Here is a 56,585-nt window from a genome sequence, read left to right on the forward strand (position 1 = left end):
ACGCTGAGTTCGGAATAAGACATAGGGCAGCACCGTACCGGAAAGGTCAGGTGTTGCACTCAGTTTTTGCCGCCGCCCTGGAAATGAAGCACTGCCACAAATTCACCACAAAGGACAAAGTTCACTTATGCGTGATGCCCTGTACGACACCATTGCCAATTATCATAGGGCAAAGGGCGGTATTGAAATTAGGCATACCATTAAAGCTCTTCCGTTTCTCCATCAATTATATGAAGACAGTCAGATTTGTTTTGTTGTGACAGAGAGATTGCTAGAAGAAAGCTACATTGCGTTAGCAGAGTTGTTTTCAAGTCACGAAGAGATAGAGAAGTTAAAGGATCATGATTACGCGGGCCGACTCATGGATTTGATTATTTATGAAATAGGTGCGGCAAAAGAAATATATACCTTGGAGCCTGATCAGGAGGCTATTCTAAAGCGAATTGATGTGACCAGTTGGATGGCAAAAAGGTCTCTTGGGTTGCAGTGTGATTGAATATTATAATCTATGGGTTGAGAGCGTGCTCCAAATTTTAAAGCAAACGCGGGCACCCGTAGTTATCAAATGTTAGGCGATTGAAACTCAGATGAAGGGAGTTAACGCACGATGAAGAAATAGAGTATAAAATATTAACGGGTGGCGGAGGCAAGATTTTCGTCAGTAGACTGCAAGAACTCTCTCAGATATACGGTCAAGTCTTGAACAGTAATATACTTCGCACAAGTTCCTCTGGCCTGTGACGCAACCCTAGGCAAGCAGCTCTCCACCCAATATTTCAAAAAAATATTTCGACTAATAGAAGATGGTAAACGCACTCTGAAAACACAATCAGACACTAGGTACTCACGTTCTTCGACAACAACGGCTCGCCCAACAACCCTGCTTCCTACGCGACTAATTAAAATGTCACCCTTGGTAGCTATTAGGATTTTCTTGCCTGTAATCATAGTTGACTTTAAAGGGATAGGGACAACGCCAATTGCACTATCAAAAAAGCCGCTTGTGTGATAATAAGGCAGTCCTAGTGACCTGCACGCCTTCCCTGAAAGCTGTCCTCTTTTTATCGAGAACCCATCAGAATCCGAATAAGGCTGACACCCGATATTTAACTCTTTCAAGCCTACGCTAAAGTCAGACTGTCGTTTTGTTACAGGCACTCCGAAAACATCTGTGTAAGTAAAGCTGTCATCGGACTCCCCCTTTTTCAGTATGAGAATGTAAGTTTTAGCCTCGGTTCCTTTGAAGGCACCACTGCCAATTTCAGCGACAGCAATCACATTACAAAACTTTAATAATCTAGAGCGAAATTTTGCAAACGCAGCCGAACAAACAATCAATTCTGGAAGAATGAAAGCCACACAGGCAGAGTCAGCCATTAATCTCAAATACTGCAAAACGAATAGCACTTCACTTCGAATACGTAAACCGCTGAATACATCACGCAGTCCAAATGCTTCTAGGATTGAAATATCATAATCTGAAACTTTCCTCCATGAAAAAGGAGGATTACTAACAGCAAAATCGAAACGAGAAAATTTGCCCAGAAATACACTTTCAAAGGACTCGGAAAGGACATCAATATTATAATGCTTTCCTTTGAAGCTTGATTTCAACTTTGACACATTTCGCGGGTCAAGTTCACATGTGGTTACTTTTATTCTCGGCCACTTGCGAATTATAGGACGCAAAAGAGCCCCTTCGCCGGCACTAAGCTCAATACATTGCCGTGGCGTCATAGGAGGTAGCATTGAGGCCAATCTTTCCCCAATCCCCTCTTCAGTGTAATATTGCTCCAATGACACCAAAAAAACCTCATAAACTGACGCTGCAAAATACCAAAAAATAGCGGCCCTGTAAAGGAAGCAGGTAATGAAAAGCACACAAGAAGAGCTGGATTTTAAAGAGCTTGAGTCTCATGAGTTCGAAGAAAGAGCAGACTATCTCCCTGATAGCTATATTAAGGATAAGACAGCCAAGGGTCAGTATTTTGATGAGATACAGAAAAAGTTATTTCAAGTAGGTGCAAAGCTACTTATTGGCCCACGGGGTACAGGCAAAACTCACCAGATGAGACTTGCCTATATAAGTTGCAAAGAAGATAAAAGTAAGCCTTTGCCAATATACGTTTCTTTCAATCACTACCTTCGCTTAGAAACTTATCTTAATGAAACATCTAACGCAATTGGTGTGTTTCATGCTTGGGTACTTAGCAAAATCCTTCTGGATTGTCTAAGAACTTATAGCATGATTCCAGAGCAGAGCGAGCTAGAACCCAAAAACCTTCAAGATTTTATCGAGTCGGTTGAAAAGCAGCAATATAATTCGACCCATGACTCTATTGTAAAGACCATCTCGGTAGAAAAAACTCAGGGTTATATAGAGGATGCTATTCAAATAGCGGGAAGAAAGCGTGCAGTTTTATTGTTGGATGATGCGGCACTTACACTGACGCCGGAATACATGGTTGAGTTTTTTGAAATTTTCAGAAGTTTAAAGACCGCTCATATTTCTCCGAAGGCATCTGTTTATCCGGGTACGACTCAATATGGCCCACGCTTTCACTTAGGTCACGACGCTGAGCCAATTCATGTCTGGCTCAATGTTGAAAACCCAAAATATATTGAGTTTATGAGTTCGTTAACTGAAAACAGATTTGAATCCGACATAACCATTCCTCAGGAAATACTTACCCTCTTTAAGTATGCAGCATTTGGCATTCCAAGAGCCTACATTATGATGGTAAGGGAGTACCAACAATTAAAAACAACCAGTACGCAGTCAAAATTTAACAAGGTGATATCTGATAGAAAGAAATACATGCTCGCAGAGTATTTATCTATCGGTGATAAGCTTAAGCAATACAAAGGGGTAATTGAACTAGGAGGTGAGTTTTTAAATAATACGGTCGCCAACCTAAAAAAATTCAACCATGAGCGAATCGATAGGGATGAAAACACTTTCGAAAAAGTTATCGCCGTTGGCGTAACTGGTATCCCACCGAAAGCTGAGAGAATGATTAGGTTTTTAATCGAGGCAGGCTTGCTCTACGAAACCGACGATATCTCACATGGCCCGGGAAGAAAATTAAGGCGTTTCATACCACACATTGTTCTGTTACTTGAAAGCAGAGTTCTAACAAAAAACAGAGGTTTTAAATCGTCTGAATTGCTAGAAATACTGAAAAAGAAATCCGCAAAGCATCCATCCAGACCTTCGTTTGATTCAATCATAGCTAAAGATAAATTATCTATGCTGAACCTTAACCTCCCACCTTGTCATAACTGCCAAGCGGAACGCATGACTGAAAAACAGAAGTTCTGCCATGAGTGCGGCAAGCCTCTAGTCGATCACTCGACATTCAAAGAGTGCATGGCAAAACCACTTAATGAACTTCCTTTAACAAAATTTCAAATTAAAGCGATCGATAAATTTACTAGCTTCAAAACCGTCGAAGATGTAATTCGGAGTCAAGACCCCGCAAATGAGCTTCAAAAAGCACATAGGGTCAAAGCTGCTAGGGCAGAAGATATATATAGAAGAATTAATCAATGGGTTAATGAGTTTCTAGTATGAAAGCCAAACAAACTCCGTACAAGAGCCTCGTATCTGGGCCAAGAACCTCATCCAAATTTGACTCAATGATTTATTTTAGAGACGTTGAGCTAATAGACTCATCGCCTATTGCCCGTTTTATTAGTCAGCGTGAACTATTAACAAAGATACTTGGCAAAGAAGATGACTCTGAGGAGTGGAGAATCAAAGCAAACCTTGCGATTATTGGAGTCGTATCAGGTGTTGAATCATATTTCCGTGCAATAATCAGACGAGTCCTTATCTCGGATGAGGACTCAAGGGCACACAGCTATAAAAATAAGGTCTCTTATGGAGCTGTTCTTTTTCATCTCTCTCATTTATTGCCAGAAGCATTACTTGAAGACAGTACGTTCGTGAGTAAAGAAACGCTATTAAAAAATGTAAAGAACTTCCTTGGGTTACCCATCAACCCCCAACAGATTCCCGCCCTAGACACTGCTCTTGACGAATTTGAAAAAGTTTGTCATCTCAGGCACTGCATCGCTCATCGCTCAGGACTTTTAGGTTCGAAAAATGCAATTGAGTTAGGACTTGATAAGTTTTCCATTTACTTGGAAAAACCCATATCACCAACACTAGATTCAGTAAACAACGTGTTCAATATCTGTCAGAATTTAGTTCTTGAATTTAATGATCAAATATTTGACTGTATTGTTACCCGTTCAATACCGAAAGGAATCTGGACAGGTGACCTGAGAAAAGACAAAAAAATCTATTCAGCTCTTTTCGCTACCTTTTCACCAACGCCGAACGACATGGATGAGTTAAAAAAGTCTTATCGTAGCTTCACCAGCCATTTCGGAATCTAAGCTTTGTCGATGCTGCTCAGGCTTGAAATTATTTCTTGTACGTATCTAAGGACATTTGTATACGTTGTCATAAATAGATAGTGGTTGGCAGGCTGAAAAAAGTCTTATTGTTTGCCTAAGTTGATGGTTGTTCGAATGCGTTTTGAAATATTGTTTAAGTAAGCTATATTGGATGTTGTATAAATGATTTAAGAGGTGAACATGGGCAGCATGAGTTGGGACAAGTTGCTGAATAACACCCGTCTTGGCGGCAGGCCTCCCAAATCCGAGCTAGGCCGTTCGCCTTTCCACTCAGATCATGACAAGGTTATCTTCTCAGGGGCTTTTAGACGCCTTGCAAGAAAGACTCAGGTTCATCCTCTTGCCACTAATGACCACGTTCATAATCGACTCACGCATAGTTTAGAAGTGGCTTGTGTGGGCCGGACTTTGGGAGTGAGAGTGGGTCAAGAGCTTCTGAATGAAAGACTTATCCCTGAGCAACATTCAGCTTCTGATATTGGTGATATTGTCCAAACTGCTTGTCTCGCTCATGACATTGGCAACCCTCCCTTTGGACATACAGGTGAAGAAGCTATTCGTCACTGGTTTACCAATGATGTTGGGGCGAAGATAATTGAACAATTGCCTTTTAATGAAGCTACTGATTTACGTAGATTCGAAGGCAATGCACAAGGGTTTAGGGTTTTAACTACCTCGGAATATCATCCATATGAAGGGGGGATGCGTCTAACCTATGCTTCATTAGGTGCTTTCATCAAATACCCTTGGCTTGCTGGTGATGCTGTTAATGGGCAAAGACCTATTCAGAACAAATATGGTATTTACTGCTCTGAATTGGATTTGTTCAATGAAGTGGCGGACGCTACTGGCTTGTTAAAGCTGGGTGATGGTTGGCGGTGTCGCCATCCACTGGCTAACTTGATGGAAGTGTCTGATGACTTCTGCTACGCCATTCTTGATTTAGAAGATGGTGTAGAGATGGGTATCCTTGAGTGGGATAAAGTCTTTGAGATTTTGTGCCTTGTCCTTGATGACCACCAGAAGAATCAGCTTGTCAAAGAAATTCAAGGCATGAAGGTTGGCCGTAGGCTCTCTATGGTTCGTGGAAAAGTTATTTCAGCTTTTGTAGATGCTGGAGCGACTGCTTTCATGAATAACCATAATGAAATCATGACTGGAAAGGTTCTAGGTATCTTAGAACTTTGTGATAAGAACGTGCGTGAATGTGTAGCTGCCGCCAAAGGTCTTGCTCGTGATGAAATCTTCCAGCATCCAAGGAAGGTTGAGTTAGAAATAGGGGCTTATAGCACTATATCTACGCTGCTTAACGTTAGCTGCTCTGCTGCTTTGGAATATGTCAGAAAGGGCAGTGTAGCTGATTCGAAGACTAGAAGGGTGGTTGAGCTTCTTGGTCTGGACTTGAAGAATTTAGATGCCAGTGGGGGCGTTTCCAAGGAGTACGGTGCAATGATGCAGGTTCTGGATTACGTGAGTGGTATGACAGATAACTATGCCATGCACTTGGCTCGACAGTTTAATGGTATGGGCGGGGAGCGAATCTAGGTGGCTTGGCTCACGGGATCGTTGGTAAAGTGGAGTTCTAGCAAAAACCTCCTTATTCTTTTTTTGAAAGCTAAATCTTCCTAATATTGCCAAATAGTTGCACTTATAACTTTTTGGCTGTTGCTTTTCAAAAAATGTCATTTTTGGCTGCAAGGCCTAAGTGCAGTTCGCTTTGGTAGCAGCCGAACTTGTGCTTCTTGTACCCCAGCGAGTCCGCATGACGTGCGGTCCAGGGGTACTTGAGAAATGTGCCCAAGGTTGCATGGGTGAGGCGGGTGCCTCCGTCAAACTGGTGATACTCAAGCTGCGTGAGTACCCTGAAGCCTTGTGCATTGCCTTCAAAACTCAAGAAATCATTGCGTTCGGCATCGCTCATGTCATTCAGCCAGCCACGGTCAGCGGCTTGCTGGAACCAGTTGCGGATGGCATCTTCGCCGGAGTGACCAAAAGGCGGGTTGCCAATGTCATGGGCCAGGCAAGCTGATTGCACCACCATGCCCAGATCAGCCGGGTCGCACCATTCAGGCAGGGCGTCTCGGATCGTTTCACCCACGCGCATACCTAATGAGCGCCCAACACAACTGACTTCGAGTGAGTGGGTGAGGCGGGTGTGGATATGGTCGTTACTGTTGACAGGATGGACTTGAGTTTTGCGCCCTAAACGTCGGAAAGCACCCGAAAAAATGATTCGGTCATGATCTTTATGAAAAGGACTGCGCCCGAGCTCTTCGGGGCTGTGATGGGGTTTTGCAAGGCGTTCGCGGTTAAGCAGGGTTTGCCAATCCAAGGCGCTGTGCTCCGTCAATGACTGATGACGCAGCTTATCGCTTCACGGCAAAGTTATGTAGCCGCTGATGAAGACTCACTCAGCGACTACACAGACAGACGCTATCAGGGCTTGCGAGTAGCCTGAATCACCATCTTGATCAGCGGTATCAAGCCCGTGGTCAGGCCGATCAGGCGGGAAGTGCCACTGCCGTTTTTACTTTTGGCGCCTCTGCCGGTCAGAAAGCCGAGCAGGGTGACAATCCCGACACCCCAAAGCGGCCCGTGCTTGAGGCTGAGGTTTTGCTTCAAGTTGCTGGTCATACCGCGCATTTTTTGCAGCGGTTCCAATAACTGTTGCGACTCATGACGAATTTCCTGGCGGTGCATCTCCAGTCGCAGACGAATCAACAATTTGCGCATTTCCCGGCGCGAAGCGTTTTGCGGCATTTCAGGCAGGCTCATGGCATCAATCGCTCGCGGTCTTTGGCCAGCTCTTCGAGTGTGGCGTTGAAAGGAGAGGACTCATCGAATATCGCTGCCTTGAGGCGTATGCCACAGAAGACGGTCGCCAACGCATAAAAAATGCACAGCCCGATAATAGCGGCCAATCGGTGATCGTCCCAGAATACGATGAGTACCAGCGTTGACAGCCCGACCAGCAGAAGCAGCGCAAATACCAAGGCCAGACCTGCAAACAGCAACAAGCTGACTGTGCGCGCTTTCTGTTCTTGCAACTCAATGCCCAGCAGCTCGACATGACTGTGTAACAGACCTAGAAACGCGGCACCCAGGCGCCGCGGTGAGGAACGGGGGGAGCCGGATTCTTCGTTTGTCATATCAGCGCCGAGTTGCCAGCAGACCAATCAAAAAGCCCACGCCCGCAGCGATACCGACGGACTGCCATGGGTTTGCCTGAACATAGTCCTCGGTCGCTTCAACAGCAGCCTGACCACGCTCCTGCAGGTTTTCTTTAGTGTCCGCCAGCGTTTCACGGGCCTTGATCAATCGGTCATTGAGCTGGGCGCGCAATTCTTCAGCCTGATCACCGGCCAGTGTTTTGGTGTGCTCCAGCAACCTTTCAGTGTCGATGATCAGCGCCTGAAAATCTGCGGCCAATATTTGTTGAGCATTCTTTGCTGTTATGCGGGCCATGATTATCTCCGTGAGTGGCTTGATGATGGTTCGAGTGTAGGCATTAGCGGAAGGTTCACTGCAATTCTCTGAGCCTTGGGGGTAGGAAAGCTCCGAGAACAGACCCTAGGCAAAACCTTACCTTAGATTATTCATCTTCGTGGGTGAAAACTGATGTTTCACGCGTGTCTGATGTTTCGAAGCAACCTTCCAGCAAGTGATAGCGGTCATGGCGGACTTGATTGACTCTGCGCTGCACGGCTTTTTCTGGCAGCCCCAGCATGATCAACGCATGGGATGCGAGCATTAGACTGGACTCCAGTAGTTCAGGCACGACTTCAGTTGCCCCGGCCACTTTAAGCTCGGTGAGCAGGCTGTCGTCGCGTGTTCTGACCAGAACGGGGACTTCCAGGGTAATCAAACGGGCTATCTCCAAAACGCTCATGGCCACCTCAGTGTTGTCCACGGCGATAACCAGCAGGCGTGCCCGATCAAGGCCGACGGCGCGCAGTAAATCAGCCCTGCGCGCATCTCCGTAGTGCACGTTGTTATCACCTTTTGCCGCTTCCTGGATCTGGTCGGGGTCATAGTCCAAAGCAACAAACTCAAAATGTTCACTGCGTAAAAAGCGTCCAATGGACTGACCGACCCGTCCGTAGCCGCACAGCACCACGTGCCCGTGCAATTCGGCGCTTTGGGCGGCAATCTCTTCCAGTTCTATTTCTTCATTGGGTTTGCGGTGCAGGCTGGCCGCAATTTTCGGCGCCGCGCGCAACATCAAGGGTGTCAGCAGCATCGAACAGAACGTCGCCGCCAGTAGATGAGCAGCTATATCAGGAGGGATAAGGTTGCTGAGCTGCATTTGTGCCATGAGCGCGAAACAGAATTCACCGCCCTGGGCCAACGCCAGACCACTGCGCCATGCCGTTTCACCATCGCGGCCCCGCAGTTTGAGGATAATGGCGACTACGCTGCCTTTAATCAGCATTAAGGCCAGGGTCAGACCCAGAATTTCAAAGCCGTCGTGCAGGAACAGTTGCAGGTCAATCAGCATGCCGATGCTGACGAAGAAAAGGCCCAGCAAGATATCGCGGAATGGCCGTATGTCCGCTTCAATCTGGTGCCGGTAGTGGCTTTCGCCCAGCAGCATACCTGCCAAAAACGCCCCCAGTGCAGGCGATAAGCCCAGCAAATGAGTGAGCCAAGCGGTTAACAGAACGATGACCAGAGCCAGCAGCACGAACAGTTCGGCTGAGCGTGAAGCAGCCACTTCGTGGAAGAGGCGGGGCAAAATGTAGCGACTGGCCAGCAGTAAACCGACGAATAAGATGACGGTTTTTCCCAAGGTAATCGGCAGGGCCCAATACCATGCCTGATCGCTACTGCCTGCAAATACCGGCACCAGTGTAAGCAGTAGCACGGCGACTACGTCTTGAAACAGCAGCACACCTATGGCGTTTTGACCGTGGGTGCTGAATATTTCACCCAGACTGGTGAGTTCTTTGCTGACGATGGCGGTAGACGATAAAGACAGCCCTGCGCCGAGCATGAAAGCGGTACTGGCGCTCATTCCGAACGCGTACAACAAACTCCCCAAAACCGCGGTAGTAACCAGAACCTGAAGAGTGCCGAGGCCAAAGACCACGCGGCGTAGCTTGAGCATCTTGGGCAGGGAAAACTCCAGCCCCAGCGAGAACAGCAAAAAAACCACCCCAAGCTCAGCCAGATCAGGAAGGTCAGCCGTTTCATGAACCCAGTCCAGTGCGGTCGGGCCAATCATCAAACCGACACACAAGTACCCCAGCACGGGGGGCAATTTCAGGCGTCGAAACAACGCGATCACGACCAGTGAAGACGCCAGAATGATGAGCAAATTGGCAAACACGAAATCTTCCTTGTCAGTTCGAAAAAATAACCGCGAGCATCCAGCACCCCGGACAGGTCGACGCTGATGTGGATCAAGCGTAGTCGCCACAGACACCTAGGGTGAATGTATTAATTCAAAAATGACGCTGAACCCTGTAGGTCGACGGGATGGAGCAAGCCTTCTAAAATGTGCGTTTTACGTGAGTCAGTCATCATGACAACCGAATGTCAGTTGTTTGGCACCGTGGGCTGCCATCTGTGCGAAGTGGCCGAAGTGCTTTTGATGCCACTGGTCGAGCATGGGCTTATGGTCGAGCTGGTGGATATCGCCGACAGCGAAGCCTTGTTTGAGACTTACGGCTTGCGAATTCCAGTCTTGCGCAGAGTCGATACGGGAGAGGAACTGGAATGGCCGTTTGAGAGTGAGCAGGTGGTGAGTTTTCTTCTATAGAAGCGCTCTTTTTGCGCGATAATCCCGCGCTCGCCTTAACCGCCTTGAGTTGTCTATGTTGAACCCGCCTTTCAACCCCGCCGAGCACCAAGCCAGCACCTTGTACCTGCCCCCTGGCACATGGCCGACGGTGCTCGACTGTTTGTGTACGCACTTTAGTGCCATCAGTCGTGAGCAGTGGCTTGACCGGATTGCCCGTGGCCGGGTGCTCGATGCCAGCGGTGCGCCGATAAGCCCGTTTTTGGCGTACAAGGAAGGCCTGCGCATTCACTATTTTCGTGAGGTGCCTAACGAAACGCCTATTCCGGTTCAGGAAGCGATTTTGTATGCCGACGAGCATCTGGTAGTGGCAGACAAACCGCACTTTTTGCCCGTGACGCCAGCCGGGGAATACGTTGAGCAGACGCTGTTGCGCCGTTTGATTCGCACGCTGGACAACCCTCATCTGGTGCCGCTGCACCGTATTGATCGGCATACCGCCGGGCTGGTGTTGTTTTCCGCTAACCCGGACAGTCGCTCGGCGTATCAGTCGTTATTTCCCACGCGAAAGATCGAGAAACGCTACGAGGCAATAGCTCGAGCCTTACCCGATCTTGAATTGCCGCGGGTGCACAAAAGTCGACTGGTTGAGGGAGAGCCTTTTTTTCGCATGCGTGAAGGCGAGGGCGTCAGTAATACTGAAACGCTCGTTGAGGTGTGTGAGAAAAACGGCGATTTGTGGCGTTATGCGCTTTATCCGGTGACCGGTAAAAAGCATCAATTACGTGTGCATATGGCGGCGCTGGGCGCGGGGATATGTAACGATCCGTTCTACCCTGAGGTACTCAATGACGCTCTGGATGACTATGCCAATCCGCTAAAGCTGTTGGCGCAGAGTTTGCGCTTTGCCGATCCGTTGACGGGGCAAGAGCGCTACTTCGAAAGCCGTATTCATCTGGAGTGGTAGATCGGCCCATAAACGAAACAACCCGCGCGAGGCGGGTTGTCGTGAGTACCTGGAGCTTACAGCTCTTTAACGGTACGGATTTGGTCTTTGTTGATGCGGGTTTCTTTACCGTCCAGTTGTTTGAACTGGTAGAAGCCTGAATCTTCATCGAATTTAGGGGTATCCACCGCCTGAATCTCACGACCGTCGTTGAGCGTGATCACGGTTGGCGAAGCGCAGCCAGCAAGGGCGGCCAGACCAGCAGCGAGCATAAGGGCGGCGAGCGAACGATGAGTCATTGTGTTTCTCCAACGAATGAAAGTGCTTTAAAGATTAACTGTCCCTGAGACGTATACATCGCCTGCAAGTTCCTTGGCTAGTGTGACAAGTTCCGGCTGCGCTGTTAACCGAGCATGTCCGGCGTATTGAAATTAGTCAGTCGAGGATCATTATCAGCGCATTGCAAGGCACGGGCATTGAGCTGGAGCATGATCTTGCGCGGGCTGCGCTCTCCTGCCCGCCAGGCCTGATCAAACGCGACTGCCAGTGCCTTGGGAATGACGCAGAATAACGGCTCCCAGTGTTCGCCATGACGCACCATCACCGGTAGTTCCGGATGCTCAAACGCCACATCCCGTAAGGCGCACAATAGCGGGCCGTCTATACGAGGTACATCGCACGGCAATACCATCAGGTGCGAATGCCGAGCAGCCGACAAACCGGCGCGGATGCCCGCCAGCGGTCCGTTAAAGTCCTGATTACCATCACTGACCAACTGGTCGGCATAGCCTGCGTAGTGTTGCTGATTACGGTTGCACGAAATGATCAAGTCATCGGTCAACGGTCGGGCTGCACGTTGAGCATAAGCAATCAGCGGTTGTCCCTGCCACAACACCAGCCCTTTGTCCTGACCGCCCATACGCTGGCCACGACCACCTGCCAGCAGCAAAATGGAACATTCAAACTGACTCATGGGAAGGGCTCCGCGCAACCAGGGAAAATAAGCGCTGTGATATAACACCGGGCTGTTTCTCCTACAACTGGACCTCGTCTATGAAAGCCAAGGTTGATACACCTTTCGTACCTTTAAATATTGCAGTTCTGACCGTCAGTGACACCCGTACTCTTGAAACCGACACCTCGGGTCAGGTGTTTGTCGACCGTCTGAGTGAGGCGGGTCATCGTCTGTCGGCGCGGGTATTGCTCAAGGATGATCTCTACAAAATCCGTGCTCAAGTCGCGACCTGGATTGCCGACGATGAAGTTCAAGTGGTGTTGATTACCGGAGGCACCGGCTTCACGGCCCGTGACAGCACACCGGAAGCGGTGAGCTGCCTGCTGGACAAACAGGTCGACGGCTTTGGCGAGTTGTTCCGCCAGATTTCGGTGGCCGATATTGGCACCTCGACCGTGCAGTCGCGGGCATTGGCCGGCTTGGCCAACGGAACGCTGGTGTGTTGCCTGCCCGGCTCGACCAATGCAGTGCGCACCGGTTGGGACGGCATCTTGGCGGAACAACTGGATTCGCGGCACCGGCCGTGCAATTTTGTCGCGCATTTGAAGCAGGCACCGGCCTGCGAAAGCCGTGGATAAGCCGGGCCGTACTGGCCCCCTGATGCCCGTTGATGAGGCTCTTGCGCGGTTATTGGCGTTGGCTGACGCGACCCCTGTCATAGAAAGCGAGTCGGTGGTGATAGCCGCGTGCGAAGGCCGGGTACTAGCCAACAATTTGGTGTCGACACTGGATTTGCCGCCATGGCCTAACAGCGCAATGGACGGTTATGCACTTGATTGTGCTGATTGGACGGGTGAGCCGCTGCCGGTGAGCCAGCGTATTTTCGCAGGTCAGGCTCCGGCACCATTGGTGGCAGGTACCTGTGCCCGGATCTTTACCGGAGCACCCGTACCCGCGGGGGCTAACTGTGTCGAGATGCAAGAAAATGTTCAAGTGCAGGCCGATGGCCGGATTGTGTTCACTGAGCTTTTACAAGCGGGGCAGAACATTCGTCCTCAAGGGCAGGAAACCACGGTCGGTGAAACCGTACTGACAGCCGGGACCCGTTTAGGGCCGATTGAGCAAGGGCTGGCGGCCTCATTGGGCTGCGCCACCCTGGAGGTCGTTCGTCGGGTAAAGGTGGCCGTGTTGTCGACTGGCGATGAGCTGGTTGAACCGGGCCAACCCTTGGGGCCGGGACAAATCTATAACAGCAATCGCGTGTTGCTGTGCAGTTGGCTCACCCGTTTAGGTTGTGAGGTGGTGGACGCGGGAATCCTGCCTGATGACTTGCCAGCTACCCGTCAACGGCTGACGGAGTTGGGCGCTGTAGACCTGATTCTGTCCACGGGCGGGGTGTCAGTGGGCGAGGCAGATTTCCTCGGTATTGCTCTGCGTGAAGAGGGCGAGCTGGCCCTCTGGAAATTGGCCATCAAACCCGGAAAGCCCCTGACATGCGGGTATTTTCGCGGCGTGCCCGTAATAGGCTTACCCGGAAATCCAGCGTCAACCCTCGTGACTTTCGCCCTGTTGGCACGGCCTTATCTGTTGCGTCGGCAGGGCGTACAAGCGGTCGAAGCGTTGAAATTTCAGGTCCCTGCCGGTTTCGTCTGGGCTAAACCGGGCAACCGTCGCGAATACCTGCGCGGTCGATTGGAGCAAGGACGTGCCGTGATCTATAAAAATCAGAGCTCTGGCGTGTTGCGCAGCGCCGCATGGGCAGAAGGGCTGGTGGAGGTACTTGAAGACCGCACGCTGTCGGAAGGCGATTGGGTCGGATTTATTCCTTTGAGTGAAGTTCTGGGATGAACCTTCTCTGCCCATCCGATAAATAACTCCGATCAGTTGGGTCTTTTCGACTTGGCTGTTGTCCAAAAATCTGACCGATTTTGTTGAGGGATAAGCATGAGTGCGGCGAAGGCTTTTTTGATATTGCACGGTAAGCAGGCGCTCAACGAGGACGTCCGGGCTGCGGTTGAGCAGCGCCGTGCGCAAGGTTGGGAGCTGGCGGTGCGGCTGACATGGGAAGGCGGCGACGCCCAGCGTCTGGTGCACGAAGCGTTGGCTGCTGGCTATACCCATGTGATTGCCGGTGGCGGTGACGGCACATTGCGGGATGTGTGTGAAGCTATGGCGCAGGCCGGCACAGAGGCCAGCCTGGTGTTATTGCCGCTGGGGACTGCCAATGATTTTGCACGGGCCGCCGGTGTTCCGCTGGCGCCTGACGAGGCCCTGGCGCTGCTTGACGCCCCTGCCCATGCCATTGATCTGGGCGAGGTGGATGGCCAGGTCTTTTTGAATATGGCTACGGGCGGCTTTGGTAGTCAGGTCACCGCCAACACCTCGGAAGACCTGAAGAAAGTCTTGGGCGGTGCCGCGTATTTATTTACCGGCTTGTCTCGTTTCAGTGAGTTACATGCCGCTTACGCCGAATTGGTAGGGCCAGACTTTCACTGGAAAGGAGACTTGCTGGCGCTGGGCATTGGCAATGGCCGGCAGGCGGGCGGTGGTCAAGCGTTATGCCCTGATGCTCTGGCAGACGATGGCTTGCTCGACATCAGCATCCTGCCCGCCCCCCAGGAAGTGGTCGGCACATTGAAGAACTTGATGGCGGGTGGTTGGGGCCTGGATAACCTGTTTGTCCGCGAGCGATTGCCCTGGGTTGAGATCAAGACCAGCGAAGGCCTGTCCATTAACCTTGATGGTGAACCCCTGGAAGGCGACTCCCTGCGTTTTTCTGTGCGCAAGGGCGCTCTGAAGATTCATTTACCTGACGATTCGCCCGTGTTAAGTCGGTCAGGCCATAAAGCTATCCTCCCGCCAGCCGATAACCCTGAGCATTAAGTCCCCACGCTCAGGAGTTATCTATGGCCGGCATTCTCGACACGGTAGACCAGCGAACACAGCTGGTCGGTGAAAACCGACTGGAACTCCTCATGTTTCGTCTGGCCGGTCGCCAGTTGTTTGCGATCAACGTGTTCAAGGTGCAAGAGGTTTTGCAATTGCCCCACTTGACCCTGATGCCCCATCGTCATCCGCATGTCTGCGGTGTGGTCAACTTGCGGGGCAAAACCCTGCCGGTGATTGATCTTTCTCAGGCCATTGGTATGTGGCCATTGGTGCCGGGGCCGGACAGCACGATTATCGTGACGGAGTACAACCGCTCTGTTCAGGCATTTTTGGTAGGGGGCGTCGACCGAATTATCAATATGAATTGGGAAGCTATTTTGCCTCCACCCGGCAGTGCCGGACGTCGACATTACCTGACAGCCATTACCAAGGTTGATGAGCATTTGGTCGAAATCATCGACGTGGAGAAAGTGCTGGCTGAGATCGTGCCGTACAACGCCAAAGTCTCACGGGATAAGCTCGAAGATCCGGTTCTGGAACAGGCGCGAGGCCGTGAAGTGCTGCTGGTCGATGATTCCAGCGTTGCACTGGCTCAGTTGCGTGAAACGCTGTCGCAACTGGGGGTCAAAATGCATGTTGCCAGTGATGGGCTCAAGGCGTTGAACATGCTCAAGGCCTGGGCGGATAGCGGGCAGATCATGACCGACAAGTTGCTGATGATCTTTACCGATGCCGAAATGCCTGAGATGGATGGCTATCGCTTGACCACCGAAATACGCAATGACCCGCGCCTGCGTGAGCTTTATGTGGTGCTGCACACCTCGCTGTCCGGGAGTTTCAACGAGTCGATGGTGAAAAAAGTCGGCTGTGACAATTTCCTCTCCAAATTCCAGCCGGATAAATTGGTAGATGTCGTCCGCCAACGTCTGGTGCGCGATCACGTTCCGGCGTGACGTGCAGCATTTACTGGATCTTTGCATCGCAGTAAGGCTCCTATAATCTGGCGGTTTTCACTCCGCAGGAAGCTGACTCATGCTGCGTCTTAGCGCGCTTTACCGTTATCCGCTGAAATCTGCGAAAGGGGAGCACCTGCCGCAAGCCGCTCTCGACAAATTGGGGGTGGTCGGAGACCGACGCTGGATGTTGGTGGATGAAGCGACGGGGCGTTTTTTGACGCAGCGAACAGATCCGCAGATGAGCCAACTGTCGGCGTTGTGGAATGCAGATGGCGGCTTGACCTTGAGCGCGCAAGGGTTTGAAGCCCTTGATGTCGAAGTGCCGGAGCCTGAAAAGGACCTGCGCGGGGTCACCATATGGCGCGATACCTTGCGTGTACCCGATGCGGGAGATATGGCTGCCGACTGGCTGAGTCGCTTTATCAAAAAGCCGATTCGGCTGGTGCATGTACCTGTGCAACGCGCCCGCACGACTGAAGCAGGTTACGGGCGAGATGATGACAAAGTTGCGTTTGCCGATGGCTACCCGCTTTTACTGATTGGTCAGGCGTCGCTGGATGATATCTCGAGTCGAGTGGGTCGGCCCCTGGAGATGTTGCGTTTCAGGCCCAATCTGGTCATTGAGGGCAGTGAGGCGTTCGCTGAAGATGGCTGGAAGCGGATCCGCATTGGCGATGTCGAATTTCGAGTCGTCAAACCTTGTTCGCGCTGCATTCTTACGACTATTGATCCGCAGACCGGCGTGCGTGATGAGCAGCGTGAACCGCTGGCGACCCTGATGTCCTATCGCAAGCAAGAAGGCGGCACGATGTTTGGCCAGAACTTGGTTAATGACAGCAATGGTGTACTGGAAGTTGGAATGCCAGTGACAGTGCTGGAGTAGGGAGTCAGACCTGTACTCGCTGACAAGGAACGAAGGCTGCGATCGGCGGCAAAGCCGTCGCAGAATCTCAACCCTCAAGGTTTCCCAGTGTGCGATCGCTTCGTGCTCGATCGCCGCCTTCGTCAGCGACTACAGATTTTAATAGTCATTGATCGTCAAAAAAGCGCTCATGCCAATCCACGAGCGGCTGCGGAATATTGAGTTTCTGACCGTAGATCACCGAATAAGACAGCACGTTCTGCACGTATTGGCGGGTCTCGTCGAACGGGATGCTTTCAATCCACACATCAAAACCCAAATGGTTCGCACCTCTTAGCCACTGGCGAACACGGCCGGGGCCAGCGTTATAGGCAGCGGAAGCCAGCACCCGGTTGCCATTGAACTGACCATGTACCTGGCTTAGATAAGCAGCGCCCAACTGAATGTTTTTATCCGGGTTAAGCACCTGCTGCGGGGAGGCCAGCGGAATATTGAATTTTTTCGCGGTCTCTTTTGCGGTGGCTGGCATCAGTTGCATCAAGCCGCTTGCACCCACGCCAGAACGTGCGTCATCCATAAACGCACTTTCCTGCCGGGTAATGGCAAACACCCAGCTGGAATGCAGGCCCCGAACCTTGGCCTCACGCACCAGCGTGTCGCGGTGAGCCATCGGGAAGCGAATGTCCAAATCATCCCAATATTGCGCCTGGCTGATGGTGCGAATGGCCGGGAAGTACCATTTCAGATCGTAGGCCAGTTTGGCCTGCGCGACCATTTCATCGCGGTTGAAGTGGCGACTGACGTAATACCACTCACGTCGCCCGTCGACGATCTGGCCGCGATCATGAAACTCAAGTGCGCGCTGAACGCCCGGCGTGTTGCGCACTTTATTGATGAGCTGCGGGCTGAGTACCAACGGTTTGTTATTGAGCTGATAAGGCGTTTGGGCACGATCCGCGGCCAAAAATCCGTAAAAGTCACGTTCCTTGGCGACAGTTTTGAACAGCGCGAGTGATTGCGGGTTTTTTGGCTCGGCCAACTCAAGGCTTCGGGCCTGCCAATAGCGCCAGCGGTTGGTGCTGGCCAGGTCTTGCGGCAGTTTTTGCGTCAACTGATAGGCATCTTGCCAGCGAGCAAGGCGCAGCAGCAGGCGTAGACGCCATTCGGTCACGGTGTTATCGCGCAGCTCAGGATCGTACTTGGTCATGATGTCCAGGCCGCGGCTGTCATAGCGCCGGGCGAACGTCAGGCCAATTTCACGGGCAATTGCGACTTTTTCATCACGTGAAAAATGCATGTTGGTGGCGTACGTGTCGAGCAGAGAGGCGGCTTTTTCCGGATCCTGGCGTGCCAGGCGGCGCAAACCCAGCCCCACGGCATCAGACATGGCCTCGCTGGCCGGGGCAAAGCGTGAGGGCTGGCTGAGCATGTCTGGCTTTTGCGCAACATCAATCATCAACTTGGCCTGTGGGCCAAGGCTGGTCAGTCCGTTGGCCAGCGAAGTGGCCAAACCATAATTGCGCGCCTCCGCCGCCAGCTTGACGCGCTGCCAGCGTTTTTGCTCAGTCAATTGACCTTCTGCGGCCCACTGGCTAAACAAGGCATCACACGCAGCAGGCTGCGCCTTGCCCACGAGCCAGAGTTTTTCGGCACTGGCGTAGCCCTCAGCCTTGCGGTTGTGCTGCAACTCATATTGGCCGTTCAGGCAGTCCAGCTCTGTGAAATTTAGCTTGGGATCGTAGTACTTGGCGAAAGTCGCCCAGTCGCCACGGTCTGCCAGCCAGCGCAACCAGCGCAGTTTCATCCAGTTGGCTTGCGGCAAGTCGCCATGCTCGGCCAGAAATTGCTCGATTTCAGCGTTGTCGGCCGACTTGAGCCGCGCGGTCAGTTCGTCATAGGCCAGGTAGGGCGTCAGCGGATAGGAGCGCAGGGCGGCGGCATTCTGAAAATAGGGGCCAGAGTCACCTTTGGCCAATGCCCGCTTGGCTTCGTCGTAGAGTTGACGTTGTTGAGTAAGGTCTGCGGCATGAGCGGATTGCACGGCGCATGTGGTGAGAAGCAGGCAGGATAAAAAGTTGAAAAGGCGACTGCGCATGGGGCTTCCGTACAAATAGAAAACGCGACAAGTGCAGACCCGGCCTGCACTGATTGTGCCGTAGCTTAGCCTTTTGCCAGCGCGCCGTGAAAGCATTGGAAGCCAGGCGGCGCAACTTGGCACTAAATGAAGGAAGAAGAGCACCGTCGACGAAATACCCGGCCGCCAAAGGCCTCAAATCAGGTAGAATGCGCGCCCAGTTTTCGGAGAAGATCATGACCCTGCTCAAATTCAGCGATGTGTCCCTTGCTTTCGGCTCTACGCCGTTGTTGGACAAGGTGTCCTGGCAGATCGCCCGTGGAGAGCGGGTGTGCATCATCGGCCGCAACGGCACCGGCAAGTCCAGCATGATGAAGCTGGTCAAAGGTGATCAGAAACCCGATGACGGCTCTGTCTGGCGCGCACCCGGCCTCAAAATAGGCGAGTTGCCGCAAGAGTTGCCAGTAGCCGACGAGCGGACGGTGTTCGACGTGGTGGCTGAAGGTCTGGACGGTGTGGGCGAGCTCTTGGCTCAGTACCACCACTTGAGCCAGAACATCGTCACCGATGCTGACCTGGACAAACTGATGCACGTCCAGCAAGACCTCGAAGCCCGTGACGGCTGGCGTTTGCAGCAATTGGTCGACAGCACCCTGAGCCGTCTGCAATTGCCTGCCGATAAAACCCTCGCCGAATTGTCCGGCGGCTGGCGTCGCCGCGTCCTGCTGGCGCAAGCTCTGGTTTCCGAGCCGGATCTGCTGCTGCTCGACGAACCGACCAACCACTTGGACATCGGTGCGATTGCCTGGCTTGAAGAAGCGCTTAAAGACTTCCAGGGCGCAGTTCTGTTTATCACCCATGACCGTTCCTTCTTGCAGAACCTGGCGACCCGGATTCTGGAGCTGGACCGCGGCGGCCTGATCGACTGGAACGGCGACTACGCCAGCTTCCTGGTACACAAGGAAGCCACGTTGGCGGCCGAAGAGACCGCCAACGCCTTGTTCGACAAGCGTCTGGCTCAGGAAGAAGTGTGGATTCGTCAGGGCATCAAAGCCCGTCGTACCCGTAACGAAGGCCGTGTGCGTGCCTTGAAAGCGTTGCGTGTTGAGCGCAGCGAGCGTCGCGAGCGTACCGGCAAAGCCAACATCCTGCTGGACACGGCTGACAAGTCGGGCAAGCAAGTGATGGTGCTGGAAAACGTCAGCTTCGCGCATCCGGGCGGTCCGTTCCTGATCAAGGACTTCTCGATGGTGTTGCAGCGCGGCGACCGTATTGGTCTGTTGGGTGCCAACGGTACCGGCAAAACCACGCTGTTGAAGTTGATGCTGGGCGGTCTGCAACCGACAGAAGGCAAAGTGGAAGAGGGCACGCGCATTGACGTGGCGTACTTCGACCAATTGCGTCATCAGCTGGATCTGGAAAAAACAGTGATCGATAACGTGGCCGAAGGCCGTGACTTTATCGATATCGACGGTCAGAGCCGCCACGTTCTCAGCTATCTGGGTGACTTCCTGTTCAGCCCTCAGCGTGCCCGCACGCCGGTCAAGGCCCTGTCAGGTGGTGAGCGCGCCCGTTTGTTGCTGGCCAAACTGTTCAGCAAACCGGCCAACCTGTTGGTGCTCGATGAGCCCACCAACGACCTGGACGTTGAAACCCTGGAACTGCTTGAAGAAGTGTTGCTGACTTTCCAGGGCACTGTGCTGATGGTCAGTCACGACCGGGCATTCCTCGACAACGTGGTGACCAGCACCTTGGTCTTCGAAGGTGAAGGCAAGGTGCGTGAATACGTGGGTGGTTATCAGGACTGGTTGCGTCAGGGTGGTTCGCCGCGTCTGTTGGGTGTGACCGAGAGCAAGTCCGGCAAAGCTGACTTGAACTCTGCGGTCGTGGCAGCAGCACCGGAACCAGCCGCTGCTCAGCCGGCGCCGGCCGCTAAAAAGAAACTGAGCTACAAATTGCAGCGTGAGCTGGAATCGTTGCCAGGCGAGATCGACGCTAAAGAGCAGGCAATTGCTGCTGTTGAAGCTGAAATGGCTGACGCTGGCTTCTACCAGCGTCCTGCGGCGCAAACAGCCGAAGTGATTGCCAAGCTTGAGAAACTGCAAGCTGAGCTTGAGCAGTTAGTGGAGCGTTGGGCTGAGCTGGATGCCTGATTGACCGTTAGCTGAACTGAAAAAGCCCGACCTTTTACACGAAAAGGCCGGGCTTTTTTGTTGTTACGCCCAAACGGTATCAGTCATCCGTTTTTTTCAGGCTGACCGCCAGCACATCACAGGGTGCGCCGTGCAATACGTCATTTGCCGTAGAGCCCAGCAGCAGAGCGAGACCGTGGCGGCCATGACTGCCAACTACGATCAGGTCGCATTTTTCTTTAATGGCGAAACCATGAATTTCCTGCCGCGGCTGACCAAATTTAAGATGGCAGTTGTCGGTGGAGAGTTGCGGGTAAATATCGATCAGTCGTTCAAGGCGTTCCTTGGCCTGATCAAATTGTTGTTGCTGCAATTGCGACAGATCCATCGGCACGTCGCCCCCAAATGCCATCGCCATCGGCTCGACGATGTGTATCAGTGACAACTTGGCGCCGTTAGCCTCGGCACTTGCGCTGGCGCGATAGATCACCGGGTCACATTCTTCAGTCAGGTCGACGGCGACTAAAATATGTTTGTAGGACGTTAGCGTGGAAGGCATGTGAAACGCTCCTGTAGATGACAATGGTTTTGAGTATGGCCCTTTTTCAATGGGCTTTGTTCAAGTCAGCGAATTCGTTTAACAGGTAATAAGAGTACAGATATGACGGTATGGATAGTGGTGTCAATCCTGGCGCTGGTTTTAAGCCCCCTGGCCTGGCTGCGGCCTTCGCGTCGTCAAAGCGGTCGCATGGCGTTGCGCATGGAGGCCCGGCGCATGGGTTTGTCCATGCAGTTGGCGACTCAGGACTGGCCGCATTGGCTTGAACCTGAACCACCGGGTTCCTGTGCCCAGTTTCATCGTCCGCGGCGCAGTACTAAGCCTGATGTGTGGTGCTATTGGCAATCAGCGCCGGGGCATTGGGTCAATCAATGGCAGGAAGCGTGCGTGGAAGAGCGCTTGCTGGCGCAATTCAATAAATTGCCGGCTAACGTCTACAAGATTGAAGCAACTGCCCAGATGATCGCATTGTATTGGGGGGAGAAGGGCGAGCCTGAAGTGCTGTTGGCCATTGATGAGGTGCTCAAGGCATTAGCCTGAAGCCATAACCCTCCTGATGACTGATCAGTCGCTTTATCATCCTCGTTTTGCCCAATTGACAATTGTTGGCTTTTCCGTGAAGGTGTCGTCACCCAAATCAAACGGGCGTATGAATCGAGTGTTTGTCCTGTAAGGCGATGCTCGCATCACCCCGATTATCGCGTTGGCGGGTGTGCCTGGCAGATTGGCATCAGCCTTGACAAAAGATCAATGGCAGCCAGATGCAGGCGTGCGACGTGTACTGTTCAGCTTCCATATCCTGGAGATCAGTTGATGATTTACGAAGGTAAAGCCATCACGGTTACGGCTCTTGAAAGTGGCATCGTCGAACTCAAGTTCGACCTCAAGGGTGAGTCCGTCAACAAGTTCAACCGTCTAACCCTGAACGAATTGCGTCAGGCGGTAGATGCGATCAAGGCAGACGCCTCGGTCAAGGGTGTCATCGTTTCCAGCGGCAAAGACGTATTTATCGTCGGCGCAGACATCACCGAATTCGTCGAAAACTTCAAGTTGCCGGATGCCGAGCTGATTGCTGGCAACCTCGAAGCCAACAAAATCTTCAGCGATTTCGAAGACCTCAATGTTCCGACTGTGGCTGCCATCAATGGCATCGCGTTGGGCGGCGGTCTGGAAATGTGTCTGGCGGCGGACTTCCGTGTGATGGCCGACAGCGCCAAAATCGGCCTGCCGGAAGTCAAGCTGGGCATTTACCCGGGTTTTGGCGGCACTGTTCGTTTGCCACGCTTGATCGGTGTTGATAATGCCGTTGAGTGGATTGCCTCCGGAAAAGAAAACCGTGCAGAAGACGCGCTGAAAGTCAGCGCGGTTGATGCGGTGGTGACGGCTGACAAACTGGGTACTGCAGCGCTCGATCTGATCAAGCGCGCTATCAGTGGCGAGCTGGACTACAAAGCCAAACGCCAGCCGAAGCTTGAAAAGCTCAAGCTGAATGCCATTGAGCAAATGATGGCATTCGAGACCGCCAAAGGTTTCGTGGCCGGTCAGGCTGGCCCGAACTATCCGGCGCCGGTTGAAGCGATCAAGACCATCCAGAAAGCCGCGAACTTCGGTCGTGACAAGGCGCTGGAAGTGGAAGCTGCGGGTTTCGCCAAACTGGCCAAAACCTCGGCTTCGCAATGCTTGATCGGGCTGTTCCTGAACGATCAGGAGCTGAAGAAAAAAGCCAAAATCTACGACAAAATCGCCAAAGACGTGAAGCAGGCTGCCGTTCTCGGTGCCGGCATCATGGGTGGCGGTATTGCCTATCAGTCGGCCTCCAAAGGTACGCCGATCCTGATGAAAGACATCAACGAGCACGGTATCGAGCAAGGGCTGGCTGAAGCCGCCAAGTTGCTGGTGGGCCGCGTTGATAAAGGTCGCATGACTCCGGCGAAAATGGCCGAAGTGCTTAACGGCATTCGTCCTACGCTGTCTTACGGCGATTTCGGTAACGTCGACCTGGTGGTCGAAGCGGTTGTCGAGAACCCGAAGGTCAAACAGGCTGTGCTGGCGGAAGTGGAAAACCACGTACGCGAAGACGCGATTCTGGCGTCCAACACGTCGACCATTTCCATCAGCCTGTTGGCCAAAGCCCTCAAGCGTCCGGAAAACTTCGTGGGCATGCACTTCTTCAACCCGGTGCACATGATGCCGCTGGTTGAAGTGATTCGTGGTGAGAAGTCGAGCGATCTGGCCGTGGCAACCACCGTTGCTTACGCCAAGAAAATGGGCAAAAACCCAATTGTGGTCAATGACTGCCCGGGCTTTTTGGTCAACCGTGTGCTGTTCCCGTACTTCGGCGGTTTTGCCAAGCTGGTCAGCGCCGGTGTCGACTTTGTGCGCATCGATAAAGTCATGGAGAAATTCGGCTGGCCGATGGGCCCGGCCTACCTGATGGACGTGGTCGGCATCGACACCGGCCACCACGGTCGTGACGTGATGGCTGAAGGTTTCCCTGACCGCATGAAAGACGATCGTCGCTCGGCGATTGATGCGCTGTACGACGCCAAGCGTCTGGGTCAGAAAAACGGCAAGGGTTTCTACGCCTACGAAGAAGACAAGCGTGGCAAGCAGAAGAAGGTCGTTGATTCCAGCGTACTTGAAGTGCTCAAGCCTATTGTTTACGAGCAACGCGAGGTGACCGACGAAGACATCATCAACTGGATGATGATCCCGTTGTGTCTGGAAACTGTGCGCTGCCTGGAAGACGGCATCGTTGAAACCGCCGCCGAGGCCGACATGGGTCTGGTCTACGGCATTGGTTTCCCACTGTTCCGTGGCGGCGCGTTGCGCTACATCGACTCGATCGGTGTTGCACAGTTCGTGGCCCTGGCCGATCAGTACGCTGAACTGGGCGCGCTGTACCACCCGACTGCGAAGCTGCGTGAAATGGCCAAGAACGGTCAGAGCTTCTTCGGTTAAGCGCCCCATTAGAGTGAGAGTGAAATGATGAGCTTGAATCCTAGAGACGTGGTGATTGTCGACTTCGGTCGCACCCCGATGGGCCGCTCCAAGGGTGGCATGCACCGCAACACCCGTGCTGAAGACATGTCTGCGCACCTGATCAGCAAAGTTCTGGAGCGCAACAACAAGGTCGACCCTAAAGAAGTCGAAGATGTGATCTGGGGCTGTGTGAACCAGACCCTGGAGCAGGGCTGGAACATCGCGCGCATGGCGTCGTTGATGACCCAGATCCCGCACACCTCGGCTGCACAAACCGTTAGCCGCCTGTGTGGCTCATCGATGAGCGCGTTGCACACGGCTGCGCAAGCGATCATGACCGGCAACGGTGACGTTTTCGTGGTTGGCGGCGTCGAGCATATGGGCCACGTGAGCATGATGCACGGCGTTGACCCTAACCCGCACATGTCGCTGTACGCGGCCAAAGCCTCGGGCATGATGGGCTTGACCGCTGAAATGCTGGGCAAGATGCATGGCATCACCCGTGAGCAACAGGATGCCTTTGCTGTGCGTTCTCACCAGTTGGCCCACAAGGCAACGGTTGAAGGCAAGTTCAAAGACGAAATCATCCCGATGCAGGGTTATGACGAAAACGGTTTCCTGAAAGTTTTCGACTACGATGAAACCATTCGTCCGGACACTACCCTTGAAAGCCTGGCGGCCTTGAAGCCAGCGTTTAACCCCAAGGGCGGCACCGTGACAGCGGGCACCTCGTCGCAGATTACCGATGGTGCTTCGTGCATGATCGTGATGTCTGCCCAGCGTGCTAAAGACCTTGGTCTTGAGCCGTTGGCCGTGATTCGTTCGATGGCAGTTGCAGGTGTGGACCCGGCCATCATGGGCTATGGTCCTGTACCGGCCACGCAAAAAGCATTGAAGCGTGCGGGCTTGAATATGGCCGATATCGACTTCATTGAGCTTAACGAAGCCTTTGCTGCACAGGCACTGCCGGTGCTGAAAGATTTGAAAGTGCTCGACAAGATGGATGAGAAGGTTAACCTGCACGGCGGTGCCATCGCTCTGGGTCATCCATTTGGATGCTCAGGTGCGCGTATCTCCGGTACCTTGCTCAATGTCATGAAGCAAAATGGCGGCACTTTCGGGTTGTCGACCATGTGCATTGGTCTTGGCCAGGGCATTGCCACCGTCTTCGAACGCGTTTAACGCGTAGCGTTGATGGAAGCCGGGGCCATGTGCCCCGGTTTTGTTTTTTAAGCGTTTTAAATTTTTTTCTTTGAAGGAGCGCAATATGTCGGTACAACTTGGGCTCTATCAGCACTACAAAGGTCCGCATTATCGGGTGTTCAATGTGGCGCGCCACTCCGAAACCGAGGAGCAGGTTGTTTTCTATCAAGCCCTGCACGGTGAGTTCGGTTACTGGGTACGCCCGTTAAGCATGTTTCTTGAAACGGTGGAATTCGAGGGCAAAACCGTCCCGCGCTTCGCCCTTGTTCAAGAAGAACCGAGCATTTTTCCCAAGGTATAAGTAGTGGTCGCGCAGCACCCTGCGCTTGACCTCACCTTATAGCCACTATATATAGCGGTGCCGCGTCAGGCGCGAACCGCCTTTCACTTCTAGAATTCAGGAATTTTCTGATCCATGGGCAAATCGCTGGTCATTGTGGAATCCCCGGCTAAGGCCAAGACCATCAACAAGTACTTGGGCAACGAGTACGTGGTGAAGTCGAGTATCGGCCATATCCGAGACCTGCCCACCAGCGGTTCGGCTAGCGCCAGTAAAGAACCTGCTGCCAAGCGTGGTAAGGCCGCGGCCGGCGAAGCGCCTGCCCTGTCGCCCAAAGAGAAGGCTCAAAAGCAGCTGATCTCGCGCATGGGCGTCGATCCGGAACACGGCTGGAAAGCCAAGTACGAGATCCTTCCCGGCAAGGAAAAGGTGATTGAAGAGCTGCGCCGGCTCGCCAAGGATGCTGACACCATCTATCTCGCAACCGACTTGGATCGCGAGGGGGAAGCTATTGCCTGGCACCTGCGCGAAGCCATAGGTGGTGATGACAGCCGCTACAAGCGCGTGGTGTTCAACGAAATCACCAAGAAAGCGATTCAGGAAGCTTTCTCCAAGCCGGGCGAGCTGGACATCAATCGGGTAAACGCCCAGCAGGCGCGTCGTTTCCTCGATCGCGTGGTGGGTTACATGGTTTCGCCACTGCTGTGGGCGAAAATCGCCCGTGGCCTGTCGGCCGGTCGTGTGCAATCGGTGGCGGTAAAGCTGGTGGTTGAGCGTGAGCGTGAGATTCGCGCCTTCAACCCTGAAGAGTATTGGGAAATCCATGCAGACCTTGGCACTGCCAAGGGCGCGAAAGTGCGCTTTGATGTCGCCCGTGAAAAAGGCGAAGCGTTCAAGCCGCTGAACGAAGCTCAGGCGATGGCCGCGCTGGAAAAGCTCAAGGCGTCCAGCTACAGCATCGTCAAGCGTGAAGACAAGCCGACCAGCAGCAAGCCTTCGGCACCGTTTATTACATCCACCCTGCAACAGGCTGCGAGTAATCGCCTGGGCTTCGGGGTGAAGAAAACCATGATGATGGCTCAGCGTCTGTATGAAGCGGGCTACATCACGTATATGCGTACTGACTCCACCAACCTCTCGGCTGATGCGCTGGAAATGGCGCGTACCTACATTGAAGGTGAATTCGGCGCGGACTACCTGCCGCCAGCACCTAACGTGTACAGCAGCAAGGAAGGCGCACAAGAGGCTCACGAAGCGATTCGTCCTTCTGATGTGAATATGCACCCGAGCAAGCTGTCGGGTATGGAGCGCGACGCTGAGCGCCTTTACGAGCTGATCTGGCGTCAGTTCGTGGCGTGCCAGATGCTGCCGGCCAAATATCTGTCGACCACGGTCACTGTGGCAGCCGGTGACTTTGAGCTGCGCGCCAAGGGTCGCATCCTCAAGTTTGACGGTTATACCCGTGTCATGCCGCAAATTGCCAAACCCGGCGACGATGACGTTCTGCCCGACATGGCGCAGGGCGACAAGCTGAAACTGATCGAGCTGGATCCGAGCCAGCATTTCACCAAACCGCCCGCACGTTACTCCGAGGCCAGTCTGGTGAAGGAGATGGAAAAACGCGGGATTGGTCGTCCGTCGACCTATGCTGCAATCATCGGCACCATTCAGGATCGTGGTTACGTGGCGTTGCATAACCGCCGCTTCTACTCCGAAAAAATGGGCGACATCGTCACCGAGCGTTTGTCCGAAAGCTTCTCTGATCTGATGGACTACGGCTTTACGGCCGGTATGGAAGAGAACCTCGACGACGTGGCTCATGGCGAGCGCGACTGGAAAAACGTGCTGGACGAGTTCTACGGCGACTTCAAAAAGAAACTCGAAGTCGCGGCGGCGCCTGAAGGCGGCATGCGTGCCAACCAACCGGTAATGACCGATATTCCGTGCAAGGAATGCGGTCGTCCCATGCAGATTCGTACAGCATCGACGGGTGTTTTCCTCGGTTGCTCCGGCTACAGCCTGCCGCCTAAAGAGCGCTGCAAGGCCACAGTCAACCTGGTACCGGGCGATGAAATTGCCGCCGACGATGAAGGCGAGTCTGAATCGTTGGTGTTGTTGGGCAAGCACCGTTGCCCGATTTGCAGCACGGCGATGGATGCTTACTTGCTGGATGAGAAGCACAAACTTCACATCTGCGGTAACAACCCGGACTGCGTAGGCTACGAAATTGAAGAAGGCAACTACCGCATCAAGGGCTACGAAGGGCCTAGCCTGGAGTGCGACAAGTGCGGTAGTGAGATGCAGCTTAAAACCGGACGTTTCGGCAAGTTCTTTGGGTGTACCAATCCAGAGTGCAAAAACACCCGCAAACTGCTGAAAAGTGGTGAAGCGGCGCCGCCGAAAATGGACCCGGTCAAAATGCCGGAACTGAAGTGCGAGAAAGTAAACGACACGTATATCTTGCGCGACGGTGCGTCCGGTCTGTTCCTGGCGGCTAGCCAGTTCCCGAAAAACCGCGAGACGCGTGCGCCGTTGGTGATCGAGATTGTTCCGCACAAGGACGAGATTGATCCCAAGTACCACTTCCTGTGTGAAGCGCCGAAGAAAGACCCTGATGGTCGTCCCGCGGTTATTCGCTACAGCCGCAAGACCAAAGAGCAGTACGTACAGACTGAAGTAGACGGCAAGCCTACGGGCTGGCGTGCGTTCTACGACGGCAATAGCTGGAAGGTTGAAGACAAGCGTAAAGACAAAGACGCTTGATCTGAGCTGACCGCTGGATAAAAACCGCGCAAGGGCTGCATGCCTTGCGCGGTTTTTTTGTGTGTGGGACGTAGCAGCTGACGAGTAGTGCGAGGCTGCGTTCGGCGGCGTAGCCGTCGTTAAGTCAGGCGCCGCGCAGCATCAGTGAGTCCGGGATATTCGGTTTTACGCTCGCTGCGCGACCGAACGCAGCCTGCGGCAGCTGCTACGAAAGGGTTGTCAGCAAATGCTTGCTCCAATGACCTGACATCCCTGAGACTGCATCACTGCCTTTACCCTTTCGTAGTGGAGCGCCCGAATGGCTCATGAACTCTATACCCGCACCAATCAGAAAATTTATTTCGCCGGTCTGGCGCTTGAAGCCATGAGGAAGGCAGGTGAAGGCCGAGCCATGAATGCACAGGCCTTGCTGCAAGCTGAGCGCGAATCGGCGGTCTTTCATTTATATGGCGCTTTGCTGGGGTTGTGTCATGAAATTGCCGGATTTTACCGGCTGTCTCAAGCCAATGCGTCACGGGTTGAGCTGTTGCTTACCCAGCAAGTGCTGGATGAAAAGGCAATTCCCGAATTGGCTGAGCTGGTAGAGCTGGCCCGAGCGCCTCAGACCTGGCTGGCACAGCTGGTTGCGGCTCATGCGGCGCTGTATCTACCGTTGCAAGCGCCGAAAAAGATCAAGGTCGATGTGTTTCAGCCGTTGATTGAGGCGGTCAATCTTGAAGATGAGACGTCTCCGCAATTGGCTCAGGAAACGTTGGAAGAGTGGCGACAAAACCTGAAGGGGTTAGCCATTCGCTTTCGAGAAGGCCTTAATGAGTGCTGAAGGTCGCGCCTAAAACTGTACAGTCAGTCATCACTTTCTAATGATTGCGGTGTATATCCTGGAAAATTCTCAAAGGATGACTGATATAATCTCGCGCTTTCGTGGAGAACAATTTTTTATGCCAACGTCCTTTCTAGAAATTGTCGAATTGCCAGATGGCCGTATCGAACTGCGCCGGGCTGAAGACGAAGGGTCTCTGGTGACGCTGGACTTCTCTGAAGATGCCAAGGCATTTCTTCAGGGGCAGCATGTAGAAGTGGCGAAAGCCATGCTGAGTGTGGGTGTGCAAATGGCCGGGCGTCTGGCTGAAGGCGACCTTGAGCAAGATGATGGGCCACGCATTCTTCATTAAGCGACCCGCCAGGCTCTGTGCCACAGCAAGGCTAGTGCGTTCTGCACTGGCCCTGTGGTTGTCTTAGCTATTTATCCCAAGCGAATATTCAGACTTTGCCCATTGCCTGCGCGTGCTGCGCTGATCAGCTGTTGGCGCGCGGCGCCGTTCAGTGGGTTGATCCAGCTCACGACTGTGTGGCTGCGGCCCAGGCGAAGGGCTTCGCAGGTCAGTTGTAGCGCGCTTTTATTGCCGTTGGGTTGCAACAGCAAAATACGCTCTCGGTTGAGGCCTGCGTCGCGCAGCCAGCTTTGAGTCAGGCTTGGTGGCGGGGCAATCAGGGTCAGCCATCGTGCGTGTTGCTGTTCGCTTAGTTCGCGCAGCATGGGCGCAAGCAGGTTCAGGCAGTTCTCGGCGGCACCGCGTAAAGACAGTTCGCTGAAGACTTCAGGTTCTGCGCTCCAGGGTGTTTCAAGCACTTCTTTGATCGTGGTGGGCATGGGTTGCGCCATGAACACTTCGAACAAGGGTAGTTGTGCAGGCAGCGGTGTGTGCGGGAACTGCATGGCGCCTCCTAATTAGCGACGTATAACGCCTACGCTCAGGCCTTCGATTACCAGTTCCTGCTCTTTGAGATTCACTTCAATGGGCGCGAAATCGGGGTTTTCAGCGATCAGCCAGACTTTGCTGCCTTCTCGTTTGAAGCGTTTTACAGTTACTTCGTCGTCGATACGCGCCACGACGATCTGACCGTTACGGGCCTCGCGGCAGGTATGTACGGCTAAAAGGTCGCCATCAAATATGCCGACGTCCTTCATGCTCATGCCTTGGACCCGCAGCAGGTAGTCGGCCCGGGGATGGAAGAAGGTCGGGTTGATGTTGCAGGACTCTTCGACGTGTTCCTGTGCCAGGATCGGGGCGCCGGCTGCGACGCGACCAATGATGGGCAGTGTTGACTCGTCGGCCTTGGCCTCGAAGCCCGGGATGCGAATGCCGCGTGACGCGCCGGGGGTCATCTCGATGGCGCCCTTGCGGGCCAGTGCCTTGAGGTGCTCTTCGGCGGCGTTCGGGGACTTGAAGCCCAGTTCCTGTGCGATCTCGGCACGGGTGGGCGGGTATCCGTTGTCATCCAGGCATCGCTTGATGAAAGCCAGGATCTCTGCTTGGCGTGGCGTCAGTTTTAACATGGTGATCGCTCTGTTTTTTTATACAGTGACTGGGATTATATACAGTGAAGGCCTATTGGCAATCATCCATTTCCTGTAGTCCGCTGGACGGTCGCCTATAGGCTAATTGTGCAGGCATTTGTGGGGTGAGGATGGACAGGCTATGGCTGTGTTTTAATGCCAGACCGGCCAGTCGTAAAACGAACACGTTACCTTGACTTTTTACAAACTGAAACGTATGTTTCAAACACCTGTTTTAAGTGTTTTTCAGCCGGAGTAAACATGGCCCAGTCGGAAACCGTTGAACGTATCCTTGATGCTGCTGAGCAGTTGTTCGCGGAAAAAGGTTTTGCCGAAACTTCATTGCGGCTGATTACCAGCAAGGCCGGGGTTAACCTCGCAGCCGTCAATTATCATTTTGGGTCCAAGAAGGCGTTGATTCAGGCGGTTTTTTCGCGTTTTCTAGGGCCTTTCTGCGCCAATCTGGATCGTGAACTTGAGCGGCGTCAGGGCAAGCCTGAGCAGCGTCCCACGCTGGAAGAACTGCTTGAAATGCTGGTCGAACAAGCGCTGGTGATTCAACCGCGCAGCGGAAATGACCTGTCAATTTTCATGCGTTTGTTGGGGCTTGCGTTCAGTCAGAGCCAAGGCCACTTGCGCCGTTACCTCGAAGACATGTACGGCAAAGTGTTCCGTCGCTATATGTTGTTGGTTAACGAAGCTGCGCCGCAAATTCCTCCCATAGAACTGTTCTGGCGCGTGCATTTTATGCTCGGTGCGGCGGCATTCAGCATGTCCGGGATCAAGGCTTTGCGGGCGATAGCGGAAACCGATTTTGGGATCAATACCTCCATCGAGCAGGTGATGCGCCTAATGGTGCCCTTTCTGGCCGCAGGCATGCGCGCCGAAAGCGGGGTTGTTGACCCCGCCATGGCCAGCGCTCAAATGCGCCCGCGGACCAAAACCTCACAGGCTGCCCTTAAGGTTTGACCTGTACGGGTGGGCGCGGCAGCGCAGTTCCGCTAAGCTAGCCGCCATGCCCAACCCTGACTTATTCCCGTTTGCCGATGTACCGCTGCAATCCTCGATTGCGGCGCGAATGGCTGTGTCCATACGTTCGCGGCAGGTAATGAGCGCTCTCTTTATTTAAGGATTTTCCATGAGTTCAGCCCTGCAAGGCTCCTTGATGGTAGACGTGGCCGGTACTTGGCTGACGGCCGAAGACCGGCAATTGCTGCGCCAGCCTGAGGTGGGCGGGCTGATCATTTTTGCGCGCAATATCGAGCACCCCCGTCAGGTACGTGAATTAAGTGCCTCGATCCGTGCTGTGCGCCCGGACCTGTTACTGGCGGTGGATCAGGAAGGTGGCCGTGTTCAGCGGCTGCGCCAAGGCTTTGTAAGGTTGCCGGCGATGCGCGCCATTGCGGACAATCCGAATGCAGAGTATCTGGCCGAGCAGTGTGGCTGGATCATGGCCACCGAAGTTCTGGCTGTGGGTCTGGATTTGAGCTTTGCCCCGGTACTGGATCTGGACTACCAGCGCAGTGCTGTGGTGGGCAGTCGCTCATTCGAGGGTGATCCTGAGCGCGCCGCGACCTTGGCTGGCGCTTTCATCCGCGGCATGAATGATGCTGGCATGGCGGCCACCGGCAAACATTTCCCGGGGCACGGCTGGGCAGAAGCTGACTCCCATGTGGCCATCCCGACAGACGAACGTAGCCTTGAAGACATTCGCGCTCATGATCTCGTGCCGTTTGCACGTCTGAGCAAGCAACTGGCGGCAGTCATGCCAGCCCATGTGATCTACCCGCAAGTTGACAGCCAGCCAGCCGGTTTCTCTCGTCGCTGGTTACAGGATATTTTGCGCGGCGAACTGCAATTTGATGGCGTGATTTTCAGTGACGATCTGTCAATGGCCGGTGCTCACGTCGTGGGCGATGCCGCCAGTCGTATCGAAGCGGCCTTGTCGGCAGGCTGCGACATGGGCTTGGTGTGCAACGATCGCGCTGCTGCCGAACTGGCACTTAGCGCTGCCCAGCGCTTGAAGGTCACGCCTTCGCCACGCATTGCGCGCATGCGCGCTCAAGCCTGGGCCAGTACTGATTATCGCCAGAGCCCGCGTTGGTTGGTGGCGATGGGCGCACTCAAAGATGCTCAATTAATTGATTAAGGGATCTGCCTCAATGACGGTTTACGCAATTATTGGCGGTACAGGGCTGACTCAGCTTGAAGGGCTGACCATCAGCCGCTCGCTGGCACTCGATACGCCGTATGGCCCGACCTCTGCGGATATTCAGATCGGTGAGTTCGGCGGGCGTGAGGTGCTGTTTTTGGCCCGTCATGGCCATCCGCATCGCGTACCGCCGCATCAGATTAACTACCGCGCCAACCTGTGGGCGTTGAAGCAAGCGGGTGCCGAAGCGATTCTGGCAGTGAATGCCGTTGGCGGAATTCATATGGCGATGGGCACAGGGCATTTCTGCGTGCCGCATCAGCTGATTGACTACACCAGTGGCCGTGAGCACACCTATTTTGCCGGTGATCTGGAGCAGGTGACCCACATCGATTTCAGTTACCCCTATACCGAGTCTTTGCGGGAGCAGTTGATTGCGGCACTGGCGGCTGAAGGTTGCTCCTACAGTAGTCACGGCGTGTACGCGGCCACACAGGGGCCACGTCTTGAGACGGTGGCGGAAATTGCCCGCCTTGAGCGTGATGGTTGCGACATTGTGGGGATGACCGGCATGCCTGAAGCGGCGCTGGCCCGTGAGCTGGGGCTGGATTACGCGTGCCTGGCGCTGGTGGTCAACCCGGCGGCGGGTAAATCGACGGCAATCATTACCATGGCCGAGATTGAGCAGGCGCTGCATGACGGCATGGGCAAGGTCAAAGCGACCTTGGCGCGGGTGTTGGCGGGGTAGAACTTCAACTCCCGTAGTCGCTGCCAAGGAACGAAGGCTGCGATCGACTGAAACGCTGGCGTAAAACCTTTATTGAGGCGAATCGAGTACACCGCAGTGCTCGGTTTTTACACAATGCAGGCCGATCGCAGCCTTCGTTCCTTGGCAGCGACTACGCAGGCGAGCTGAGCCGGGGATCAGCGCTTCTCGACCTTTGGCGGCAGCGGGGCGAACAAGGCTTCGATGTCGTCGTCGTGAAGTTTCCAGTCTCCGGCGATTCTTCCGTCCAGCACGCCTGCCGCCAAATCCGACTTTTCCTGCTGCAAGTGCTGGATTTTCTCTTCCACGGTGCCGCGGGCAATCATCTTGTACACAAACACCGGCTTTTCCTGGCCAATTCGGTAGGCTCGGTCGGTTGCCTGATTTTCCGCGGCTGGGTTCCACCACGGGTCGTAGTGGATCACGGTGTCGGCTTCGGTCAGATTCAAACCGACCCCACCGGCCTTTAGGCTGATCAGGAAAATCTGTAATTTACCGCTTTGGAAGTCCTTAACTGGCGTGCGTCGATCGCGGGTCTGGCCGGTGAGCAGGGCGTAGCGAATGTTGCGTTTTTTCAACTCGGCTTCGATCAGGCGCAGCATGGAGGTGAACTGCGAAAACAGCAGAATGCGTCGACCTTCGGCGAACAGTTCATCGAGCATGTCCAGCAAACTGTCGAGCTTGCCCGAAGTACTGCCTTTCTTGGGCGGTGTCTCGCTAACCAGTCGCAGGTCACAGCACACCTGGCGAAGTTTGAGCAGCGCTTCAAGAATAATGATTTGGCTACGTCCTACCCCTTTGCGGGTAATTTCGTCGCGAACTTTTTTGTCCATCGCCAAGCGCATGGTTTCGTACACGTCACGCTGCGCTTCGTTCAGATCAACCCAGTGGATGATCTCGGTTTTAGGCGGCAGTTCAGTGGCCACTTGTTCTTTGGTGCGGCGCAGCAGGAAGGGTTTGATCCGCGCATTCAGGTGTTGCAAGCGCTCGTCATTGCCGTGGCGTTCGATGGGTACTCGGTAGTTGCGGTTAAAGTGTTGAGCGTCGCCCAGCCAGCCCGGCATCAAGAAGTGAAACAGCGACCACAGTTCGCCCAAGTGGTTTTCCAGTGGCGTACCGGAAAGGCACAGGCGTTGGCGTGCAACCAGCTCGCAGGCCGCTTGTGAGGCTTTGCTGCCGGGATTCTTGATGTACTGGGCTTCATCGAGGATGAGCAGGTGCAGGGGCAGTTTTGCCAAGTGCTCGATGTCTTTGGGCAACAAGGCGTAGGTGGTCAGAATGACGTCGTAATCGTTGAGATGCGCAAAGTGTTTTTTTCGCGTAGGCCCATACAGCGCCAGCACGTTGAGTTGCGGTGTGAAGTGCGCCGCTTCGTCGAGCCAGTTGGGGATCAGGCTAGTGGGCATGATCACCATCGCGGGTCGATCAAGTCGTCCGGCGTTCTTTTCGCTCAGAATGTGCGCCAGTGTTTGCAGGGTTTTACCCAGACCCATGTCATCCGCAAGGATGCCGCCGACTTCAAGTTGGCGTAACGACTGCATCCAGCTCAAACCTTCCAGCTGATAAGGCCGCAAGGTGGCGTTGAGGCCTTCGGGCGCCTCGACGCTGAAATCCTTGATGTCGCGCAGGCGTTGGGCAAAACCGCGAATATGTTCGCCACCTTCCCAGCGCAGGGGCAGCCCATCCAGCGCATTAAGACGCGGCGCGTCGGCACTTTTGATGCGCAGGGTGGTGGCACCCGGTTCGCTCAGATAGAACTCGCCCAGCGTGGCCAATACCGGTTTCAGACGGCCATACGGCAGCGCCACTTGCAGCGGGCCGTGGTCGCTGTTGGGTGTGGCCGGAATATTGACCAATATCAGTTCGTCATCTCGGCGTCTGGCCAGTTTTTCGGGGCTGAGGAGGTCTGTGTGCGAGCGCATCAGGTTGAGCAGAATGGGCAACAGGCTCAGGCGCTGGCCGTTGACGATGATGCCCAACTCCAGATCGAACCAGTCATGTTCCGGGGCTTCTTCAACGTTGGCGTACCAGTCCTCGACAGGGGACAGGTCAAAGCCAAAGTCTTCATCAATCAGTAATTCCCAACCCTGCCCGCGCAAGGCGGGTAACTGGTTGAGCGTGAAATTCAACCAGGCGCTGTCGTTGACCATTTCAAACAACTCACCGGCACTTTCGGGCAGCGCTTTACTTTGGCGAGTGGCGATTTTGAAACCCAGCTCGCGCAGCTGTTCGCGGTAGGCGTTTTCCGCGGCGGGGCGGCGTTTGATGCGTAACGTTTGGTGATCCTGACGAATCACCACATCGGTATTTTTCTGCCCGCTGACATAGTGCTCAAAGTAGTTGAAGGACAGGGCTGCGCGGTGCTGGGTATAGCGCTGCATTTTGCCGTTGCGCGGTTCAAAGGCGCTGAATTCGGCGCTGGCAAGCCACAGGCGTGGCACCGGTTGCACATCGTCGATCAGCACTTCAGGCAGGTTGGCAGGGCGGCGTGAGTCGAGTACGGCCTGGAGTTTTTCCAGAAGCTCGGCGTCCTGGGCAGCGGCAGGGTAGTTCAAGGTGTCTTCAATCTTCAGTAATACAGCAGCAGTATGCTTGCAGTTAACGCGAACAGGGCACGTACAGTGCGCGCTGACCAAGAGCAAAGTGCCTTTGGCCGACTCGCGCAGTTCAATGGTCTGACGATAAATGCTGTCACCTGAGCCTTGGCAACTGGCTGTGATCAAGCTATCGCCAACCTGAGCAATTCTGACACGGTTTTCCAGAGCGTAGCGGCGGCCACGCTCCAGACTTTGTTCCTTGAAGCGGCTGACCCAAGTGGCTGCGAGCGGCTTGGTCAGGGTGGGGGTCAGGCTCAAGGGCATGGCAGTTTCATTCGATGGCCATCAGGAAGACTTCGGCGTCAGACGTTCAAACAGCGCTTCGATGGTGTTGAAACGCTCGTCAGCGCGCTCCATGGGTACCATGAATTTGAACAGGGTCGCGCCTTCGAACTTATAACGGTTGGGCTGGCCCTGGATCAGTTTGATCAGTACCAGCGGATCAACCGGTGTGTCGGAGGCGAATTCGATACGACCGCCTTGCGGACCTGCGTCTACTTTTTTGATGCCCAGCTGCTCGGCTTGCAGCTTGAGCGCCGTAATACGCACCAGATTTTTGGTCGGCTCCGGGAGTAGCCCAAAGCGGTCGATCATCTCGACTTGCAGGTCTTTGAGGCCCTCTTCGTCGCTGGCGTTGGCAATGCGCTTGTAGAGGATCAGTCGCGCGTGCACATCCGGCAGATACGCCTCAGGGATCAAGGCTGGTACACGCAGGTTGATTTCCGGCCCGCCCCCCAGCGGCTGGTCGAGGTTGGGTTGTTCGCCCTTGCGGATCGATTTCACTGCGCGTTCGAGCATTTCCATGTACAGGGTAAAGCCGACGGCTTGAATCTGCCCGCTTTGGCCATCGCCCAGCAGCTCGCCTGCGCCACGAATTTCGAGGTCGTTGGTGGCCAGCACAAAGCCGGCGCCAAGGTCCTGAGTGTTGGCAATGGCTTCGAGGCGTTTTTGCGCGTCGCTGGTAATTTGTTTACGCGGCGGCGTCAGCAAATACGCATACGCCTGGTGGTGACTGCGTCCGACACGACCGCGCAATTGGTGCAACTGCGCCAGACCGAACTTGTCAGCCCGTTCGATGATGATGGTGTTTGCGCTCGGCACGTCAATACCGGTCTCGATGATGGTCGAGGCAATCAGCACGTTGAATCGTTTGTGATAAAAGTCGCTCATCACCTGTTCGAGTTCGCGCTCACGCATCTGCCCGTGGCCGATGCCGATGCGGGCTTCCGGCACCAGCTCTGCGAGGTCAGCGGCGCATTTTTCGATGGTTTTCACATCGTTGTGCAGGTAGTAAACCTGGCCGCCACGCAGCAACTCACGCAACAGCGCTTCTTTGATCGTGCTGTTGTTTTGCTCCATGACGAAGGTGCGCACGGACAGGCGGCGAGCTGGCGGCGTGGCAATGATCGACAAGTCACGCATGCCCGACACTGCCATGTTCAGAGTGCGTGGGATCGGCGTGGCAGTGAGGGTGAGAATATCGACTTCACTGCGCAGGGCTTTTAGCTGTTCTTTCTGACGAACCCCGAAGCGGTGTTCTTCGTCGATGATCACCAGCCCCAGATTTTTGATCTTTACATCGTCTTGCAGCAGTTTGTGGGTACCGATGACGATGTCGATTTTGCCTTCGGCCAGATCCGCCACTGCCGCGTTGATTTTTTTGGCGGATTTAAATCGGCTCATGACTTCAACCCGTACCGGCCAGTCGGCAAAACGGTCGCGGAAGCTGTTGTAGTGTTGCTGAGCGAGCAGGGTAGTAGGCACCAAAATGGCCACCTGACGACCGCCATGCACCGCAATAAAAGCAGCGCGCATGGCCACTTCGGTTTTGCCGAAACCTACGTCGCCACACACCAGGCGATCCATCGGTTTGGGCGACAGCATGTCGGCGCGCACGGCTTCGATGGTGGTTTGCTGGTCGGGGGTTTCTTCAAACGGGAAACCGGCACTGAAGGTCGCGTAGTCGGCCTTCGGGTCTTCAAACGCATACCCTTCACGGGCGGCGCGGCGGGCGTAGATATCCAGCAGTTCAGCTGCCACATCACGCACTTGCTCGGCGGCTTTGCGCTTGGCTTTCTGCCAGGTTTCCGAGCCCAGGCGGTGCAGCGGCGCCAGTTCATCGTCGCTGCCGGTGTAGCGGGCGATCAGGTGCAGGTTGGCCACCGGCACATAAAGCTTGGCGCCTTCGGCGTATTCGAGGGTCAGGAATTCAGCGATCTGATTGTCGACTTCAAGGGTAGCCAGCCCCTGGTAGCGGCCCACACCGTGGTCGATATGCACCACGGGGGCGCCTTCACGCAACTCGGTGAGGTTCTTGATGACCGCATCATTGTTGGCGTCGGCGCGTTTGTCGCGACGTCGACGCTGCATCACCCGTTGACCGAACAACGGACTTTCGGCGATCAGCGCCAGCGCTGGATCGTCCAGTAACAGGCCTTCATCCAGCGGGGCGATGGTGATTGCCAGGCGGTGTTTGCTGGTGACGAAATCGCCCCAGCTGTCGACCGTCTTGGGCTTTAGTTTCAGGCGATCAAGCAGTTCAAGCAGGACTTCACGGCGCCCGGCGGATTCGGCGGTAAACAGCACGCGGCCCTCGAATTGATCGAGAAAGCCTGACAGGGCATGCAGCGGCTGGTTGGCCTTGGCTTCTATGGCCAGATTGGGCAGTTTTTGCGCCGGGAAACGCTCGCCACTGCTGCCGGGCTCTACATCGTCCTGACTGACCACCACGCGTGGCCAGTTTTTCAGGCGGGCGAAGCAATCTTCAACAGGCAAAAACAATTCGGCGGGTGGCAGCAAGGGGCGCGACGGGTCGACACGGCGTTCTTCGTAGCGGTTGCGTACGTCCGACCAGAAGTTTTCGCAGGCTTTTTCAATGCCGGGCAGCGAGAACACCTGGGTGTCAGCGGGCAGGTAGTCGAACAGCGTCGAGGTTTCGTCGAAAAACAACGGCAGGTAGTACTCGATACCGGCCGGGGTAATCCCGCTGCTTAAGTCCTGAAAGATCGGGCAGCGGCGGAAGTCGACATCAAAACGTTCGCGAAAGCGTGCCTTGAAACGGGTGACGGCATCTTTTTGCAGCGGAAACTCGCGGGCCGGAAGCAGGCGGACTGATTCAACCTTGTCGATGGAACGCTGGGTTTCCGGGTCGAAGGTGCGCAGGGTTTCGATTTCGTCGTCGAACAAGTCGATGCGGTAAGGCAGTTTGCTGCCCATCGGGAACAGATCGATCAACGCACCGCGCACCGCGAACTCGCCGTGCTCATACACCGTATCAACGCAGCGGTAGCCGCTGGCTTCGAGGCGAGTGCGCATTTGCTCGACATCAAGCTTCTGGCCGATGTCCAGCACCAGGCTGCTGCCGAGCAGAAACTTGGTGGGCGCCAGACGATGTAGGGCCGTGGTAATCGGCACTACCAAAACGCCATGACTCAGCTCGGGTAGCCGGTACAAACTGGCAATACGCTGGGAAATGATGTCTTGGTGGGGCGAGAACAGGTCGTAGGGCAGGGTTTCCCAGTCGGGAAAATGCAGCACCGGCAAATCGGGCGCAAAAAACCTTAATTCCTGCTCAAGACGTTCGGCGCTTTGGCTGTCCGCTGTCAGCAGCAGTGTAAAGCGCTGGGCGGCGCTGGCGGCTTCGGCAATGGCCAGGCTCAGGGCGGCACCGGGCAGGTTGCTCCAGTGCTGTTTACCTGCCGTAGCAGGGAGTTTCGGTAGACGCAGGACGGGCACGGAAGGTTGAGCTCCAAGCGTTGCGGCAAAGTCGGCAAGTGTAACGGGCCAAGGGGCTGGCTGTCAGTTACCGTCTTTTAGCGCCATTGAAATCAGCAGATGTGGACGAACATGGGGGCGCAAGAGGCGCTGCGCAAGGGCATTTCACCCGAGAAAAGCGCCTTTGTAGATTTTTTTTCGCCTATATTCGTTGAGGCTTAATCGTTTCAGTAGCGACGTGTGACAGGCGTGCATTGCCCCTGCCTGGGTGCAGCGGCATAATGTAGCCCCTTTTTTCAGCCCCTACATGTGGAAGGTTCCCGTGACTCAGAAGCCCGACCAGTGTCTTGGTGAATGGATCGACCGTGAAGCACTCGCAGAAGCGATGATTCCGCTAATCGGCCAGCTTTACCGCAATAACAACGTGGTGAGCTCGATCTATGGCCGCAGCCTGATCAACCGTTCAGTCATTGCGATTCTTAAAGCGCACCGCTTTGCTCGCCATCGTCAGTCCGATGACATCGAATTGTCCGTGCACGATACGTTCCCGCTGCTTAAAGCAATGAGCGAGCTCAAGCTCGGCGCTGCTTCGGTAGACCTGGGCAAGCTGGCCGTCAAATTCAAGGCTGAGGGCAATGGGCGGACTGCCGAGCAGTTCGTTCGTGATGAGTTGGCCGATGTCGTGGGTCAGCAAAACGCTGCAGCCCGTAAAGGCACCGACGTTGTGTTGTACGGTTTCGGTCGTATCGGACGCTTGCTGGCGCGCATCCTGATCGAAAAAACCGGTGGCGGCGACGGCCTGCGTCTGCGTGCCATTGTCGTGCGTAAAGGCGCCGATAACGACCTGGTCAAGCGTGCAAGCCTGTTGCGTCGTGACTCGGTTCACGGCCCGTTCGATGGCACCATCGTGGTGGATGAAGAAAACAACACGATTACCGCCAACGGCAACCTGATTCAGGTGATCTACGCGAAGAACCCGACCGAGGTGGATTACACCCAATACGGCATTGAAAACGCACTGCTGGTGGATAACACCGGTGTATGGCGTGATGCTGAAGGTCTGGGCCAGCACTTGCAGTGCCCTGGCGTTGACCGTGTGGTGCTGACCGCGCCGGGCAAAGGCAAGCTGAAAAACATCGTTCATGGCATCAACCATGGCGAAATCACGGCTGACGACAAGATCGTCTCGGCAGCCTCCTGCACCACCAACGCCATCGTGCCGGTGCTCAAGGCAGTCAACGACAAGTTCGGTATCGTCAACGGTCACGTTGAAACGGTTCACTCGTACACCAACGACCAGAACCTGATCGACAACTTCCACAAAGGCGATCGCCGTGGTCGTAGCGCCGCGTTGAACATGGTAATCACCGAGACCGGTGCAGCCACTGCTGCGGCCAAGGCGCTGCCTGAGCTGGCTGGCAAGCTGACTGGTAACGCGATTCGCGTCCCTACGCCGAACGTGTCGATGGCGATTCTCAACCTCAACCTTGAGAAGCCAGCAACGCGTGAAGAAATGAACGAGTACCTGCGTCACATGGCGCTGCACTCCGATCTGCACAAGCAAATCGACTTTGTGAGCTCGCAGGAAGTGGTTTCCACTGACTTCGTGGGTTCGCGTCACGCCGGTGTGGTGGATGCTGAAGCGACTATCTGCAATGACAACCGCGTTGTGCTGTACGTGTGGTACGACAACGAATTCGGTTACAGCTGTCAGGTAGTGCGAGTGATGGAAGACATGGCTGGGGTTAACCCGCCAGCGTTCCCGCGCTAAGCAACCGCAGCAACTGAAAACGCCCCGACATGTCGGGGCGTTTTTGTGTGTGCTGTCATTTACTTTTGTAGCAGCTGCCGCAGGCTGCGTCCGATTGCGCAGCGATCGTAAAACCTGTGCTCGTGGTATGTCTGAGAAACCACGACTACAGGTTTTGCGACGGTTTCACCGCCGGACGCAGCCTGCGGCAGCTGCTACGGGGCATGAGTCAGGCGTTAGCCGGCACTGCCGATTGCGCTGTACGCAGTTGATGCTGATTGCCACGAAACAGCACCACGGTTGCGATCAGTCCCAATACAGCCGCACCCGTCAACCACAAACCGGGAGCGGCCTTGTTATCCAGCACATGGATCAGGTAAGTACAGGCCGCCGGGGTGAAGCCACCGAACGTCGCGGTCGCCAGGCTGTAAGCCAGTGAAAAACCGGTGGTGCGGACTTCAATCGGCATGATTTCGGTCAGGGCGACCACCATAGCGCCGTTATACGAGCCGTACAGGAATGACAGCCACAATTCGACAATCAGCAAATGGCTGAAACTTGGATTGGCCACGAGCCATGACAAGGCCGGGTAGGCGGTCAAGATGGCCAGTATCGTCGATCCCAGCAGCAGTGGCTTGCGCCCGATTTTGTCAGACAGCGAACCCATGACCGGCAGCCAGAAGAAGTTCGACAGGCCGATGCACACGGTCACCAGCAAAGCTTGCAGATCCGTCAGGTTCAGTTCTGCCTTGCCGAAAGTCGGGGTGTAGGCGGTGATCAGGTAGAACGACACGGTGGTCATGATCACCAAAGCCATGCCGCCGAGCACCAGGCCAAAGTTTTGCCCGACAGAACGCACGATTTCGCGCAACGTGGGGTGATGCTTGCGGGCTTCAAACTCCGGGGTTTCCTGCATGGATTTACGGACGACAAAGATCACCGGCACGATCATGCAGCCAATCAGGAAAGGGATACGCCAGCCCCATTCACCCATTTCGGCGGGGCTCAGCCAGTGGTTGAGGCCTACGCCCAGCAAACCGGCAAACACTACCGCCGCTTGTTGGCTGGCGGACTGCCAGCTTACAAAGAAGCCTTTACGGCCCGGTGTGGCTATCTCTGCCAGATAGACCGAAACTCCGCCCAGCTCCACGCCGGCAGAGAAACCTTGCAGTAAACGGCCCAGCAGTACCAGCAGCGGGGCGGCGACGCCCAGAGTGGAATAGCCCGGTACGCAGGCAATCAGCACCGTGCCCATGGCCATCAGGGCCAATGTAATGATCAGGCCTTTGCGGCGGCCGTGGCGGTCGATGTATGCACCGAGAAAAATGGCACCCAGAGGGCGCATCAGGAAACCGGCGCCGAACGTCGCCAGGGCAAGCATCAGTGAGGCAAAAGCGCTATCGGTGGGAAAGAAGGTTTTGGCAATGGCCGTGGCGTAAAAGCCGAAGACCATAAAGTCGAACATCTCAAGAAAGTTACCGCTGACAACGCGAAAAATCGCTTTGCCTGTGCCCGTACTGGAGGCCATCAGAAATCACCCGCTGTTATCTGTTTTATGCGTAATCCATGTTTTTTTGCTAGTCCGCACTGCAAGGGCCGAGCATTGGCTTTTGCCCAAAACAGTTTTGTAACCATATGTGTATCAAATTATGTAGGCAACTGTTGTGGGGACTACAGGGCGGGTCAGGGGGTAAGTTTCATCAAGGTCTTACGCAGGTTTTCGGGCAAACCGTCGGGCGCGAGCCAGATGCCGAGATAGGTTTTGGCCAGTGCAGGGTTCTGGCTGTTGAAAATCACCTTGCCATTGCGTTCAAGGTTCAGGCCGCGTTGGGGTGAGAAATTCAAGGTGAGGCGATCACCGCGTTTGATGTCGCCGAAGCTGTCTTGTAATTTTTTCAGTTCGGGTACGAGGGGCGTCAATACGGTTGGCGGGTGTTGGCGCTCAAGGATGGTCGCGGAGGCTTTGATGATATCGCTGTGTTTCAGGTCGCGTAGATAGAACAGTTCCAGACGCAGGTCGCGCTGCTGATCAAACGCTTGCTGGGGAGGCACGCCCGAGGCGGTGTACAGCGCGGCGGCATAAATATCGGCCCAGAGGTAGGTCAGAACAATCTGACCTTGGCGCGGCATGATCTGCGAGCCTTCGCGCCATTGCGCAGGGAAGCTGGCCTCGTTTATAAGCGCAGCATCGTCGGCCGCAACGGCGGCGTTGAAGGTCAGCGCAAGAGCGATCAATAGCTGGCGCATTTGGCTATCCGATGGGGCGTGTGGATTGAGGTTATGCCAGTTTTTTGAATTTATGTCGCAGGAGGCATTGTGATTGTGTAGTGAATGCAAAAATAGCCAACGACCAGACCAAGGGTTAATGTTCGCGGCGTTCAGGCTTCTATAGACTGTGCCCCACGTTTTGATCCTTCATGGCGCTGGCCGCGACATGATTTAGCCGTAGGTGCCCAAAGCGGTGCCACGGCCTGTTCTGAGGAGTACGCATGGCTGTCTACAACTACGACGTAGTGGTACTGGGCTCTGGCCCGGCAGGAGAAGGTGCGGCAATGAACGCCGCAAAAGCAGGGCGCAAAGTGGCGATGGTCGATAGCCGGCGTCAGGTTGGCGGCAACTGCACGCACTTGGGCACGATCCCGTCCAAAGCCTTGCGTCACTCGGTTCGCCAGATCATGCAATTCAACACCAATCCGATGTTTCGGGCCATTGGTGAGCCGCGTTGGTTCTCGTTTCCGGACGTGCTGAAAAGCGCCGAGAAGGTTATTTCCAAGCAAGTGGCTTCACGCACCGGTTACTACGCACGTAACCGCGTCGACCTGTTCTTCGGCACCGGCAGCTTTACCGATGAGCAAACCATTGAAGTGGTCTGCACCAACGGCGTTGTTGAAACCCTGATGGCCAAGCAGATCATTATCGCCACCGGCTCGCGTCCCTATCGCCCGGCTGATATCGATTTCACTCACTCGCGTATCTACGATAGCGACACCATTCTTAGTCTGGGCCACACCCCGCGTAAGCTGATTGTTTATGGGGCTGGCGTGATCGGCTGCGAATATGCGTCGATCTTCAGTGGTCTGGGGGTGTTGATTGAGCTGGTGGATAACCGCGAGCAACTGCTGAGCTTCCTCGACTCCGAGATCTCGCAAGCGCTGAGCTACCACTTCAGCAACAACAACATCACCGTTCGCCACAACGAAGAGTATGAGCGGGTAGAAGGCGTCGAAAACGGCGTGATCCTGCACCTCAAGTCCGGCAAGAAGATCAAGGCGGACGCCTTGCTCTGGTGTAACGGCCGTACCGGCAACACTGACCTGCTGGGGCTGGAGAATATCGGCATCAAACCCAACGGTCGTGGTCAGATCACTGTTGATGAAAACTACCGCACCACCGTGCCAAACATTTACGCCGCAGGCGATGTGATTGGTTGGCCCAGCCTGGCCAGTGCTGCTCACGACCAAGGCCGTTCCGCCGCTGGCAGTATCGTCGACAACGGCAGCTGGCGCTTCGTCAATGACGTGCCGACCGGGATTTACACCATCCCCGAGATCAGCTCCATCGGCAAGAACGAGCAGGAGTTGACCCAGGCCAAAGTGCCTTATGAAGTGGGCAAGGCGTTCTTCAAAAGCATGGCGCGGGCGCAGATTGCCGGTGAGCCTCAGGGCATGCTTAAAATCCTGTTCCACCGTGAAACCCTTGAAGTGCTGGGCGTCCACTGCTTCGGTTATCAGGCTTCAGAAATCGTGCACATCGGTCAGGCAATCATGAACCAGCCGGGCGAGCTCAATACCCTGAAGTACTTCGTGAACACTACGTTCAACTACCCGACCATGGCTGAAGCTTATCGGGTAGCGGCTTACGATGGCCTTAACCGGCTTTTTTAAGCGGCTCCGGCCGGTGGCCTGAGCCGGCCGGGGAGACCGATTTCAGCCATTCCCAAGGGTGGCAGTGGCCAAACCGGGAAAGTCTGTAATCAGGCTGTCGACGCCGAAATCAGCGAGCCTGCGCATCAGCGCAGGTTCGTTGACTGTCCATACCGACACATGCAAACCCTGACGCTGGGCTTTGGCCAGACGTTCCGGGGTGCAGAGTGTCCAGTTCAATGCCAGCAAGTCACAGCCATAACTTTGTGCGACCTTGATCGGGTCAAGCCAGGCGTATTCGGCCACCAGTCCACGTGACAAGTCCGGTGTCAGTTCCAGTGCGGCTTTTAGCACTTCACGGGAGCTGGAGGTGACGGTGACTTTGTCCATCAGGCCATGACGTTCAGCCATCTCGCGAATTGCCAATACGGTACTGGCTGCACGCGTGCGTGATGCGCTTTTGACTTCAAGCTGCCAATGCTCGAAGTTGCATTTTTCGAACAGTTCTTCAAGTCGCGGAATCGGGCACGGCTGTAACCAGCCCGGGCCGCCTTTGCGTGCGTCATAGGTCATCAGGTCGGCCGCGGTGTGCTCGATCACTTTGCCGCGTCGGTCAGTGGTGCGCTTGAGGGTGGGGTCGTGAATCACCATCAGCTCGCCATCTTTGGACAAGTGCAGATCGAGTTCGCAGCGACGAACGCCATGCTTGAGGCATTGCTCAAAGCTGGCGAGGGTGTTTTCCGGTGCTTCGCCTTTGGCGCCGCGATGGCCATAAATCAGGGTCACAGGTACTCCTTATAAGCGTGCGCGCAGCCCGAGTGATTACTCGGCTGCGGATTCGTGTTGTTCGCGGGCGAGGCGGCGTGCCTGTGCCTGTTTTTGCAAAATGTATCGTGCCAGTAGCTGGCGCTGGGTGTCATTAAGGGCTACGAATTCAGTGTCGATCACATAGCCTTCATCCTCGGCGTGGCACCTAACGACGCGGGCGCGTAACAGCAAACCCAGCGCTTGGGGCATCAGCACCAGCTTCAGAGAGAGAGGGGCATCCACGGGCAACGGCTGTTTATGGAAGAACTCGATGCCGCCCTCTGAAAGCTTTACCGGTTGCAGTTCGCCGATTTTGCCCAGCACGGTTTGTGCCACGATCTGGCTAAGCAAATCGACGCGTTTATTGAGGGTTTTAAGGTAGCTGGAGAGGGTTCGGTCGCGCTCGCTGATCTGGCGCAGCAGGTGCTGGGATTCGAATTCGCTGAGGTGCAGTTCGCTGAGCAAATTGAACAATGGCGACGCATCCTGCAACACTTCGCCACTCGCAGCGTCGGTGTCCGACAGCGGGGTTATTTCCAGTGCGATCAGATCCTCGATACGGTAGTATTCGCGGCGATCTTCTTCATTTAATGTCGACATGGCGAACCCATGATGGCGGCTGTGGTCTGAGTGTAAAGCTGCTTATCAGGCCTCGCCACAAGGACGTCTTCTTTTCCCTCGAACAAGCCCCGACATGTTCAGACCTCTCTTCGTATTTATCGGCACGCGTTATACCCGTGCAAAGCGTCGCAATCATTTTGTGTCGTTCATTTCTCTGACTTCAATGATCGGACTCGCCCTCGGCGTGGTCGTGATGATTGTGGTGTTATCGGTGATGAATGGTTTCGATCATGAAATGCGCACCCGCGTGTTGGGCATGGTGCCCCACGCGACCATCGTCGGCGATCAGCCGATCAGCGACTGGCAAAGCCTGGCCGCCAAGGTTCAGCAAAACCCCAAGGTGGAGGCCGTCGCGCCGTACACCCAGATGCAGGGGTTGCTGACCCATGACGGCAATGTGCAGAAAGTGCTGCTCAATGCCATCGACCCGGCGCAGGAGCGCAAAGTATCGATCATTGATCACTTTATGCTGGAAGGGCAGCTCGATTCGCTGACCCCCGGCAGTTTCGGCATCGTGATTGGCGACAAAGCCGCTAAAAAGCTGGGCGTTGCCATTGGCGACAAACTGACCTTTGTGGCGCCGGAAGTCACCGTGACGCCTGCCGGGATGTTCCCACGCATGAAGCGTTTCACCGTGCAGGGCATTTTCCATGTCGGCGCGGGTGAAATTGACGGCTATCTAGGTGTCACCAACCTGCAGGATCTGGCGCGCTTGCAACGTTGGAAACCTGATCAGGTGCAAGGTCTGCGATTGAAGTTCAACGACCTGTTTGAAGCGCCACGTGCAGCCTGGGACATTGCCCAGCAGTTGGGCGAAAGCCAGTACTACGCCCGTGACTGGACCCGCACCCACGGCAACCTCTATCAAGCCATTCGCATGGAAAAAGCCATGATTGGCTTGCTGTTGCTGCTGATTGTGGCCGTGGCCGCGTTCAACATCATTTCCACGCTGGTGATGGTGGTCAATGACAAGAAGGGCGACATCGCCATCCTGCGCACCCTGGGGGCGACGCCGGGCACGATCATGGCGATCTTCATGGTGCAAGGCACGGTGATCGGGGTCGTCGGCACAGCTATTGGCGCGGTGCTGGGCATGCTTGCGGCGCTCAATGTCAGTGCTGCGATCTCGGCCCTTGAAGGGCTGATCGGTCACAAGTTTCTCAATGCTGATGTGTATTTCATCGACTACCTGCCTTCGCAATTGCAGACGCAGGATGTGTTGATGGTCTGCGGCGCGGCGTTGGTTCTGAGTTTCCTCGCGACCTTGTACCCGGCCTGGCGTGCTGCACGCACCCAGCCTGCGCAGGCGCTTCGTTATGAGTGAGTTGGGCATGAAAGAACAAGCAGTGTTGAGTTGCCGCGACCTGGGCAAGTCCTACGAGGAAGGCCCGGAGTCCGTGGTGGTGTTGTCGGGTTTGCAGCTTGAACTGCATCCCGGTGAGCGCGTGGCGATTGTCGGTACGTCGGGCTCGGGCAAAAGTACCTTGCTCAATCTGCTCGGTGGCCTCGATACGCCCACCAGCGGCAGCGTGTGGCTGGCGGGTGAAGAACTGTCGGCGCTGGGCGAAAAGGCCCGCGGTCTGTTGCGCAATCGCTCGTTGGGTTTTGTGTACCAGTTCCACCATTTGCTGCCCGAGTTCACCGCGCTGGAAAACGTCTGCATGCCCCTGCTGATCGGGAAAACACCGATCCCGGAAGCGCGCGAGCGTGCCACCGCGTTGTTGACCCGTGTGGGGTTGGGCCATCGTCTGGAGCACAAACCGGCCGAGCTGTCGGGTGGCGAGCGCCAGCGTGTGGCCATTGCCCGTGCGCTGGTCAACAAGCCGGGGCTGGTGATGCTCGATGAGCCCACCGGCAACCTCGACTCACACACCGCCCAAGGCATTCAGGATTTGATGCTTGAGCTCAGCACCTCGATGCGCACTGCGTTTCTGGTGGTGACTCACGACATGAACCTGGCCCGGCAGATGGACCGCGTGTTGCACCTGCAAGAAGGTCGCCTGAGCGCGATGTGATCGGCCAAGCCCGGCGCCGTTTTCTGGCGTCGGGTCTTTTATTTTTATACGGTGCCCGCGAATGTTCAGACCGTTATCGATTTTTATCGGCACGCGCTATACCCGCGCCAAGCGCCGCAATCGTTTTGTTTCGTTTATTTCCATGACGTCGATGATTGGCCTCGCCCTGGGCGTGCTGGCGATGATCGTGGTGTTGTCGGTGATGAACGGTTTTCAGCGTGAAATGAGTAACCGCATCCTCGGCATGGTGCCGCATGCCACCGTAGTGGGCGTCAAGCCGATTGACGACTGGCGCCCGGTGGCTGACGCGGCGATGAAAAATCCTGAGGTTACTGCTGCAGTGCCGTTTACCGAAATGGACGGCATGCTTTCTTACAAGGGGTCGATGCAGCCGATTCAGATCAGCGGTATCGATCCGGCGCAGGAAGGCAAGGTGTCGATCGTCACCCAGCACATTGTGCAGGGCAAGCTCGACGACCTTAAACCCGGTGAGTTTGGTGTGGTGCTGGGCGATATTACCGCGCGGCGCTTCCGTCTGGCGGTCGGTGACAAAATCACCTTGATCGTGCCCGAAGCCAGCACCGCGCCGGGCGGGATTACCCCGCGTTTACAGCGGTTGAACGTGGTGGGTATCTTCAAAGTCGGGGCTGAGCTGGACGGCACCATGGGGCTTGTCCATATGGCCGATGCAGCCGCGATTCAGCACTGGGAGCCGAATCAGGTGCAAAGTGTGCGTCTGGCGGTCAAGGATTTGTATGCGGCGCCCCAGGTTTCGCAGCAGATCGTGGCCGGCCTGGGTGCCGATTACAAGGCAGACGACTGGACTCACACCCAAGGCAGCCTGTTCAGTGCCATGAAGATGGAAAAGACCATGATTGGTCTGTTGCTGTTAATGATCGTTGCCGTGGCCGCGTTCAACATCATCGCCACCTTGATCATGGTGGTGAATGACAAAGGCGCGGACATTGCCATCCTGCGCACTATTGGTGCCACACCGCGCCAGATCATGGCGATTTTTATGGTGCAGGGCACGGTGATTGGCATTGTCGGTACGTTGATTGGCGGCGTGCTGGGTGTGATCGCAGCGCTCAATGTCAGCGAGCTGGTGGGTTGGATGGAGCGGGTGTCTGGGCAGCATATTTTCAGCTCGGACGTGTATTTCGTCAGCAACCTGCCTTCTGAACTGCAGGGCGCTGATGTGGCGCTGATCTGCGGTGCCGGCTTTGTGCTGAGCTTTTTGGCGACACTGTATCCGGCGTATCGGGCGGCGAAAATTCAACCGGCGCATGCGTTGCGTTATTCGTGATCGCAGAAAGCCCCTCACCACGCCTCTCCCGGAGGGAGAGGGGACTGATGTGTGGTGTTCTTGAAAATGTATGCGGTCTGTTCCCTCTCCCTCCGGGAGAGGGCTAGGGTGAGGGTTGCTTTTCAGCAAGCTCCATCACAAACCGCGTCACCCCCTCCTGCGACTCACAACGAATCTGTCCGCCATGGGCACGAATGATTGACTGGGTAATCGCCAGCCCCAACCCCGCGTGCTCACTACTGCCTTCGCGCCTTGCTGGATCCGCTCGATAAAACCGGTCAAACAGGCGCGGCAGCAATTCGGCGGGGATTGCAGTGCCGGTGTTTTCAATACTGATACGAATGCCATTGGCCGACGACCCTATCAACACCCTGACTGCGCCTCCAGCGGGCGTAAAGCGCAGCGCATTATCCAGCAGGTTTGAAAGCGCGCGCCGTAACATGCTGCGATCGCCTGCAATATGGCCATCACCTTCGCGGCTCAATTCAATCCGCGAGTCTTCGGCCAGCAATGCATAAAATTCCAGCAAGGCATCCACCTCCCGGCCCAATTCAAGCGGCTCGCGACGCGGTGAAAGCAAGCCATGATCAGCCTTGGCCAGGTACAGCATGTCGTTGACCAGTTGGGCCATCCATTGCAGCTCTTCGAGGTTGCTGTGCAGGGCTTCGCGGTACTCGTCAATGCCTCTGGGGCGGGTCAGGGTCACTTGGGTATGGGTCAGCAGGTTCGAAAGAGGTGTGCGCAATTCATGCGCAATATCAGCGGAGAACGCCGACAGTCGCTGAAAAGAATCATCCAGGCGCTCCAGCATGGCATTGAACGCCACGGCCAGTTCGGCCAGTTCGGCAGGCATGTCCTTTTGCGGTAGACGGGCGTTAAGGGAGTCAGCTGAAACGCTGGCTGCAATCGCGCTCATGCGGCGCAACGGGCGCAAGCCGCTACGGGCTGCCCAAGCACCGAGAAGCGCTGTGGCCAGCGCAGAGAGGCCGACCGTGAGCCATATCAGGTGCTGCATGCGTTGCAGGAAGTGTTGGTGGTGAGTGATGTCCAGCAGCAATGTCAGACGCGGTTCACTAGCAGTGTCAGGAGTTGGGTTAAGTACCCGGTAATCCGTGCCGTTTATTTGCAGGCTTTCCAATCCGGAGTGAATGGGCAGTTCATCCGGCAAATTTTGCGAGCTGTCGAACCACACATGCCCGTCAGGGCTGCGCACCCTCAGCGTCAGGTCAGGCTGCTGGCGAAGGTTTTCCAGCAGGTCAGGCAGGCGCTGCTTGAATCGTTCAAGGGTATCGGCGTCTTTCAAGGTGATGCGCAGGACGGCGAGACGACTCTCCATCAATTGTTGGTCCAGCTCGACGAAGTGCGCCTCGCTGGCGCGGCCGAACAGCACCCCAGCAAACAGCGACACCACGGCGGTGCAGGCGGCAAACAGCAATGCCAGCCGACTGCTCAGGGACAGGCGCGGCATCATCGGCTGCGCTCTTCCAACACGTAACCCATGCCGCGCACGGTATGGATCAGTTTGTGTTCGTGGTTGTCGTCGATCTTCAAGCGCAGACGGCGAATCGCCACTTCGATAACATTGGTGTCGCTGTCGAAGTTCATGTCCCAGACCTGTGACGCAATCAGGGATTTGGGCAGGACTTCGCCTTGACGGCGCAGCAGCAGTTCGAGCAAGGCAAACTCTTTAGCGGTGAGGTCGATACGCTGGCCGTCTCGCTCGACACGGCGGCGGATCAGATCGAGGCGCAGGTCGGCCAGTTGCAGGCTGGTTTCTTGTGCTGTGCTGCTGCCACGGCGCAGCAAGCTGCGCACCCGAGCCAGCAACTCCGAGAATGCAAAGGGCTTGACCAAATAGTCGTCAGCGCCCAGTTCCAGGCCATGTACGCGGTCTTCGACGGCATCGCGGGCGGTCAGAAACAGCACGGGCATGTCCAGCCCGGCACTGCGCACTGCCTGCAGAATTTGCCAGCCATCACGCCCCGGCAACATGACGTCGAGAATCAGCAGGTCGTAATCGCCGGTCAAGGCCAGGTGCTGGCCCGTGATGCCGTCCGCCGCCAGCTCGGTGGTAAATCCGGCTTCGCTCAATCCCTGGCGCAGGTATTGGCCGGTTTTGGCCTGGTCTTCGACAATCAGCAGCTTCATGGGGGGCTCATCCAAAAATATCCTCAGCCTTATACATGGGCCATTGGAATGAAAGATCAATCTGACAAAGTTGTAATCTTGCGGTCAGTTGAATGCCAGTAGCGGACGTTAGAGTTGTATGAAGTATTTTGCGTTCTGGGAGTGGGTATGCGTATTCGTAGCGGTTTGTCTCTGGCGGGGTGTTGGTTGGCGTTAAGTATGCCGGTGATGGCATCGCCCGCACACCAGTTGGACTTTGGTCATCCTGCGCCTGCCGCCAGTGCTACGCGCACGGTAGAGGTGGACATGAGCGACATCGCCTTCAGTCCCAAATCGCTGGACGTCAAGGCCGGGGAGACGGTGCGCTTTGTGCTGGTCAATAAAGGCCAGTTGCTGCACGAATTCAATCTGGGCCATGCTGCCATGCATGTCGAACATCAAAAAGAGATGCTCGACATGCAACAGAGCGGCATGCTCACACCGACCGGAATGAGTCACGCGGGCATGGATCATTCGGCTATGGGCCATGGAGCAATGAAGCACGATGACCTCAACAGTGTGTTGGTGGCGCCGGGCAAAACGGCAGAGCTGATCTGGACGTTTACCAAAACCGATAACCTGGAATTTGCCTGCAATGTGCCGGGTCACTATCAGGCGGGAATGGTTGGGACGGTAAAAATTGCACCTTAAACGTGTCTGATCGTCTGCGGGCGCTGAAAGACTGGCTTAAACCCGATAGAATTGCCGGGTTTTTCTAGCCAGGTTTTTTACCATGCATCCCGCAGCCGAACACTCGCCGCTGGGCAAGTCCAGTGAATACATCAGCACCTACACCCCGTCCTTGCTGTTTCCGATTCCGCGTGCGGCGAAATGGGCCGAGCTGGGCCTGAGCGCCGACACGCTGCCGTATGTCGGGGTGGATTATTGGAATTGCTTCGAGCTTTCCTGGTTATTGCCATCGGGCAAGCCGGTGGTGGCCATTGGCGAGTTCTGCTTTGCTGCGGACTCACCGAATATCGTTGAGTCCAAATCCTTCAAGTTGTACCTCAACTCGCTCAATCAGACGGTTTTTGCCGATAAACACAGCCTTGAGGCGACGTTGATTGCAGACTTGTCAGCCGCATCGGGTAAGCCTGTAGGCGTGCGTGTCCGCAGCCTTGATGACGTGCAGGCCGATGGCGTCGGCATTCTGCCGGGCGTATGCATTGATGAGCTGGATATTACGGTCAGTGATTACGAGCAGCCGCGGCCCGAGTTGTTGAAGTGCGATGAGGCGCGGGCGATTGAAGAGAGCGTGTACAGTCATTTGCTCAAATCAAACTGCCCGGTCACCAGCCAGCCGGATTGGGGCACGGTGGTGGTCGAGTATCGTGGAGCGGCGCTGGATCATGCCAGTTTGCTGGCGTATCTGGTGAGCTTCCGTCAGCACTCGGATTTTCATGAGCAGTGTGTGGAGCGAATTTTCCTGGACCTGCAGCGTTTGCTCAAGCCCGAGAAATTAACCGTATATGCGCGCTATGTGCGCCGTGGCGGGCTGGATATCAACCCGTATCGCAGCACTGAGGCGGTTGAGTTTCAGAATGTTCGGCTGGTGCGTCAGTAAGTCAAGAGCCCCTCACCCTAGCCCTCTCCCAGAGGGAGAGGGGACTAAAAGCAAAAGCAGATTTGCGTAATGCCATCAATCAAGCTCCCTCTCCCTCTGGGAGAGGGTTGGGGTGAGGGTCGGTCAGTCAGCCGTTATTCAGCACCTTGGCCTGTTCCAGCACCGCCTCGACATGCCCCGGCACTTTCACTCCGCGCCATTCGTGACGCAGTACGCCGTCCTTGTCGATCAGGAACGTGCTGCGATCCACGCCCATGTATTCCTTGCCATACAACTTCTTCAGCTTGATCACGTCAAACAGCTGGCACAAGGCTTCGTCCTTGTCGCTCAGCAACTCAAACGGAAAACCCTGTTTGGCCTTGAAGTTCTCGTGGGACTTGAGGCTGTCACGCGATACGCCAAAGACTTCGGTGTTGGCCGCTTGAAACTCGGCATAGTGATCACGAAAACCTTGCCCTTCGGTGGTGCAGCCCGGCGTGCTGTCCTTGGGGTAAAAGTAAATCACCACCTGTTTACCCTTCAGCGCCGACAGCTTGACGGTCTGCTCGCCCGTCGCCGCAATCTCGAAGTCGTTGACGGGTTGGTCAATTGCAACGGTCATGGTCATGCTTCCTTACATCGGGTTTTGTGGGCGCCACGGTTCGATCAGCGCATCCAGGTTCAACGCGTCGGCGAAATCGAGGAATTGATCACGCAACCAGCTGATTTGCACGCCCGCGGGCAGGGTCACGGTAAACGTGGCGTTGAGCATGGTGCCGCCGGTTTGCGGTGCTTGATAGGTGTCGCAGGTCAGGTTTTCAAGCTCAACATTGTGGTCCATGAAGAACTGGCACAACTCGTTGATGATGTCCGAACGGTAGGCCGAGCTGACATAGGCCACATAAGGCAATGCTTGAGGACGGGTTTCGAGTGCGGCGCTGCGCACCACGTTGACGCTGAAAGCATGCTTTTTGGCCAATGCTGGCAAGCCGGCTTCGAGTCGTGCCAGCGCATCCCAGCTGCCGGTGACTTCCAGCACCAGCGCGCTGCATTCGCCATGGCGAGTGAGGCGGGAGGTCACGACGGCACAGCGATTTTCATGGCTGGCGCGGCACAGGACGTTAGTCAGCTCCATTGGGTTGGCGCCAAGGGCACTGATGACAAGGAATTGTTCGCGAACTGTGGGGGTGGACATTCAGCCTTCCTAAAACGATGAGCGGTCAGTACGGTCGATGGTGTGCGCCGATGATTCAGGGTGTTTGAAACGCTCCATACGCCCGCCTGCAGGCCGTTTGCACGGTATGCAAACACGTCCCCAAGGGGCGAGGGCAGGGCGTTGGACGCTTACAGAAAGACCTGTAAAACACACGCACACACACATCAGTACCAATCAAAGGATGAAGGGTAGCGAAAAGCAGCGCCAAGGGGAATGCTCATCGGGCGCGCTGTTGCTTGTGCAAGGGTCAAGGCGCCAGTACCATTACGGCTCTCTTTTTCCGGCAGGAGCGGTTGCATGATTGCGGGCAGTATGGTGGCACTGGTCACACCTATGGATGCACAAGGTCGTCTTGACTGGGACGCTCTGAGCAAACTGGTGGACTTTCACCTGCAAGAGGGCACCAACGCCATTGTTGCCGTTGGCACTACAGGTGAATCGGCAACTCTGGATGTGAACGAACACATCGAAGTGATTCGTTTCGTCGTCAAACAGGTGGCAGGACGTATCCCGGTCATCGCGGGTACGGGTGCCAACTCGACGCGTGAAGCGATCGAACTGACCAAAAATGCAAAAGAAGCCGGCGCCGATGCGTGCCTGCTGGTTACACCGTATTACAACAAGCCAACGCAGGAAGGCTTGTATCAGCATTTCAAGACCATCGCTGAAGCGGTCGACATCCCGCAAATTCTTTACAACGTGCCGGGCCGTACGGCCTGCGACATGCTGCCCGCCACCGTTATTCGCCTGTCCACCGTGCCGAACATCATTGGCATCAAGGAAGCCACAGGTGATTTGACGCGTGTGCCGGCTATTCTGGCCGGTGTGAGCGAAGACTTTCTGGTGTACTCCGGTGATGACGCTACCGCAGTCGAGCTGATCCTGCTCGGCGGCAAGGGCAATATTTCGGTGACCGCCAACGTGGCCCCGCGTGCCATGAGCGATCTGTGTGCCGCCGCGATGAA

At 55.2% G+C, this 56,585-nt stretch carries 51 protein-coding genes and 1 pseudogene (1 of these 52 running past the window's edge); 30 read left to right on the forward strand and 22 right to left on the reverse strand.

Annotated elements, in window-relative coordinates; all coding sequences use genetic code 11:
• The first annotated feature begins 127 nt into the window (after nucleotides 1-127).
• Nucleotides 128-496, forward strand: coding sequence for a hypothetical protein (locus GHN86_RS00005; protein ID WP_153385918.1), 369 nt, complete (start codon nucleotides 128-130; stop codon nucleotides 494-496).
• A 134-nt stretch (nucleotides 497-630) separates the two neighbouring features.
• On the opposite strand, the gene GHN86_RS00010 is transcribed toward GHN86_RS00005, so the two are convergent.
• A complete protein-coding gene (locus tag GHN86_RS00010; RefSeq protein ID WP_153385919.1) occupies nucleotides 631-1,803 on the reverse strand; it encodes an N-6 DNA methylase in 1,173 nt (390 codons plus the stop codon).
• A gap of 67 nt (nucleotides 1,804-1,870) precedes the next feature.
• Here GHN86_RS00010 and GHN86_RS00015 point away from each other — a divergent pair, with 67 nt between their 5' ends.
• The 3 genes from GHN86_RS00015 to GHN86_RS00025 all read left to right on the forward strand — a co-directional run bounded on the left by GHN86_RS00015 (nucleotide 1,871) and on the right by GHN86_RS00025 (nucleotide 5,970).
• Nucleotides 1,871-3,574 carry a zinc ribbon domain-containing protein gene (locus tag GHN86_RS00015; RefSeq protein WP_153385920.1) on the forward strand — a complete coding sequence of 568 codons (1,704 nt, stop codon included), beginning with the start codon at nucleotides 1,871-1,873 and terminating at the stop codon, nucleotides 3,572-3,574.
• The gene (locus tag GHN86_RS00020) at nucleotides 3,571-4,404 is read left to right on the forward strand and encodes a hypothetical protein (RefSeq protein ID WP_153385921.1); all 834 of its coding nucleotides are present in this window, start codon (nucleotides 3,571-3,573) and stop codon (nucleotides 4,402-4,404) included. Before GHN86_RS00015 ends, GHN86_RS00020 begins: the two co-directional genes overlap by 4 nt.
• A gap of 210 nt (nucleotides 4,405-4,614) precedes the next feature.
• Nucleotides 4,615-5,970, forward strand: a complete 1,356-nt coding sequence (locus GHN86_RS00025; protein ID WP_153385922.1) for a deoxyguanosinetriphosphate triphosphohydrolase — start codon at nucleotides 4,615-4,617, stop codon at nucleotides 5,968-5,970.
• A 157-nt stretch (nucleotides 5,971-6,127) separates the two neighbouring features.
• Here GHN86_RS00025 and dgt read toward each other — a convergent pair.
• The 5 genes and pseudogenes from dgt to GHN86_RS00050 all read right to left on the reverse strand — a co-directional run.
• Nucleotides 6,128-6,757: pseudogene (gene dgt, locus GHN86_RS00030) on the reverse strand (dGTP triphosphohydrolase); the annotation flags it as partial.
• 104 nt (nucleotides 6,758-6,861) lie between these two features.
• On the reverse strand, nucleotides 6,862-7,200 hold the full coding sequence (locus GHN86_RS00035; protein ID WP_153377047.1) for a hypothetical protein: 339 nt from the start codon (nucleotides 7,198-7,200) through the stop codon (nucleotides 6,862-6,864).
• Entirely contained in the window at nucleotides 7,197-7,574 is a 378-nt protein-coding gene (locus GHN86_RS00040; protein WP_153377048.1) for a phage holin family protein, read from the reverse strand. The genes GHN86_RS00035 and GHN86_RS00040 overlap by 4 nt, the downstream gene beginning before the upstream one ends.
• 1 nt (nucleotide 7,575) lies before the next feature.
• Complete coding sequence (locus GHN86_RS00045) at nucleotides 7,576-7,890, reverse strand: DUF883 family protein (RefSeq protein WP_153377049.1); 315 nt, start codon at nucleotides 7,888-7,890, stop codon at nucleotides 7,576-7,578.
• Between the two features lie 127 nt (nucleotides 7,891-8,017).
• On the reverse strand, nucleotides 8,018-9,754 hold the full coding sequence (locus GHN86_RS00050) for a monovalent cation:proton antiporter-2 (CPA2) family protein (RefSeq protein WP_323369104.1): 1,737 nt from the start codon (nucleotides 9,752-9,754) through the stop codon (nucleotides 8,018-8,020).
• A 195-nt stretch (nucleotides 9,755-9,949) separates the two neighbouring features.
• On the opposite strand from GHN86_RS00050, the gene GHN86_RS00055 reads away from it, so the two are divergent.
• The gene (locus tag GHN86_RS00055) at nucleotides 9,950-10,186 is read left to right on the forward strand and encodes a glutaredoxin family protein (RefSeq protein ID WP_153377050.1); all 237 of its coding nucleotides are present in this window, start codon (nucleotides 9,950-9,952) and stop codon (nucleotides 10,184-10,186) included.
• Between the two features lie 55 nt (nucleotides 10,187-10,241).
• Entirely contained in the window at nucleotides 10,242-11,132 is an 891-nt protein-coding gene (locus tag GHN86_RS00060; protein ID WP_153377051.1) for a pseudouridine synthase, read from the forward strand.
• 56 nt (nucleotides 11,133-11,188) lie between these two features.
• Here the strand turns inward: GHN86_RS00060 and GHN86_RS00065 are convergent, their stop codons facing one another.
• Both GHN86_RS00065 and mobA read right to left on the reverse strand, forming a co-directional pair.
• Nucleotides 11,189-11,410 carry a YgdI/YgdR family lipoprotein gene (locus GHN86_RS00065; RefSeq protein ID WP_122784031.1) on the reverse strand — a complete coding sequence of 74 codons (222 nt, stop codon included), beginning with the start codon at nucleotides 11,408-11,410 and terminating at the stop codon, nucleotides 11,189-11,191.
• Nucleotides 11,411-11,514: 104 nt separating this feature from the next.
• Nucleotides 11,515-12,084, reverse strand: coding sequence for a molybdenum cofactor guanylyltransferase MobA (gene mobA, locus GHN86_RS00070; RefSeq protein WP_153377052.1), 570 nt, complete (start codon nucleotides 12,082-12,084; stop codon nucleotides 11,515-11,517).
• An 80-nt stretch (nucleotides 12,085-12,164) separates the two neighbouring features.
• Here mobA and moaB point away from each other — a divergent pair, with 80 nt between their 5' ends.
• The 5 genes from moaB to GHN86_RS00095 all read left to right on the forward strand — a co-directional run bounded on the left by moaB (nucleotide 12,165) and on the right by GHN86_RS00095 (nucleotide 16,794).
• Nucleotides 12,165-12,704: a molybdenum cofactor biosynthesis protein B gene (gene moaB / locus GHN86_RS00075; RefSeq protein WP_122784033.1), complete on the forward strand. Its 540-nt coding sequence runs from the start codon at nucleotides 12,165-12,167 to the stop codon at nucleotides 12,702-12,704.
• A 22-nt stretch (nucleotides 12,705-12,726) separates the two neighbouring features.
• Nucleotides 12,727-13,914 (forward strand): gephyrin-like molybdotransferase Glp, encoded by a 1,188-nt coding sequence (gene glp / locus GHN86_RS00080; protein ID WP_153385923.1) that lies wholly within the window; start codon nucleotides 12,727-12,729, stop codon nucleotides 13,912-13,914.
• A gap of 96 nt (nucleotides 13,915-14,010) precedes the next feature.
• Nucleotides 14,011-14,949, forward strand: a complete 939-nt coding sequence (yegS, locus tag GHN86_RS00085) for a lipid kinase YegS (RefSeq protein WP_153377054.1) — start codon at nucleotides 14,011-14,013, stop codon at nucleotides 14,947-14,949.
• 23 nt (nucleotides 14,950-14,972) lie between these two features.
• Nucleotides 14,973-15,908: a chemotaxis protein CheV gene (locus tag GHN86_RS00090; RefSeq protein ID WP_153377055.1), complete on the forward strand. Its 936-nt coding sequence runs from the start codon at nucleotides 14,973-14,975 to the stop codon at nucleotides 15,906-15,908.
• Between the two features lie 79 nt (nucleotides 15,909-15,987).
• Nucleotides 15,988-16,794, forward strand: a complete 807-nt coding sequence (locus tag GHN86_RS00095) for an MOSC domain-containing protein (RefSeq protein ID WP_153377056.1) — start codon at nucleotides 15,988-15,990, stop codon at nucleotides 16,792-16,794.
• A gap of 145 nt (nucleotides 16,795-16,939) precedes the next feature.
• Here GHN86_RS00095 and GHN86_RS00100 read toward each other — a convergent pair whose 3' ends face one another.
• A complete protein-coding gene (locus GHN86_RS00100; RefSeq protein WP_153377057.1) occupies nucleotides 16,940-18,868 on the reverse strand; it encodes a transglycosylase SLT domain-containing protein in 1,929 nt (642 codons plus the stop codon).
• 215 nt (nucleotides 18,869-19,083) lie between these two features.
• Between GHN86_RS00100 and GHN86_RS00105 the strand changes: the two genes are divergently transcribed.
• The gene (locus tag GHN86_RS00105; RefSeq protein WP_153377058.1) at nucleotides 19,084-21,000 is read left to right on the forward strand and encodes an ATP-binding cassette domain-containing protein; all 1,917 of its coding nucleotides are present in this window, start codon (nucleotides 19,084-19,086) and stop codon (nucleotides 20,998-21,000) included.
• Between the two features lie 79 nt (nucleotides 21,001-21,079).
• Here GHN86_RS00105 and GHN86_RS00110 read toward each other — a convergent pair whose 3' ends face one another.
• The gene (locus tag GHN86_RS00110; protein WP_153377059.1) at nucleotides 21,080-21,538 is read right to left on the reverse strand and encodes a universal stress protein; all 459 of its coding nucleotides are present in this window, start codon (nucleotides 21,536-21,538) and stop codon (nucleotides 21,080-21,082) included.
• 102 nt (nucleotides 21,539-21,640) lie between these two features.
• Between GHN86_RS00110 and GHN86_RS00115 the strand changes: the two genes are divergently transcribed.
• From GHN86_RS00115 to GHN86_RS00145, 7 genes are all read left to right on the forward strand, one after another.
• Entirely contained in the window at nucleotides 21,641-22,078 is a 438-nt protein-coding gene (locus GHN86_RS00115; RefSeq protein ID WP_153377060.1) for a hypothetical protein, read from the forward strand.
• A 273-nt stretch (nucleotides 22,079-22,351) separates the two neighbouring features.
• Nucleotides 22,352-24,499, forward strand: coding sequence for a fatty acid oxidation complex subunit alpha FadB (gene fadB, locus GHN86_RS00120; RefSeq protein WP_153377061.1), 2,148 nt, complete (start codon nucleotides 22,352-22,354; stop codon nucleotides 24,497-24,499).
• Between the two features lie 27 nt (nucleotides 24,500-24,526).
• Nucleotides 24,527-25,702, forward strand: a complete 1,176-nt coding sequence (gene fadA, locus GHN86_RS00125) for an acetyl-CoA C-acyltransferase FadA (RefSeq protein ID WP_153377380.1) — start codon at nucleotides 24,527-24,529, stop codon at nucleotides 25,700-25,702.
• An 85-nt stretch (nucleotides 25,703-25,787) separates the two neighbouring features.
• The gene (locus tag GHN86_RS00130; protein WP_153377062.1) at nucleotides 25,788-26,024 is read left to right on the forward strand and encodes a DUF1653 domain-containing protein; all 237 of its coding nucleotides are present in this window, start codon (nucleotides 25,788-25,790) and stop codon (nucleotides 26,022-26,024) included.
• Nucleotides 26,025-26,138: 114 nt separating this feature from the next.
• A complete protein-coding gene (topA, locus tag GHN86_RS00135) occupies nucleotides 26,139-28,766 on the forward strand; it encodes a type I DNA topoisomerase (protein ID WP_153377063.1) in 2,628 nt (875 codons plus the stop codon).
• Nucleotides 28,767-29,064: 298 nt separating this feature from the next.
• Entirely contained in the window at nucleotides 29,065-29,586 is a 522-nt protein-coding gene (locus tag GHN86_RS00140; protein WP_153377064.1) for a DUF6586 family protein, read from the forward strand.
• Between the two features lie 118 nt (nucleotides 29,587-29,704).
• Nucleotides 29,705-29,938: a hypothetical protein gene (locus tag GHN86_RS00145; protein WP_153377065.1), complete on the forward strand. Its 234-nt coding sequence runs from the start codon at nucleotides 29,705-29,707 to the stop codon at nucleotides 29,936-29,938.
• 71 nt (nucleotides 29,939-30,009) lie between these two features.
• Here the strand turns inward: GHN86_RS00145 and sulA are convergent, their stop codons facing one another.
• Together sulA and lexA are read right to left on the reverse strand one after the other, a co-directional pair.
• On the reverse strand, nucleotides 30,010-30,483 hold the full coding sequence (sulA, locus tag GHN86_RS00150; protein WP_153385924.1) for an SOS-induced cell division inhibitor SulA: 474 nt from the start codon (nucleotides 30,481-30,483) through the stop codon (nucleotides 30,010-30,012).
• Between the two features lie 12 nt (nucleotides 30,484-30,495).
• Complete coding sequence (gene lexA, locus GHN86_RS00155) at nucleotides 30,496-31,104, reverse strand: transcriptional repressor LexA (RefSeq protein WP_029611310.1); 609 nt, start codon at nucleotides 31,102-31,104, stop codon at nucleotides 30,496-30,498.
• Between the two features lie 261 nt (nucleotides 31,105-31,365).
• On the opposite strand from lexA, the gene GHN86_RS00160 reads away from it, so the two are divergent.
• From GHN86_RS00160 to GHN86_RS00170, 3 genes are all read left to right on the forward strand, one after another.
• Entirely contained in the window at nucleotides 31,366-32,073 is a 708-nt protein-coding gene (locus GHN86_RS00160; RefSeq protein ID WP_153377067.1) for a TetR/AcrR family transcriptional regulator, read from the forward strand.
• A 181-nt stretch (nucleotides 32,074-32,254) separates the two neighbouring features.
• Nucleotides 32,255-33,253, forward strand: coding sequence for a beta-N-acetylhexosaminidase (gene nagZ / locus GHN86_RS00165; protein ID WP_194286174.1), 999 nt, complete (start codon nucleotides 32,255-32,257; stop codon nucleotides 33,251-33,253).
• Nucleotides 33,254-33,266: 13 nt separating this feature from the next.
• Entirely contained in the window at nucleotides 33,267-34,004 is a 738-nt protein-coding gene (locus GHN86_RS00170) for an S-methyl-5'-thioinosine phosphorylase (protein ID WP_153385925.1), read from the forward strand.
• 176 nt (nucleotides 34,005-34,180) lie between these two features.
• On the opposite strand, the gene GHN86_RS00175 is transcribed toward GHN86_RS00170, so the two are convergent.
• Complete coding sequence (locus tag GHN86_RS00175) at nucleotides 34,181-36,883, reverse strand: DEAD/DEAH box helicase (RefSeq protein ID WP_153385926.1); 2,703 nt, start codon at nucleotides 36,881-36,883, stop codon at nucleotides 34,181-34,183.
• A gap of 21 nt (nucleotides 36,884-36,904) precedes the next feature.
• On the reverse strand, nucleotides 36,905-40,354 hold the full coding sequence (mfd, locus tag GHN86_RS00180) for a transcription-repair coupling factor (protein ID WP_323369941.1): 3,450 nt from the start codon (nucleotides 40,352-40,354) through the stop codon (nucleotides 36,905-36,907).
• A 286-nt stretch (nucleotides 40,355-40,640) separates the two neighbouring features.
• On the opposite strand from mfd, the gene GHN86_RS00185 reads away from it, so the two are divergent.
• Nucleotides 40,641-42,104, forward strand: a complete 1,464-nt coding sequence (locus GHN86_RS00185; protein WP_153377071.1) for a glyceraldehyde-3-phosphate dehydrogenase — start codon at nucleotides 40,641-40,643, stop codon at nucleotides 42,102-42,104.
• 208 nt (nucleotides 42,105-42,312) lie between these two features.
• Here GHN86_RS00185 and GHN86_RS00190 read toward each other — a convergent pair whose 3' ends face one another.
• The gene (locus GHN86_RS00190) at nucleotides 42,313-43,611 is read right to left on the reverse strand and encodes an MFS transporter (protein WP_153377072.1); all 1,299 of its coding nucleotides are present in this window, start codon (nucleotides 43,609-43,611) and stop codon (nucleotides 42,313-42,315) included.
• A 155-nt stretch (nucleotides 43,612-43,766) separates the two neighbouring features.
• Nucleotides 43,767-44,330 carry a chalcone isomerase family protein gene (locus GHN86_RS00195; RefSeq protein ID WP_153377073.1) on the reverse strand — a complete coding sequence of 188 codons (564 nt, stop codon included), beginning with the start codon at nucleotides 44,328-44,330 and terminating at the stop codon, nucleotides 43,767-43,769.
• Between the two features lie 242 nt (nucleotides 44,331-44,572).
• Between GHN86_RS00195 and sthA the strand changes: the two genes are divergently transcribed.
• On the forward strand, nucleotides 44,573-45,967 hold the full coding sequence (gene sthA / locus GHN86_RS00200) for a Si-specific NAD(P)(+) transhydrogenase (protein ID WP_153377074.1): 1,395 nt from the start codon (nucleotides 44,573-44,575) through the stop codon (nucleotides 45,965-45,967).
• Between the two features lie 42 nt (nucleotides 45,968-46,009).
• On the opposite strand, the gene GHN86_RS00205 is transcribed toward sthA, so the two are convergent.
• On the reverse strand, nucleotides 46,010-46,732 hold the full coding sequence (locus tag GHN86_RS00205; RefSeq protein WP_146383850.1) for a glycerophosphodiester phosphodiesterase: 723 nt from the start codon (nucleotides 46,730-46,732) through the stop codon (nucleotides 46,010-46,012).
• A gap of 36 nt (nucleotides 46,733-46,768) precedes the next feature.
• On the reverse strand, nucleotides 46,769-47,353 hold the full coding sequence (locus tag GHN86_RS00210) for a PilZ domain-containing protein (RefSeq protein ID WP_153377075.1): 585 nt from the start codon (nucleotides 47,351-47,353) through the stop codon (nucleotides 46,769-46,771).
• A gap of 94 nt (nucleotides 47,354-47,447) precedes the next feature.
• Here GHN86_RS00210 and GHN86_RS00215 point away from each other — a divergent pair, with 94 nt between their 5' ends.
• From GHN86_RS00215 to GHN86_RS00225, 3 genes are all read left to right on the forward strand, one after another.
• Nucleotides 47,448-48,698 (forward strand): lipoprotein-releasing ABC transporter permease subunit, encoded by a 1,251-nt coding sequence (locus GHN86_RS00215; RefSeq protein ID WP_153377076.1) that lies wholly within the window; start codon nucleotides 47,448-47,450, stop codon nucleotides 48,696-48,698.
• A 7-nt stretch (nucleotides 48,699-48,705) separates the two neighbouring features.
• The gene (gene lolD / locus GHN86_RS00220) at nucleotides 48,706-49,389 is read left to right on the forward strand and encodes a lipoprotein-releasing ABC transporter ATP-binding protein LolD (RefSeq protein ID WP_194286158.1); all 684 of its coding nucleotides are present in this window, start codon (nucleotides 48,706-48,708) and stop codon (nucleotides 49,387-49,389) included.
• Between the two features lie 61 nt (nucleotides 49,390-49,450).
• A complete protein-coding gene (locus tag GHN86_RS00225; protein ID WP_153377078.1) occupies nucleotides 49,451-50,695 on the forward strand; it encodes a lipoprotein-releasing ABC transporter permease subunit in 1,245 nt (414 codons plus the stop codon).
• A gap of 103 nt (nucleotides 50,696-50,798) precedes the next feature.
• Here the strand turns inward: GHN86_RS00225 and GHN86_RS00230 are convergent, their stop codons facing one another.
• Nucleotides 50,799-52,163, reverse strand: coding sequence for a heavy metal sensor histidine kinase (locus GHN86_RS00230; protein ID WP_194286175.1), 1,365 nt, complete (start codon nucleotides 52,161-52,163; stop codon nucleotides 50,799-50,801).
• A complete protein-coding gene (locus GHN86_RS00235; protein ID WP_153377080.1) occupies nucleotides 52,163-52,843 on the reverse strand; it encodes a heavy metal response regulator transcription factor in 681 nt (226 codons plus the stop codon). The genes GHN86_RS00230 and GHN86_RS00235 overlap by 1 nt, the downstream gene beginning before the upstream one ends.
• A 147-nt stretch (nucleotides 52,844-52,990) precedes the next feature.
• On the opposite strand from GHN86_RS00235, the gene GHN86_RS00240 reads away from it, so the two are divergent.
• The gene (locus GHN86_RS00240; RefSeq protein WP_153377081.1) at nucleotides 52,991-53,512 is read left to right on the forward strand and encodes a cupredoxin domain-containing protein; all 522 of its coding nucleotides are present in this window, start codon (nucleotides 52,991-52,993) and stop codon (nucleotides 53,510-53,512) included.
• A gap of 82 nt (nucleotides 53,513-53,594) precedes the next feature.
• Nucleotides 53,595-54,425 (forward strand): NADPH-dependent 7-cyano-7-deazaguanine reductase QueF, encoded by an 831-nt coding sequence (gene queF / locus GHN86_RS00245; protein ID WP_153377082.1) that lies wholly within the window; start codon nucleotides 53,595-53,597, stop codon nucleotides 54,423-54,425.
• A 127-nt stretch (nucleotides 54,426-54,552) separates the two neighbouring features.
• On the opposite strand, the gene GHN86_RS00250 is transcribed toward queF, so the two are convergent.
• Nucleotides 54,553-55,026 (reverse strand): peroxiredoxin, encoded by a 474-nt coding sequence (locus GHN86_RS00250; protein ID WP_153377083.1) that lies wholly within the window; start codon nucleotides 55,024-55,026, stop codon nucleotides 54,553-54,555.
• A 12-nt stretch (nucleotides 55,027-55,038) separates the two neighbouring features.
• Nucleotides 55,039-55,599, reverse strand: a complete 561-nt coding sequence (locus GHN86_RS00255; protein WP_016780071.1) for a glycine cleavage system protein R — start codon at nucleotides 55,597-55,599, stop codon at nucleotides 55,039-55,041.
• A gap of 318 nt (nucleotides 55,600-55,917) precedes the next feature.
• Between GHN86_RS00255 and dapA the strand changes: the two genes are divergently transcribed.
• Nucleotides 55,918-56,585: the 5' portion of a 4-hydroxy-tetrahydrodipicolinate synthase gene (gene dapA / locus GHN86_RS00260; protein WP_153377084.1), read on the forward strand. Its footprint extends 211 nt past the window's final position; the window shows 668 of its 879 coding nt (coding positions 1-668); the start codon lies at nucleotides 55,918-55,920; its stop codon lies off the right edge, out of view.

Source organism: Pseudomonas helleri (assembly GCF_009600315.1).
Lineage (GTDB): Bacteria > Pseudomonadota > Gammaproteobacteria > Pseudomonadales > Pseudomonadaceae > Aquipseudomonas > Aquipseudomonas helleri_A.

What these genes read in the sequence shown, in the direction of transcription:
- GHN86_RS00160 (WP_153377067.1), top strand. Translation starts at nt 31,366, where the DNA reads ATGGCCCAGTCGGAAACCGTTGAACGTATCCTTGATGCTGCTGAGCAG.
- mobA (WP_153377052.1), bottom strand. Translation starts at nt 12,084, where the DNA reads ATGAGTCAGTTTGAATGTTCCATTTTGCTGCTGGCAGGTGGTCGTGGC.
- GHN86_RS00095 (WP_153377056.1), top strand. Translation starts at nt 15,988, where the DNA reads ATGCTGCGTCTTAGCGCGCTTTACCGTTATCCGCTGAAATCTGCGAAA.
- GHN86_RS00175 (WP_153385926.1), bottom strand. Translation starts at nt 36,883, where the DNA reads ATGCCCTTGAGCCTGACCCCCACCCTGACCAAGCCGCTCGCAGCCACT.
- GHN86_RS00055 (WP_153377050.1), top strand. Translation starts at nt 9,950, where the DNA reads ATGACAACCGAATGTCAGTTGTTTGGCACCGTGGGCTGCCATCTGTGC.
- moaB (WP_122784033.1), top strand. Translation starts at nt 12,165, where the DNA reads ATGAAAGCCAAGGTTGATACACCTTTCGTACCTTTAAATATTGCAGTT.
- GHN86_RS00225 (WP_153377078.1), top strand. Translation starts at nt 49,451, where the DNA reads ATGTTCAGACCGTTATCGATTTTTATCGGCACGCGCTATACCCGCGCC.
- GHN86_RS00015 (WP_153385920.1), top strand. Translation starts at nt 1,871, where the DNA reads ATGAAAAGCACACAAGAAGAGCTGGATTTTAAAGAGCTTGAGTCTCAT.
- GHN86_RS00250 (WP_153377083.1), bottom strand. Translation starts at nt 55,026, where the DNA reads ATGACCGTTGCAATTGACCAACCCGTCAACGACTTCGAGATTGCGGCG.
- GHN86_RS00035 (WP_153377047.1), bottom strand. Translation starts at nt 7,200, where the DNA reads ATGAGCCTGCCTGAAATGCCGCAAAACGCTTCGCGCCGGGAAATGCGC.
- sthA (WP_153377074.1), top strand. Translation starts at nt 44,573, where the DNA reads ATGGCTGTCTACAACTACGACGTAGTGGTACTGGGCTCTGGCCCGGCA.
- GHN86_RS00005 (WP_153385918.1), top strand. Translation starts at nt 128, where the DNA reads ATGCGTGATGCCCTGTACGACACCATTGCCAATTATCATAGGGCAAAG.
- GHN86_RS00065 (WP_122784031.1), bottom strand. Translation starts at nt 11,410, where the DNA reads ATGACTCATCGTTCGCTCGCCGCCCTTATGCTCGCTGCTGGTCTGGCC.
- yegS (WP_153377054.1), top strand. Translation starts at nt 14,011, where the DNA reads ATGAGTGCGGCGAAGGCTTTTTTGATATTGCACGGTAAGCAGGCGCTC.
- fadB (WP_153377061.1), top strand. Translation starts at nt 22,352, where the DNA reads ATGATTTACGAAGGTAAAGCCATCACGGTTACGGCTCTTGAAAGTGGC.
- GHN86_RS00230 (WP_194286175.1), bottom strand. Translation starts at nt 52,163, where the DNA reads ATGCCGCGCCTGTCCCTGAGCAGTCGGCTGGCATTGCTGTTTGCCGCC.
- GHN86_RS00105 (WP_153377058.1), top strand. Translation starts at nt 19,084, where the DNA reads ATGACCCTGCTCAAATTCAGCGATGTGTCCCTTGCTTTCGGCTCTACG.
- GHN86_RS00190 (WP_153377072.1), bottom strand. Translation starts at nt 43,611, where the DNA reads ATGGCCTCCAGTACGGGCACAGGCAAAGCGATTTTTCGCGTTGTCAGC.
- GHN86_RS00185 (WP_153377071.1), top strand. Translation starts at nt 40,641, where the DNA reads ATGTGGAAGGTTCCCGTGACTCAGAAGCCCGACCAGTGTCTTGGTGAA.
- GHN86_RS00145 (WP_153377065.1), top strand. Translation starts at nt 29,705, where the DNA reads ATGCCAACGTCCTTTCTAGAAATTGTCGAATTGCCAGATGGCCGTATC.
- GHN86_RS00170 (WP_153385925.1), top strand. Translation starts at nt 33,267, where the DNA reads ATGACGGTTTACGCAATTATTGGCGGTACAGGGCTGACTCAGCTTGAA.
- GHN86_RS00045 (WP_153377049.1), bottom strand. Translation starts at nt 7,890, where the DNA reads ATGGCCCGCATAACAGCAAAGAATGCTCAACAAATATTGGCCGCAGAT.
- topA (WP_153377063.1), top strand. Translation starts at nt 26,139, where the DNA reads ATGGGCAAATCGCTGGTCATTGTGGAATCCCCGGCTAAGGCCAAGACC.
- GHN86_RS00235 (WP_153377080.1), bottom strand. Translation starts at nt 52,843, where the DNA reads ATGAAGCTGCTGATTGTCGAAGACCAGGCCAAAACCGGCCAATACCTG.
- GHN86_RS00130 (WP_153377062.1), top strand. Translation starts at nt 25,788, where the DNA reads ATGTCGGTACAACTTGGGCTCTATCAGCACTACAAAGGTCCGCATTAT.
- lexA (WP_029611310.1), bottom strand. Translation starts at nt 31,104, where the DNA reads ATGTTAAAACTGACGCCACGCCAAGCAGAGATCCTGGCTTTCATCAAG.
- GHN86_RS00060 (WP_153377051.1), top strand. Translation starts at nt 10,242, where the DNA reads ATGTTGAACCCGCCTTTCAACCCCGCCGAGCACCAAGCCAGCACCTTG.
- fadA (WP_153377380.1), top strand. Translation starts at nt 24,527, where the DNA reads ATGAGCTTGAATCCTAGAGACGTGGTGATTGTCGACTTCGGTCGCACC.
- GHN86_RS00020 (WP_153385921.1), top strand. Translation starts at nt 3,571, where the DNA reads ATGAAAGCCAAACAAACTCCGTACAAGAGCCTCGTATCTGGGCCAAGA.
- glp (WP_153385923.1), top strand. Translation starts at nt 12,727, where the DNA reads ATGCCCGTTGATGAGGCTCTTGCGCGGTTATTGGCGTTGGCTGACGCG.
- GHN86_RS00110 (WP_153377059.1), bottom strand. Translation starts at nt 21,538, where the DNA reads ATGCCTTCCACGCTAACGTCCTACAAACATATTTTAGTCGCCGTCGAC.
- GHN86_RS00240 (WP_153377081.1), top strand. Translation starts at nt 52,991, where the DNA reads ATGCGTATTCGTAGCGGTTTGTCTCTGGCGGGGTGTTGGTTGGCGTTA.
- GHN86_RS00090 (WP_153377055.1), top strand. Translation starts at nt 14,973, where the DNA reads ATGGCCGGCATTCTCGACACGGTAGACCAGCGAACACAGCTGGTCGGT.
- sulA (WP_153385924.1), bottom strand. Translation starts at nt 30,483, where the DNA reads ATGCAGTTCCCGCACACACCGCTGCCTGCACAACTACCCTTGTTCGAA.
- GHN86_RS00025 (WP_153385922.1), top strand. Translation starts at nt 4,615, where the DNA reads ATGAGTTGGGACAAGTTGCTGAATAACACCCGTCTTGGCGGCAGGCCT.
- GHN86_RS00040 (WP_153377048.1), bottom strand. Translation starts at nt 7,574, where the DNA reads ATGACAAACGAAGAATCCGGCTCCCCCCGTTCCTCACCGCGGCGCCTG.
- GHN86_RS00195 (WP_153377073.1), bottom strand. Translation starts at nt 44,330, where the DNA reads ATGCGCCAGCTATTGATCGCTCTTGCGCTGACCTTCAACGCCGCCGTT.
- GHN86_RS00255 (WP_016780071.1), bottom strand. Translation starts at nt 55,599, where the DNA reads ATGTCCACCCCCACAGTTCGCGAACAATTCCTTGTCATCAGTGCCCTT.
- GHN86_RS00215 (WP_153377076.1), top strand. Translation starts at nt 47,448, where the DNA reads ATGTTCAGACCTCTCTTCGTATTTATCGGCACGCGTTATACCCGTGCA.
- queF (WP_153377082.1), top strand. Translation starts at nt 53,595, where the DNA reads ATGCATCCCGCAGCCGAACACTCGCCGCTGGGCAAGTCCAGTGAATAC.
- lolD (WP_194286158.1), top strand. Translation starts at nt 48,706, where the DNA reads ATGAAAGAACAAGCAGTGTTGAGTTGCCGCGACCTGGGCAAGTCCTAC.
- GHN86_RS00210 (WP_153377075.1), bottom strand. Translation starts at nt 47,353, where the DNA reads ATGTCGACATTAAATGAAGAAGATCGCCGCGAATACTACCGTATCGAG.
- GHN86_RS00140 (WP_153377064.1), top strand. Translation starts at nt 29,065, where the DNA reads ATGGCTCATGAACTCTATACCCGCACCAATCAGAAAATTTATTTCGCC.
- GHN86_RS00115 (WP_153377060.1), top strand. Translation starts at nt 21,641, where the DNA reads ATGACGGTATGGATAGTGGTGTCAATCCTGGCGCTGGTTTTAAGCCCC.
- GHN86_RS00100 (WP_153377057.1), bottom strand. Translation starts at nt 18,868, where the DNA reads ATGCGCAGTCGCCTTTTCAACTTTTTATCCTGCCTGCTTCTCACCACA.